A 57,671-nucleotide genomic window follows, 5' to 3' on the forward strand; every position below is an offset into this window, starting at 1 on the left:
ATAAAACTTCTAATTAATTACTCATGTCCTTTCAAGCAAATCAGAAAGAACCTATTGCCATTGTGGGTATAGGTTGTCGTTTTCCTGGCGATGTAAATTCCCCAAGTGATTTTTGGAAAGCATTAAAAGCAGGCTTTAATGGTATTACAGATGTTCCAGAAGATCGTTGGAGTATCGATGAATACTATGATCCAAATCCAGATAAAGCTGGAAAAATCAAACAAAAGAAAGGAGGATTCATTAAAGACATCGATAAATTTGATGCAGAATTCTTTAAGATTTTCCCTAAGACAGCAGAAAGAATTGATCCTCAACAAAGACTACTTTTAGAAACTACATACAATGCATTAGAAGATGCGGGTATGAAATTGGAGGACTTTAAAGGATCAAAAACTGCCGTTTATATGGGAGTTTTCATGAATGACTATTGGGATATTCAAGCTTCTCAAGCTCAAAGAAATCACGTTAGTCCACACGTTCCAATGGGTGTGTCTTTAACTTCAATTGCGAATAGATTATCATGGCAATATGACTTAAAAGGACCATCTGTTACTTTAGATACTGCTTGTTCGTCTTCTTTGGTAGGTGTACACTTAGCATGTAATTCAATTTGGAATGAAGAATCTGAATTTGCTTTAGCTGGCGGTGTAAATTTAATGATTCGTCCTGAGTCATCATTAATGATGTCCAAAGGTAACTTCTTATGTCCTGATGGATATTGTAAATCTTTTGACGCTAGAGGTAATGGTTACGTAAGAAGCGAAGGAGTAGGTGTTATCTTATTAAAGCCTTTATCAAAGGCAATTAAAGATGGAGACGATATCTATGCTACGATCAAAGGAACAGCGGTAAATTCTGATGGTTATACTGAAGATGGATTTACAGTTCCAAATCCAACAGCTCAGACAGATATGTTACGTCAAGCGTATAAGAATGCAGGTGTAGCTCCTTCGGAAGTTGCTTTTGTTGAAGCTCACGGTACAGGTACAAAAGTGGGAGATCCTATTGAAACAAGCGCATTTGGAAAAGTATTTTCAGAAGGTAGAGATCAAGAAAAGCCACTAGTGATTGGTTCTGTGAAATCAAATATGGGACACTTGGAGGCCGCAGCAGGTATTGCAGGTATTATCAAGTTGGCCTTGTCAATTAAGAATAAACAAATTCCTCAAAACCTCCACTTTGAGACACCTAACCCAGGTATCAAATTTGATGAGTGGAAACTTAAGGTACCCACTCAGTTAATGGACTGGCCTTCTGATCAAATTATTGGTGGTATTAACTCTTTCGGTGCTGGTGGTACGAACGCTCACGCAGTATTGGAAGGATATAAAGAGGAAAAAAATCAAATAGTAAATAAAGAAGAGACTTTATTAGAAGATGATATTTCATTGTATTGTATTTCTGCTCAATCAGAAAATGCATTGAAAAAAATGGTAGAAAACCATATCACTTTCTTGAATGAATCTTCTGAAAGTTTACAAGATATTTGCTATAATTTAGGTCAATATAGATCGAATTTAAAATATCGTTTAACAATTGCAGTAGCAAGCAAAGAAGAGTTAGTAGATGCTTTAGAAGCATACCTAAATGATGAAAACAGAGTAGGTATGGTTTCTACAGAAGATACAGGCTTCAATCCCAAAGTAGGTTTTATCTTCTCAGGACAAGGACCACAATGGTTTGGAATGGGTAGACAGTTATTGACTACAGAACCTGTATTTAAATCTGTAATCGAAAAAATAGATATCATTCTTCAGAAAATTGCGGGTTGGTCATTATTAGAGGAACTAGTTAAATCTGAGGAAGAATCACGTATTTCTGAGACAAGAATTGCTCAGCCAGCAATTATGGCTGTGCAAATTGGTCTAATGGAAATGTGGAAAACAGCAGGTGTGCAACCTGAAGGTGTTGTTGGTCACTCTATTGGTGAGGTAGCTGCAGCATATACTTCTGGAGCATTAACCTTAGAACAAGCTGTAGATGTTATTTATAATCGTTCGAGAGGTCAGGATAAAGCAACAGGTAAAGGAAAAATGCTTGCAGCTGCTTTAACTGTTGAAGAAGCACAGAAAGAGATTGTTGGTGTGGAAGATGTAGTTTCAATTGCAGCTATCAATGGTCCTAAGATGCTTACTTTCTCTGGTGATGAAACTCCTCTAGAAAAAATTGCTGAGCGATTAGATAAAAGAGATATATTCCATCGATTCTTAAGAGTAAATGTTCCATTCCATTCACATCATATGGAACCTCTTAAAGATGAATTGATTTCGGATTTAAGACACATCCAACCACAAGAAGCAACTATTGCTCTTTATTCTACAGTTTCAGGAAAACAAGAATCGGGTGCACATCTTGTATCAGAATACTGGTATTCAAATGTAAGGGAATCAGTTTACTTTACAGATGCCGTTAGAGAAATGATCAAGGATGGTTTTAATACTTTTGTTGAAATCGCTCCTCATCCGGTATTGGCTACTGGAGCTGTAGATCTTTTAAAAGAAGCAGGGGTAGAAGGTCACCTAATTACATCAATTCGACGTAAAGAAGCTGAAAAGCAAATCTTTATGCAAAACTTAGGGTTAGTGTATTCATTGAATTATGCTTTACCTTGGGAGAAAGTATGTTCTGGAGCAACAAAGAAAGTAGCTGTACCAAAATATCAATGGCAAAAGGAATCTTTCTGGTTTGAAACTGAAGAGCATAAAGCGAAAAGAACGGGTACTAAAGTACACCCAATGTTGAATAGTAATGTGGCTTCTAATGTAAATAAAGGAAACTTTATTTGGGATATCCAATTGGATAAAAATGAAGAGCCATATATTCTTGATCACCAAGTGGATGATGTAATTATTTTCCCTGGTACAGGACACTTAGAAATTGCGACAGCTGTTGGTCAGGCCTCTTTTGGCGAAAAATTTGGTTTCCTAGAAAATGTTACGTTCGAGAACGCCTTATTCTTACCTGATGATGGTGAAATGCCACATGTTAGATTAGAAATTAGTTCAACTGAAGGCGATTATACTATTTCTACTAAACCTAGAAATCAAGAAGATGCTGAATGGACAAAACACTCTTTTGGTAAGATCAATGCTTTAGGAGATCAATTTATATCTACTCCTTCTGATATCAACGAAATTAAAGAAAGAATCAATAGAAGAATGCCGATTGTACCAATGTACAATGAGTTAAAAAGTGCAGGTCTTCTTTATGGTGATACTTTCAGAGCAATTACTGGATTATGGACTGCCAAAGATGAAGTTTTATCAGAGGTTACACTTCACGATTCTATAGAATATGGTGTTGAAAGATACAATGTACATCCTGCTGTACTGGACGCTTGTCTGCATACCATTTTTGCAGCAAAGAAAAATGAAGCTGAAGCAAAAAGAGGAATTTACCTTCCTGTAGGGATTGATCGTTTTAAAGTTTTTGCTCAACCAAATAAGAAAGTATATACTCATGTTACAGTTACTGAATGTACTGATGCTTACTTGAATGGTGACTTCCAAGTATATAATGAGGATGGTACGTTAGTAGCAGAAATTCAAGGTTTTAAAGGAAAGTATATTGAAGGTTCAAGAGGGGAAAGTAAGAATGAAATCTATAAACCTTGTTATGAATATCAGTGGGTACTTCCTGAAGAAGAAATTCTGAATGATGAAAACGCTAAAGGTAAATATTTAGTATTTGCTGATAATAAGGGTATTCATCAATCGATCTCTAAAAAGTTAGAAGATAATGGTGGTAACGTTATTACGGTAACAAGAGGGTTGAATTATTCTAATGCTAATAATTCGAAGTTCACTATCAACCCTAGAGAATTGGCACATTATGAAGATATGATTGATGCTGTTGGTCAAGATCTTCAGCATATAGTCTACTTATGGCCATTTGATGTTCAGACCTCAGAGACAGATACGTTGGAGGTCTTTACTCAATTGCAAGAGGACTTTAGTATGTCTACTCTAAACTTGGTGAGAACTATAGGTGGTAAAGATTTAACAGTACCTACTTGGTTAATCACTTCAGGTTCTGAAAAAGTACTTCAAGAAGAGAACGAAATTCAATTGGCTCAATCTCCTGTTTATGGCATTGGTCGTGTAGCTAAAAATGAATTCCCATTATTACCTGTAAGAATTATTGATCTTAGTCAAGATACTAGAGATGAGGATTTCGATAAGTTGGTAAATATCATTTCGACTAAACAAGAAGGAAAAGAAGAGGAATCAGAATTTGCTATAAGAAATAATGAAGTATATACTAGAAGATTAGTTGCTGTTGATGGTGATATAGCAGATGAAAGAGCACCAAAACAAATGAATGCTTTTGGTTCTGCTTACCGTGCGGAAGTGAGAGAAAATGGTATCTTAAATAGTTTAGCTTTAAGAGAATTCTATCCTGAAACTATCCAAAAAGAAGAAGTTCGCATTGCTGTAAAAGCAACGGGGCTAAACTTTAAGGATGTTGTAAATGGCATGGGAATTCTTTCTCAAGAAGCTGTTGCTGGAGGTGTTGCAGAAGATACTCTTGGTTTGGAATGTTCAGGCATTGTTACAGAAGTTGGAGAAGGAGTTTCTCATGTAAAAGTTGGGGACGAAGTTATTGCATGGGCAGCTTATAGTTTAGCAGGTGTTACAACTGCTCCATCGCATTGTGTTGTAGCAAAACCATCGAATTTAAATTGGGAAAAAGCGGCTTCATTATCTGTTGTTTATTTAACTGCTCATTATGGTTTAAATCATTTGGCTCATATAGAGGAAGGCGATAAAGTCTTAATTCATGCAGCAACAGGTGGTTTAGGTTTAGCAGCCATTCAACTGGCACAACATGTTGGAGCAGAGATTTATGCAACTGCAGGTTCTGAAGAAAAACGTGAATATCTACGTTCAATTGGAATCAAAAATATATATAACTCAAGATCATTAGATTTTGCAGATCAAATTAAGGCAGACACGAATGGTTATGGCGTTGATGTTGTTTTAAACAGTTTAACTGGTAAAGCAATCACACAATCGTTTAAGTGTTTGGCACCATTTGGTACTTTCGTTGAAGTTGGTAAAGCAGACATTTACAATAACTCTAAACTTCCATTAAAACGTTTCGGAGAAAATATCTCTTTCCATGTGGTTGATTTAGATCGTTTGATGGCTCAAAAACCAAAACTAGCAGCCAAATTATATCAAGAAGTTACAGATCTATTCAAAGAAGAAAAAGTTGAAGGTCATCCATTAAAGGTGTTCCCAGTTTCTGAAGCTGGTGACGCTTTAAAATATTTATCTCAAGTAGGACATATCGGTAAAGTGATTGTTTCTATGCCGGATGAAGCGGTAGATGTTTTACCTGCAAATGATCTGAAATTTGATAAAAACGCTACCTACGTTGTTTCAGGTGGTGCTTCAGGATTTGGTCTTGAGGTGGCAAAATGGATTGCTGAAAATGGAGCAGGTGAATTGATTCTATTATCTAGATCAGGTGCTAAATCTGACTATGATAAAGAAGTGATTGCTTACATGGAGTCATTGGGTGTGAAAATCCAATTACCTAAAGTGGATATTACCAACGAGGAAACGCTTAAGACAATTTTTGAAGAAGTAGCCTTACCAATTAAAGGTATCGTGCATTCAGCAGCAGTATTAGATGATTGTACTATGCCGAATCTTGATTCAGATCGCTTCATGAGAGTTTACTCACCAAAAGCGATGGGTGCATGGGCTTTACATAAAGCGTCATTGGGCCACGACTTAGATTTCTTCTTGTCGTTCTCTTCAATTTCTGCTGTATTTGGTCTTCCTGGTCAGGCAAACTATTCATCAGCAAATAACTTCTTGGATAGATTAGCAACCTATCGTCAGTCATTAGGCTTAGCAGGTAACTCTGTTAATCTAGGTGTATTGGGCGATTATGCAGGTATGTCAAAAGACGGAGGTCAAGTAATTGATGTCTTAGAAGCACAAGGTTGGACTATGTTAACTCTGAAACAGATTAGAGAGACATTCTCAAAAATTATCTTGCAGAGAAGTACACAAAGAATGGTAGCCAACTTGGACTTTAAACGTTTCAAGGATTTCTTCCCTCAATTAGCCACAGATATGCGTTTCGCAGAATTAATGAATTCTGATAGTGCAGATGGTTCTGGAGCAGGAGGGTCTTTAAAAGATCAGGTAATTGCTAAAGATGGTGAAGAAAAACACACTTTCTTACAAGAGCAATTGCAACATGCATTAGCAAAGATTCTAGGTACATCACCTGAAAAAGTGGATATTCCAACACCAATTTCAAAAATGGGTCTTGACTCATTAATGCAGAACCAAATTAGAAACTGGATCTCTCAGAAATTGGAAGTAAATTATCCATTGATGAAAATTGCAAAAGGACCTTCTTTGGTTGAATTAGCAGAGGATCTTATCAAAGGATTTGAGACTGAAACGACAGAAGAAAAAGTACCTGAAATTACAACAGATATTTCTGGTATTGAAGATGCAGAAGATTTGGAAACTCTTGGCGATAAGTGGTTTGTTCACCGTAAGAGAGAAGATGATGCTCGTGTTCGTTTATTCTGTTTCCATCCGGTGGGAGCTGGTGCATCAATGTTTAATCATTTCCTTTATGAGGCACATAATGATATTGATGTATATGCAGTTCAATTGCCAGGTAGAGAAAATAGAAAAGATGAAACATACTTCACTGAATTCTTTGATGTTATTGATGAGTTAGAAAAACAAATTCTACCTCTACTAGATAAACCTTTTGCTTTCTATGGTCATAGTTTTGGAGGTATCCTAGCTTATGAATTACAACATAGATTGAGAGAAAAACATCAGCTTAGCCCAGAACATTCATTTGTATCTGGTACGATCTCAGCTCATCTTACTCCGACTTGGAGAAATGAAAGAGATACCATTCATAAGACTGCCGATGAAACAAATTCAGAAGCTAAATTAATGGGACTAATGTCATACATCGACGATGAAGCTTTCGTTCGTCAGATTCTTCCTGTTATGAGAAAAGATATGGAGTTAATCATGGGATACGACTATCAGGATAAAGACAACTTTACTTGGCCAATTACTGCTTTCGCAGCAGAGGAGGATGAAGTTGTATTACCTGAGGAGATGAAACCATGGGAACAACATACAAACAGTGCTTTTGAGCTTCATGTATTGCATGGAGACCACTGGTTCTTATCAAGAAATAAGGAATTTATCTTGAATAAGGTAGCAGAAAATTTATTATCAAAAGAATTGATAGATTAATTTGAGTGAGAGGGGGCTGATCTTTCAGTCCCCTTTTTTAATATGATAAACTTAACTTTTACGAACTCAACCAATTCGGATACTTTTTGTTGTCCATTTACTTTTCACAAACTATTTGATATTGATAAAGAAGAAGCTAATCGTTGGTTACATCCAAAGGAAGTATCTTTTTTTAATGCTCTTGTAGAAAGAAGGAAACAGACGTTTTTATCAGGTAGAAAGGCCATAAAGCAGCTTTTATTTAGTATTGTTCCAATCAAAGCTCATCAAATTGAAATTGGGAAAGGGATTTTTGAACAACCATTTATAAAGCATCAATCATTTCAAGGATGGGAATGTTCAATAGCTCATTCTCAAAGTCATGTAGCTTCAATTCTTTTTCCGAGTGATTTAATTATTGGGATTGATGTGGAATCGAATCAAGAGGAAATGTCTGCAAAAACTAAGGGGCAGATTACTTATCAGGAAAAAATGCTTTGCTTAGCTCAAGGAGTCATTGATGTTGAATTAAAACTTTGGTCTGCAAAAGAAGCATTATCGAAATGCTTAAAAACTGGTCTGACGATACCATTTACAATTCTTGAGATCAATTCAATAGTAGAAATGGAGAATCAAGTTGAAATTACTTTTAAAAATTTTCCACAATATAAAGTATCTCAATGTATTATAGAAGGTGAATGTTTGAGTGTTTGCTATCCTATTCAATTGTCATTAGACAAAAAAATAGCACCATGTCTCCATGATGCTATTCTAATATAATTAATCCAGTTACGGTAAAACTGGAGCTTTTGTAATATCTTCAGGAATCTTAGATTCTAACGATTTCAAGAAAGCAGCAATGTTGCTCACTTGCTCCTCATTAAGATCTTTATTTGATTGAAGCTTAGCCATAATTTTAATAGCATCTTCTAATTTAGCTACCGATCCATCGTGGAAATAAGGAGCTGTTTTAGTGATATTTCTTAAACTAGGCACTTTGAAGAAATACTTATCTGATTCATTACCTGTAGCGTCTTTTCTTCCTTCATCATAGTGACCTGAAGCTAATAGTTTAGATCCAGTCATCGTCCAGTAATCGCCATACAAACCGAATTTTTGATACATCTGAGCACCTAATTGGTTGCCCGCATGACAAGTAGTACATCCTGCTTCTTGGAAATCTCTAAGACCTTGAGCTTCTTTTGCTGTTAAAAGGAAAGAAGAAGTTTCTTTTTCCATAAAACGATCAAAACGTGAAGGGAATACTAGTGTTCTTTCGAATGCACCAATAGCTTTACCTACATTATTAAAAGTAAGAGGCTTCTTCTCGTTAGGGAATGCTTCTTTGAAAAGCTTTACATACTCAGCTACTTCAGAAAGTCTAGAAACTACCTGTTTCTCGTCTTTCATTGCATGTTCTACAGGGTTTAAGATTGGACCTAAAGCTTGCTCTTCTACATCTGCTGCACGACCGTCCCAGAATTGTACGAAATCAAATGCTGCATTGTATACTGTTGGAGAGTTTCTTTCACCGTTTACCTGAGTATCACCCGGCGATGTTGGTAAGTTATCCACACCGAAAGTGGCTAAATTATGACAAGAATTACAGCTAATGTTACCATCATTAGAAAGACGAGTATCATGGTACAACATCTGACCTAATTTGACCTTAGCATCATTTAAAGGGTTGTCGTCTTTAACTGGAGCAGTAGCAGGCTGTTGGTCAAACATTCTTTTGGCCATTTGCCATTCTTCTTTCGTTACTTTAGCGTATTCTTTTTTATCAGATTTCTCTGAACCGCCACCTGAAGAACAGCTAAACGAAATAGCTGCTAATACAAAAAGAGTAGAAATTAATCTCATTTTCATTAGATTCGAATTAAGTTTGATAATAAATTTAGGTTTTAAGTTTTTAATCCAAGTTATAAATTTGTACTCAGACAAATATTGACTAATTTTTGATGTGGAACAGTTAAATGAAATATAGTTAATTCTTAATTAGTTTTTTAGCTGCAAACACCCAAATTGAATCAATATTAATTATTGTCTTGGAGTTAACTTTAGAGTTCATGTTGTGATCAAAATCACTTACATTCATATCTAATACCAAAATTACATATTTTACTTTAAAGTAGTTGATTATTTACTAGGTTGGACAATTATTTTTATCAAAAGATTGTAAACCTAACGATACCATATAAATGAAAGTATTAATCCCTGTTGCAGGTCGGGGGTCGAATTTAAGGCCACTTACCAATACGCAACCTAAAGCATTACTTCCAGTAGCTGGAAAACCTGTTATCGCTCATATTATCGATAAATTTATAGAAACAGGTTTTGATGAGTTTATTATTATCATTGGGTATATGGGAGCTAGAATAGAATCCTTTATTCAAGAAAATTATAAAAACACTAAAATCAAATTCGAATTTGTGGTACAAATACCTAGAGAAGGGTCTGCACATGCTGTGTTGGTTGCAGAGAAACACATTCTCGAAGAAAAAGAAGTAATGATATGTTTGGGAGATTCTATTGTAAATATAGACATCGAACAAATGCTAAAGGTACCCAATTCTGTAGTAGGTGTTCAGAAGGTAGAAACGCCGGGTGATTATGGTGTGACTGAATTAAAAAATGGAACTAAAGTTAGAAAGTTTATAGAGAGGCCAACTATTCCAAAATCAAATATTGGTTTGGTCGGAATTTATAAAATCACAGATGTTCCTAAACTGTTGGATGCCATGCGCTATGTATTGGCTAGTAATAAAACAGTAAATAATGAGTTTGTGATCACCGACGGTTTACAAAAAATGTTGCTAGAAGGTGTGGAGTTTGATATTCAATTTGTAGAAAATTGGTACGATTGCGGTGCAAAATATTCATTACTTGAGGCTAATGCTACATTATTAAATCGACCGGATTTTAATGCCACTAAAATAGAGGATGTGAATAGTAAAAATACCGTGATTATTCCTCCTGTAAAAATTGGTAAGAATACTGTCATTAAGAATTCTATTATTGGACCAAATGTAGTGATTGGAGAAGAAGCTAAAATCGAAAATTGTAATATCAGTAATTCTATCATTGGGGCTTATACAGATCTAAAAGATTTATTACTGAAAAACTCTTTGGTCGGCCACGATTCGACTTTAAAAGGGGTGGCACAAAGTTTAAACTTAGGAGACCATACTGAAATAAACTTTGGAAACTGATAAAATAAAAGAGTGGGATCAGTTCTATCTTAATAAAAATGCTTTTGGTGATAGCTATAAAGAACTAAAAGCATTTTTGGAAGATATAAAGGAGAAAAAGAACCTTTTGGACCTTGGAAGTGGGCAGGGGCGAAATGCACTAATGGCTGATGCCTTAGGTTTCGAAGTAACAGCTGTGGACCTTTCTAAGGTCGGGATTGATCAAACTGTAGCAACATCAAATAATAGGGTGAAAGGAATTGTTGCCGATATCTTTGATTACAATATTGATCAAATGTATCAGGTTATACTACTTGATGCTGTCATTCATTGTCAGTTCGAAGATTTAGATAATGAAAGTTTATTATTTGATCGAATCGAAAAATCCCTCGTAAATTATGGGTATGTGTTGTTAATTACACATCAGTGGAATATGAGAGAACAACATCTCAAATCTTTATTTAAGAAAGATTATCCTAATTTAGAATATCAATTCAATCATCATATCGCTCATCGATATTTGCCTCCGCATGAGACAGAAGAACATGTAATGGAGATGTCGATGATGTGTTTTCAAAAAAAGAAATCATGAAAAAGACGGCACTAATCACTGGCGCAACTTCGGGAATAGGTAAAGCAACTGCAGAATTATTTGCTGATAATGGCATTCGTTTAATTATTTGTGGAAGAAGGGCGGATCGCTTAGAAACTTTAAAAGTACAATTAAGTGAGAAAACAGATGTACATACTTTGTCATTTGATGTAAGAGATAAAAAAGATGTATTTGCTAAGATAGAAAGCCTTCCAGCAGATTTTGCTCAGGTAGATATTTTGGTAAATAATGCAGGAAATGCTCATGGTTTATCTCCAATCCAAGACGGAGATGTAGATGATTGGGATGCGATGATCGACATTAATGTGAAAGGTTTGTTATATGTTTCTAAGGCTATTATTGCTCAGATGACAGAAAGAAAATCAGGACACATTATTAATATTGGTTCTATTGCCGGTAAGGATGTATATCCTAATGGTAATGTTTATAATGCTTCGAAGTTTGCAGTAAATGCATTAAATGAAGCAATGAGATACGATCTAAATGAATTTGGTATACGCGTTGGAGCAGTACATCCGGGATTGGTACATACTGAGTTTTCGGAAGTAAGATTCAAAGGGGATACTGAAAGAGCAGAAGGAGTTTACCAAGGGTATACACCTTTGTACGCAGAAGATATTGCTGATGTGATTTTCTTTATGGTATCAAGAAGAAGTTCCGTAAATATAGCTGACTTGGTGATTTACCCAACCGCACAAGCATCAGCAACAATATTGAATAAGAATTTATAGGACATAATTAAGCCCTAGACTTACGTTTAGGGCGGTTTTCAATAAGCATGTTTCAATTTTTTGAAGCATGCTATTTTTTTAATAGAAAAGGTCGTCATTACCTAGTTCTTTCTTAAGGTCTTGTCGGAAATAAGCAGTATATCCTGCAGTAACTAAATCCAATGCCTCTTTCTCCGATTGTGGAACAATTAACTCTCCATCCTTCGATGCACAGATTACTTTTGAATCTTTGAAAGTCTTGAAGCAATCAACTAATTGTTCCATTAAGCTTTGTACTTCCATGATTATAATGGTTTAATAAAGTAGTCCTGTATTACATAAAACTCTTTATTTGATTGATAAGTTTCTTATTAGTTCAATTATTAAGAAAATATAAGATAATTCTACAAATTATGCATAAAAAAAGCCTTTCCAAAAAATGGAAAGGCTTGATTTATTTTTAATAAAAGATTACTTCATAATTGTCTCCTCACGGTCTGGCCCCATAGAAACCATAGTGATTGGAACACCGATATAATCTTCAATATATTTTACGTAATCTAGAAGTGCTTGAGGTAACTCTTCGAAAGGAAGTTTTACATCTACTTCTTGATTCCATCCTTTAAGCGTAGTATACACTGGCTCTTTGATGTCTTCTAAGTCGTATGGAACCTCTGTAGTTTTTGTACCGTCTTTTAACAAGTACTCAGTACATACTTTGATTTCCTCGAAAGTATTCATTACGTCAGCTTTCATCATGAACAACTCAGTAGCACCGTTTAGCATTACTGCGTATTTCAAGATTGGAAGGTCTAACCAACCACATCTTCTACGACGACCAGTAGTTGCACCGAATTCATGACCAAGGTTTTGAAGATCCTCACCAGTTTTATCAAATAATTCTGTTGGGAATGGACCAGAACCTACACGAGTACAGTAAGCCTTAAAGATACCGTAGATATTCTTCTGAGCGTTAGGAGCAACACCTAAACCAGTAGAAGCACCTGCAGCGAATGTGTTAGAAGAAGTAACGAAAGGGTAAGAACCGAAGTCAACATCCAATAAAGAACCTTGAGCACCTTCAGCCAATACTTTCTTACCATCTTTAAGAGCATCGTTTACGAAGTACTCAGAATTGACAAAGTTTAAAGTCTTTGTGTACTCCACAGCTTGGAAGAATTCTTCCTCCATTTCTGGAAGCATCTCAGAGAAATCGAACTTATAGAAGTTTAAGATTTCAACGTGCTTAGCTTTTAATGCTTCGTATTTTTCTTGGAAGTTTTCCGAGAATAAATCACCAGTTCTTAAACCAACACGAGCTGATTTATCTTGGTAAGTTGGTCCGATACCTTTTAAAGTAGAACCAATTTTTTGATCACCTTTACTTTTCTCGTAGGCCGCATCAAGTAGACGGTGTGTAGGGATAATTAAGTGAGTTTTCTTCGACAATAAGATTTTGTCTTTCACTTTATAACCTGCTGTTTCTAATTTTTCGATCTCCTCACGGAAGATACGAATATCAAGAACAACACCGTTTCCGATAATATTTGATGTACCTTCTTGGAAAACACCTGAAGGGATTTGATGCAGAACGAACTTTTTACCATCAAATTCCAATGTGTGTCCAGCGTTTGGTCCACCTTGGAAACGTGCAACAACGTCATATTTTGGAGCGAGGACATCGACAACTTTGCCTTTTCCTTCATCTCCCCACTGCATGCCTAAAAGAATATCCATCTTGTGAATGAATTATATTTTTGATATGTATTAATTTAATAGAAATGAGATTACGACAATCTCAGTGTCTGTAGGGCTTTACTTCTAGAACTAGAAGTTTGAAATACCTTATCCAGCTTTGTTATTTTCAAAAGCTTGGTTAATTGAGTAGGAGAGGAGATCAGTAACATACGTCCATTTCTTTGTGATATATCCGTATATAATCTCACTAACATGCTCAAGCCTCCACTGTTCATATGATTAATATGAGTGGCATCAATAATAAAGTCAGTTATTCCAGACCTTGTGAAAAGTTTAGAGTCTCTAATGAAACTTTTCTCTTCAGGATGGCCGAGGAAATCACCTTTTAACTTCACTGTGATCACTCCATCATAAATTAAGAAGCTGTATTCCATAAATTTCTAGTTTTACCTAAGTTCAAGGAAATATTTCATCGAAATCAGGTTTTTTGTGAAAAACCTCACAAATATAACTTGAACAATTTTAGAAATACTCATCAAAACCAAATTTATTTTAACTTCATGTCTTAAAGTGTGTTTCTTTGGAATTAATAACGATTGAACGGTTATAAATAATTCACAGTTTTATAAGAAATCAACTTTTAATTGTGAAATATTTACAATTAAACAGTTATTTGATTGTAAATTTGACAAAATTGATGTGAACATAACCTACTGAGGATATTATTTTTAAGTCAGTTCAGTTTATAATAAAAAAAGATCATATTTTTGTGTCAGAACTAACAAATTAGGTAATGAATACGTTTGGAAAAGCATTTCGAATCACAACTTTTGGAGAATCTCACGGTCGTGCGATTGGTGTAACCATTGATGGATGCCCAGCAGGCGTACCGTTTGACCTAGAATATATCCAAAAAGAATTAGATAGAAGAAAACCTGGTCAGTCTAAGATTACGACTCAGAGAAAAGAGGCAGATAGTGTTGAAGTACTATCTGGCGTTTTCGAAGAAGTAACTACAGGGACACCTATCGCTTTATTGATTTGGAATCAAGACCAAAGAAGTAAAGATTACTCTCACATTAAAGATGTTTTCAGACCATCCCACGCTGATTACACTTACCATACTAAATATGGAGTGAGAGATTATAGAGGAGGAGGAAGATCTTCTGCAAGAGAAACTGCAGCTCGAGTAGCAGCAGGAGCAGTCGCTAAATTATTTTTAAAGAGTTTAGGAATCGATTTCCACGCTTACGTATCTGAAGTAGGAGACGTAAGGGTATCAGATGATTATTCAACATTTGATTTTGATGAAATCGAGAAAAATATTGTTCGTTGTCCTGATCCTGTAAAGGCAGAGCAAATGATCGAACTAATTGATGGAGTACGCAAGGATAGAGATACTATCGGTGGTATTGTTTCATGTGTAATTTCTGGTGTTCCAGCAGGTCTTGGTGAGCCCGTTTTCGATCGTTTAAACGCTGAATTAGGTAAAGCAATGCTAAGTATCAATGCTTGTAAAGGTTTTGAATACGGAAGCGGCTTTGAGGGAACGAAACTAAGAGGATCTACTCACAACGATGCCTTTTATACAGATGAGAGTGGTAAAGTAAGAACTAAAACCAACTTATCTGGCGGTATCCAAGGAGGTATTTCCAATGGAGAAGATATTTATTTTAGAACAGCATTTAAGCCTGTGGCAACGATTATGGTTGATCAGGATTCTATCGATAAAGAAGGAAATGCTGCTACTGTTTCTGGAAAAGGACGTCACGATCCATGTGTAGTTCCAAGAGCAGTGCCAATCGTAGAAGCGATGTCTGCTTTAACTATTGCAGATATGGTCGTAAGATCGAATGGTAATCGATTGGATCAGTTTAAAAAATAGTAAAATAATAAGGCTGTATCAATAACCCCGGATTTAAATCTGGGGTTTTTGATACAGCCTTATTTGTTATTTCAGAGCTACTCTAAGCTTTTTAATTTTATTTCTAATCTTGTTACTTAAGGAAATGTCTTGAGCAGGAAGATCTTCTTGATACTCTTTACCTCTTTGAATCACTTCATTAGTAAAAATACGTGAACTAATTCCCCATTTCATTAAAAATGTATCTGTTCCTTTATTGCTTTTTACTCTTCCTGTAGATTTACAACCAAAGTGATAAACAAAACTATTTCCTAATCCTTTAAATTCTCGAACACCCATTTGGTAGAACTTCATAGATAAATCGGGGTCCGAACTAAAACCTGGAGTATATTCAATACTCATACCTCCAGCTAAATCCCAAACATCAATATGCATAACATTTGGTGGCCATGTACTTCCCCACCAATCAGATCTTGAGAAAGAAGAAGTATCTTTTTCTATTTCTTCTTTTTTGAATGTTTCAATATCTCGACCATAATCTTTTACCAAAACACATGGATTACCTGTGTCAAAAGGCTCAATCATAGTACTAGAAAACATGAAATCTTTTTTACCATATCGAACAATCTCTTCCTTGAGTTGACCATCCCAATTTTGAAGAGGGTACATATCATCATTCATATACAAAACATATTCCGATAAGATCAGAGACCTGCATGCATTCAAAGCATAACAAATACCAATGTTTTCTGGAGAATATACGTAATCTAAACCTTGTTCTTTTACCCATTCTAAGGTGCCGTCTTTCCCTTCATTAATAATAATGATAATTTGAAGATTCGTAGAACTGTTCTTTTTCAGACCTTCAATACAAAGTTTCAGATAGTCGATATTATTCCAAGTAGGAATAAGTACCGAAAAGTCATATTGATTATCAGAAGATGATTTTAATTTTTTCTCTATAGAATTAATCATGTATATATCGATTTCATAATTTCTAGTTCAAAAATAAATATAATCCACCGATATCAATTAATAATTTGATAAGCATTAGAAATTAAATACGCATTATTACTGTCCGAATAGTTTTTGGTTTATAAAAATCTGTAATAAATTGAGTGTAAATTAAAACATCATCAAGCACTAAATTTTTTTCACTATGACAAACAATAATTTTTCAGCACCACATCGAATTCTACATTGGCTGATTGCATTTACTATGTTATTCATCACTCTGACAATTTTTTTAAGAATGAATTGGATGAATAAATATTTGATGAGTGATATTATTACTGAACAATTATCAAATCTTGATATTTCCATCACTAAAAAAGATTCCGTAAAAATTGCCAAAGTAATTCGAGGGCAAATGTGGACATGGCACATTTATGCAGGCTATTTGATGATCGGGCTGTTATCTTTAAGAGTCTTATTGAATATAAAAGAGAGAGGAATTAAGCTGGCAACAATTTCTTCTTCTGAGGCCACAGGAAAGGAAAAATTCCAATGGGTGTTGTATGCATTATTTTATGTACTTGTCGGTGCATCATTATTAACCGGAATGTTTATTATTAATGATATTGGTGACCATGAATTAATGGAAGATCTGCACAAACTTTCGTTGTACTACTTGGTTGGTTTCTTAGTGATTCACTTAGTAGGAGTGGTAGCAGCAGAATTAACCGATCAGAAGAATATTATTTCTGAAATGATAAGTGGTAAGAATAAAAGTTAGTATCACTTTATAAATAATAATAGAGACTGGATAGGTGCTTTTTAGCTATTTTATACTAAAAAGCTTTTATCTAGTCTTTTTTTGTGAATAGATTTTTGATTGAAAATGAGTGTTTTAAGATTGTCTTTACTGATACACACCCAAACATAACCAATAAACACCTCCTAGAAGCTGTAATGTATTTTTTTGCGATTGATAAATAAGTTTTATTAATGACATTAACAGTATGAATCTATTAAAATGGAGTGTAGCATTAATCATGTGTAATTACTTATTCGCATGTTCCTCACCAAAAAGCAAACAAACAGAAACAAAGAAAAAGAAGCCGAATATCATTTTACTTTTGGCTGATGATATGGGATATGGTGAGATGGGTATTTATGGACAGAAAGTGATAAAAACACCCCACCTAGATCAATTAGCGAAAAAAAGTATGAGATTCAGTAATTTCTATACTGGAACTTCTGTTTGTTCACCTTCAAGGTCATCACTTATGGTTGGTTTACATACAGGTCACACAAACATTAGAGGAAATAGTGGACAAGTAGGAGAGAAATGGGATAGGGTAGCATTAAAAAAATCTTCTGAGACAGTGGCTGAAATGCTTAAGAAAGGAGGATATCAAACAGGTTTTGTGGGTAAATGGCATCTGGGATTACCAGAGGATGAATCTACTTGGGCATACAATAGAGGATTTGATTTTGCCATGCAGGAACAGTGGGGTATTTCCAATAAAGGAGAAGAATTTGATGAAAGAATGCATTGGATTAATGGTCGTCAGGATTCTTCGTTTTACGATTATACCAAGTACAGCTGTCTGGACGAGTTTAGAACTGATGTAGGATTAAACTTTTTAGAAGAGACAAATAAAGAAGAACCTTTCTTTTTATTTATGTCTTATAGAACTCCTCATGCCCATGAATTTTTCGTAAGAGAGAACGACTTGTATAAGGACAATGATTGGCCGGAAATCGAGCAAACACACGCTGCTAGAATCACTATGTTCGATCAGCAGGTACAACGATTATTGGATAAACTAGAGGAAATGGGAGAGTTAGACAATACGTTTATTTTATTCACTTCAGATAATGGACCTCATAATGAACAAGGACACGATAAAGACTTCTTTAATAGTTCTGGAGACCTTAAAGGATACAAGCGTGACTTATATGAAGGCGGATTAAGAGTACCAACTTTTGCTTATTGGAAAGATCATATTGAGGAAGGAGTGATTACAAAACAAGCGGCTACTTTTTATGATGTAAAAGCAACCTTTGCAGAAGTGGCAGGTTTACCACACCCTACAAAAACAGATGGGATTTCATTCTTACCTACATTAGTTGGAGAACCTCAACAACAACATGATTTTTTCTATTGGGAAATTCAAGAAGGACCATCTCCTAAAGGATTTAAGCAGGCTGCTAGAAAAGGACATTTTAAGGCGGTAAGAATAGCGAACTCTATGCATACTGAATTATACGATTTATCTAAAGATGATAAAGAAGAACATGATATCTCGAAAGAGTTTCCAGAGTTAGTATCTGAATTAAATGAAGTAATGAGAAGAGAATCTGAAAAGAATCCTCATTGGCCTTATTCAGGTGGGATTTTCTAAAAAATGATATTGAAACAAGGTTATTATATAGCAATAAAGATCTCCTCAAAAAAGGAGATCTTTTTTATTTATATTCCTTCTCTTGTCGGTGTGACTGTTATTATTTTTCCGTTTTTATCAAAAAATAATTTGTCGACACAAATCGATCTTTTAAAGTTTTTTCCTGATATATCCATAGTATGATAGAATACATACCAATCACCCTTAAACTCAACAACAGACCCATGCGAAGTGCTAGAACTTACAGGTTGCATCACTTTCCCTTGGTAAGTAAAAGGACCAGTCGGACTATCTGATGTGGCATAGACCATTGTTGCATCTTTTGACCATCCGTTGGCATAAGTGAAATAATAGATTCCATTACGTTTAAATAACCATGGAGCTTCACCATAGACACCATCACCGCCATAATTAGCTTGGATATTTTCTTCACCTTCTTTTTTCTCTATATACTCTAGAATTTGACCGTCTTGATCAAGAATTTTTATATCAATTAGTTCACCAGACCTTTCAATCATATTCTCTTTAAGTCTTGTCACTTTTGGGTATCGACATCCAAAATACATATAGGCTTGTCCATCATCATCAATGAATATATTAGGATCTATAGGTTCTGGACCAACGTTTGGTTCGTTAATAAAATCAATAATGGGTTTACCTAAAACGTCTTTAAAAGGTCCTTCAGGACGATCTCCAACAGCTACCCCAATTTTTATTCTTTCGACTGGATAGTAAAAATAATACTGACCATTTCTATGGACACAATCTGGCGCCCAAGCCATAGTATCTGCCCAAGCAATATCTTTGAGAGAAAAAGGAATAGGGTGTTCTTTCCAATTTTTTACATCTTTTGATGAAAAAACAGCCCAATCTCTCATGTCAAAATAAGTAGCATCATCCTCATCATGTGATGTATACACATAGAGTCGATCGTTGAAAACTCTAGCGGATGGATCTGCTGTAAATTTATGAGTGATGAAAGGGTTTTGAGCCTTTAACATCATAGTATTACCTAAAATGAGGAGGCATACAATAATTAATTTTTGTGCTTTCATAAGCTATTTGATATATAAAAAAGAGAGTCGAATTGGAAAATTACCGCTCTGACTCTCTTTCAATTTGATAATGAATTAAACTAAAGTTTAATTGTGAAAATTATTTTGTTTCTGAAGGGATGGATATTGCCGCCTTTTTAAGGCTTTTTCCCTTTACCTCAAGCTGTATATCACCTGCTTGATTAGCAGATTGAACCGTTACAACAAGTTTACCATTAAAGGTTTTCATATGTGGTAAATGGAACATTTCCAAAGAGGTAGCATCACCATTACACACGGCTCTAAATGTACCTTCTCCTTTTACATTAAAGGATAATGGAAGATTTGCTGTTGGACAAACATTACCTTGTTTATCAAGTACAGTTACAGTGACGTAAGCAAGATCTTCCCCGTTAGCAACTACAGAGGACCTATCACTTTCTAATAATAATTGATAAGGTTTCCCAGCAGTTTTAATCGTTTTTTCTGCCTTCATATTTCCTTGATCATCATAGGCAACAACACGAATATCACCCTTTTGATATTTCACGTCCATCCATCTTAAACGGTAACGATCTAATCTTGAGTTTTTGTCTTTTTCTTTTATTCCCTGACTCACACCATTTACAAAAAGTTCTGCTTTATTGTAATTGGTGTAAACAAATACGGGTGTGATTTCACCTTCTCTTCCTTCCCAGTTCCAGTGAGGTAAAATGTCCAAAGTTTCCTCATCTGTTTTCCATCTACTTTTGTATAAATAATAGCGATCTTTTGGTATTCCAGCTAAATCGCAAATTCCAAAGTAAGAACTTCTCGAAGGCCATTCTTCGTTGTATGGGGAAGGCTCGCCTAAATAGTCAAAACCTGTCCATACAAACTCTCCTAACACCCATGGTTTATCATCTTGAAGAATAAAATCGTCTTCTGGAATATTCGACCAATTACACGCTTCATAATCATAAGATGAAGATTGGTAATCGTCGTATTTTTTTGTTTTAAATTCTTCCACAGGAAATTTATAAACACCTCTTGAACTTACAGTAGAAGCTGTTTCTGATCCCAATACAAACCCTTGAGGGAATACTTCAAAAGCTTCATCGTATAGATGAGTTCTGTAGTTGAGGCCAGGAACGTCTAGTACGCCACCAAAACCATTTTCCATGACCGCTTTTACTTGATCCATTCCTACAGTTACAGGTCGAGTAGGATCTTCTTTATGGAATATATCTTGAAGCCATTTCGCCCTTTTTACACCATCTGCACCCCATTGATCTGGTACCTCATTTCCCGAACTCCACATCACGATTGAAGGGTGATTTTTAGTCGCTCTAACTAAGTGTTCAACATCAATTTTTGCCCATTCATCAAAGAATCGATGGTAACCATTGTCCACCTTAGGCTTTTTCCATTCATCAAAACTTTCTGCTATTACCATAAGTCCTAGTTCATCACAAAGTTCCAATTGTTCTATTGAAGGCATATTATGAGCCGTTCTAATAGCATCTGCACCCATTTCTTTCATCATTACCAATTGTCTTCTTAATGCAGATCTATTGATAGCAATTCCGATAGGGCCTAAATCATGATGTAAACAAACACCCTTAAACTTTCTTTGCTCTCCATTTAGCTCAAAAAATCTTTCTGAAGTGAAAGAGATGCTTCTGATACCAAATTTCTCTATCACCTCATCAGTTTTTCTATCGCCTACAAAAGTGGAGGTTTTCATAACATAGAGAGAAGGTGATTCTGGACTCCATAAATGAGGCTGATCTACTTTTATTAATGATTGGAAAGTGTTTTTGATATTATCAGTCACAATAGATTTACCAATTATTTTTCCTTCTAGACTGACTATTTCATGGACAACTTTTGATACATTCCCCGTAGTTTTTGTCACTACGCTTACTTTTGCAACATCTTTATTTACTATTGGAGTTGTAATCGTATTTCCCCATCTTTCTATTGCATTTTTATCTTTGATAATCAGCTTCACATCTCTGTAAATACCAGCACCAGGGTACCATCGAGATGATTTTGGCTCGTTATGTAGTTTTACTGCAAGTACATTTTCCTTATTGTTTTGAATATGTTCCGAAATGTCGAAGTAAAAATACCCATAACCGTAAGGGTGTTCGCCTATAAATTCACCGTTTAGATAAACCTTTGCTTCACTCATAGCACCATCAAAAGTTAATAGTACTTGTTTATCTTTTAGGTCATCTGTGATTGTAAATTCATTTCTATACCAAGCAGTCCCTACATATGGTAATGCTCCCGTTCTACCTGATTTTCTAGTTTTTTTCTTTTCGCCATCTTGAACAATAGCGACTTCTTGTAAGTCCCATTTTTCATCAAAAGGACCCTTTATTGCCCAATCATGAGGAATGTTTACATTTTCCCATTGTTGGTCATCGAAGTTTTTTTGTTCCGCATTGGTATGTTCTCCTTTCTGAAACTTCCAGTTATTTCTTAAAAGTTTTTCAATCCTTTGTCCATAAGAAAAATTGAAGCTTAATAGAGTAAGGCACAATAAAAAAATCTTTCTCATTATTTGATAGTCTTCTAGTATATATGTTAAAAGCTCGAATCATGATTTGACTGAGCTCTTTATAATTTTTATTTAATGAAGTATCCTATTTATATCAATAATTTATTCCTTGATTAAGCGTATTGATTTCGAATAATCAGGTGTAGATAATTGAATAATGTATACTCCTTTTGAAAAAGTACTTAATCCTAAATCATATTTATTTCTTGATGTTAATTTCTTATTTATTAATGTACTGCCCAAAGGATTAAATAACTTTAATTCTACAGTATCGTAGTTTTTCCCAAAGTCAATAGTAACTAACTCTTTGGCAGGGTTGGGGAATACTTTTGGAGTGATAGCACAATCATTGTCTATGGAAGTAATAGTCATATCAAAACAATCGGACAAAGTCTCACAAACATCATTTGAAATTCTTACCGCATAAGTTCCGTTTGCAACCGGAGAAAAAGAGGAAGAGGTCTGACCAATAATTTCTTGTTGGGTAGAACAATTGATCCATTGATAAGTGGCTCCTTCCTGAACTGCTGTTAAAGTATTTCCATCTACTAGAACTTCATTACTCAAACCTTCACATTCAATACTAATCTCTATTTCAGTTTCTGTTTCTACCCCTTTATCCGAAGTAGCTACTAAGGTTAAAACATGGTTTTTTGCTGGTAAATTTTGAAAAGACTCCTCCTCCCAAACATAGGGAGGAGTTGTTCTTTCACCGTAGAAGTTTCCATCAATAAATAATCTCAAATATTCAATTGTTCCTTCTGAAATCGAAGCGGTTCCTTCTACTTTAAAGATGGTATTTACTAAGATACTTTCACCATCATCTGGAGTAATAAAACCTACAGATGGGCTAATCGTTTTTTCGTCTCTGAGTTCTAAAAAATAGACTTGGTAGGGTGATAACACTAATTGATTGTTTAGAGCCTTACCCGTCATTAAATCAAAACAGAAAGTTCCTTTCGTTGCATTTTTTAGATTTACTGTTACCTCAGCATCAGTATTTCCTAAGTTGACAAGTGCCAAGATTTGTTTTCCATCATCGCTTTTAATCGTTCTCCAAAAACAACCTTTTCCAATACTTGTATTGGTCTCAACAACCTCAACATTAGGCACCTCTTTTACATTACTAATTGCAAGATTCGTCATGTTACCTAATGAACTACTTTGCTGAGCTCCATTTAAAGTTTTTGTGTGACTTTTACCGTATTCATTTTTCTTTAATGAATTGGCATCTACAATTACTTTTCCTCCTGCATCTATAAAACTTTGAAGGGCATCTATTTCAGACTCTTTTACTGATTCTGTATTGTATACTAAAATCACATCCCATTCATCTTTTTCTTCTTTGATGATATCCTCAGTAGCAAAACCAATTGGAATACCTTCAAAATATAGTTTTTGATATACATTATGAATATCATCTTCCATATAGCCATCTCTATTTATGGCAGTTGTTTCAGAATAAAAGATACGAATAGGCTTTTGTGCTGACTGAATTTTGAATACCTCATCACCAAAAGAGTTTAAATCCATCATGGTCGATTGAACCTGTGCCAATACTTTAGGTTGATGAGTGACATCCACAATGTATCCAGAATCTTCGGGTCTTTTGCTATCTATTTTACCATCAGAAAGTCTAGACCATACCCAATTTGATGTTGCTGATAAGCCATGTAAATGACCAAGCCAGTAAATTGAGTTTACATATTCAGGATCAATTTCTTTCAGCATAAAACTAACAGATGTGAGGTAATGATTTTCAGAATCATAAATGAATTGATTGGGTTGTACTGACTTAAAGAAATCAAACATGATGGTTGTCGGTAACCACTCCATTGCATAACGGTCTTCCCAATTATTATCACCCCACATCTGAGCATTTCTAGCATCTGCATCAACACCAATAATGTCAGTTAATCGAATTAAAGCTTCGAAATCCATACCATGATCTCTCGCATTATCTACCCATAACCAAGGCATCAATTTAATGTGGACTTTCGCATCTGGATCGTATTTTCTAATTTCTTGTCTCACCCATGCAAACCAATCCGTAATTCTATTTTGATTAAACCTCATCCAATCAAACCAAATAGGAGAACCCTGTTTATCGCCACTCATTGGAATTTGTACATCAACGTCATCAAAAGAAGCAAAACTACTTCCCCATTCTGCATTTAAGTCTGCAATAGAATTATGTTGATTACTTAACCAAGTTCTAAATTTAATTTTGGTATACTCAGATACTTCACCCGAATTCCAAACACCCTCTTTAGTAAAAAAGCTTGGTTCGTTAAACAGCATGTAACCCAATTTGGTAAATTTCTTTCCTTGAATTAATGGAACGAAATGTTCGAACATCTTACCATACAATTCTTTAGCACCCGGGTGGTCAACATCGTATTTACCATAATGTCTGCTACCCACATCAAAGTTGTCGTATTTTTGATAAGCCCAACTTGGAATATTGTTGTTGTCGATAAATACAGAACCGATATTCTGTCCATCATTACTACCAATACTATTGTAGGCCCACTCTTTATAAGTCAAATCTTCATTCAAATAACTAGGAGTAAGATATTCTCCATCATAAGCACCAAAATACTTTTTGGTGTCTTCTTCTACATCATCAGGTTTCCAAACATAGTCCATTAAGAAAACCGTCTTGCCATTTTGTGTAAGATGATTTTCATTTCTAACGATGTTGGAATAATCTACCAAAGGTGTTACAGGTCGCACAATATCTTTGGAGATCACCTGATGAAGATGTGAAATAGTTGTTTCTAGAAGTTCAATTGTTTTCTCTCTTTCAAAATCAGGCAGTTCCTCTGCGAGTTTTTGAGCATCATCTTTATACGTTGGATGCCAACCGTAATATTTAGTGTTTTCAGAAACAGACTGTTCATCTACCTTCGCAAATTCAATAAACAATTTTGCTGTGTAGGCAATCATTTCTTCTTTTTGAGTATCAATGCCATTTTCATTGGCAGTTAGAATAAGTGATTCTAAAGAATCTATTTTAGTTTCAACTTGTTCTTCTAACGTTTGTCCGTAAACAGTAAAGTTTAAACCAATAAGGAGTAATACTGTTGATATTAAAAAATTACATTTCATTTGTTGTCAATAATTAAAAATTATCGGTTCATTTATATTTCTGAAGTTAAATTGACTATGTTTTTAAGTCTCTTTTTTCATTCAGATGAGTAGTTTGTACTATATTTTTTTCCTTTTCCATAATCCCTTTCATTTTCTGAATTACTTCAGGATGTTTAGAGGCTTCATTAATTAATGCTGTACCACTTTTATCTACTTTGTATAATTCAATCAGGGCATTTTTATTCTGTTTTATACCTTTCCATTCACCGAGTAAAATAACCTCCCAATCTTTGGTCTCATTTCCATGCCAGTAGACATAGTTATTATTTCGAATTAAATCGGTATTGCTAAACTCATTCAAAAATGGAATTTTCAAGAATTCAGTAAGTGTATTTATCAAGTGGTCTGTGGAAACGATGTCTTGTTTAATTTTTTTAGATTCAATCATATTTTCCCAACAAACAACAGCCCACATTTTATAATTATCAGTTTGATTCAATACCGAATGCTCGATAGATTTCTGTCCTTCTAACCACACCACTATGGTGTTCTCATCACTTAGCTTTAAAATCGATTTTTCTATTTCGTTTTTACTATTACCGTTAGCATTAATAAGAATACTGAAGGGGTGATTTTTAGCATGTATTTCTGAAATTTCATTTTCAATATTTTCTTTAAGACATGCAGTATAATATCCCTTTTTATTCAATTCTTTATTGATGAAAGTCATATCGTATATGATTCCATCCAATCCATTTTTATCGAAAGGTGCGGACAAACAATTTTTACTGTATAAATTCTGAAATACCAATCCTTTTTCCACTAATGCAGTAGAGTGATTATTTTCTTCTGATAAGACTACAATTAGATTAGGTTTCTTTTCTTTTCGTTCATCATTCTGATGACAACCAATGCTCATTAGAATAAATACTATAAAATACTTTTTGATAAACTTTACCATACTCACACCGCCATTTATTTCTTCAAACAAAGCATCAAGGTATTGATCACCTTATATTATTTAAGTGTATTATTATTTGTCTTAATGCTTAATATCAAATGTATTCTTCTTGTGTGATCAAAAAGTGTTCATTGGTAAAAAATAAGTGTTTATCGATAAACCAATATATAAAATGCTGATAATGTATTGATTGGGGTTTAATTAGCTCATTGTCTCTTTTTTAGAATATTTTGCTCTTTTTTTGATGATAAAATTAAGATTTATGATGCTTGTTCTTATTTATTCATTTTTACTCTTAAACACGGTAATTTATCATTAAGCACAAATGCACTTGATTTAGTTGTTTGGTTTACAGTTGTTTGAGTGATCTTGGTTTGTTGAGGTAATTTATTAATTGAACAATCTAATTCATTAAATTTACAATCCAATTACTCGTATACACGACGGAATTACTGCAAAACACTTAACCTATTTTTTCATCTATCAAATTTACATTATAGCCATTGGAGAAATGGGACAATTAAATTTTTTAGTATGAAAGGATTCATGAAAATAGGAGCAACTCTTTTATTATTTACTTTTTTGTTTGGGTGTAGTGCCTTGGCAAAAAAGCAGAGTAAGACTTCGTCAATAGAATTAAAAATCAATGATAAGACAGATGCAACGCCTGAAGTTTTATCCATTATCAAGAACTTAGGAAAAACTAAAACCAAAGAAATTATTTTTGAAAAAGGAGTTTATCACTTTTACCCAGATAAAGCTCTAGAGAAGTTTTGTTACATGTCGAATCACGACGATTTGATGGTAAAAACAGCTTTTCCATTATTGAATTTAGATAACGTAACGATTAATGGAAATGGGTCGACTTTTATTTTTCATGGGGTGATGATTCCTTTCTTGATTGAAGAAAGTTCGAACATTCAAATTAATAATGTAACTATCGATTGGGCGATGCCTTTCCATAGTGAAGGGGAAATTATTGCTAATAATAAGAAAGAACATTCATTTGATTTAAAAATATCGAATGAATACCCTTATGAAATTAGAAATGAACAGCTTTATTTTATAAAGGAGTACTACGAACACAACCTCGGAGAATCCATTTTATATGATAAAGAAAGATATGCTGTAGCATATAACACTGAGGCCTATACACCAATAACGTTGTGGGATTATTCAGCAGTTACTAGAAATAGAGATCAGGTAAAGTACAAGTATGAGGTCGATTCAAGAGCACCAGAGCAAAGCAGAATTGGACGTCAGTTTAGAATTAGGGCAGAAGAAATTAAGCCTGGTATTGTTAGAATTTATAACCATGGTAAGAAATTACCAGAAGTAGGAAAGATTTTAATTGCCAAGGGATTGCATGGTGAAAATAGAATTGCTCCAGCTTTTAGATTATTAGATGTAGAAAATTTTAAAGCAAAAAATGTTACAGTTCACCACGCTGGTGGAATGGGGCTAATTGCTCAAAATTGTAAGGATATCGAATTAAATAGATTCGAAGTTTCACCATCAAATGGTCGTATGGTTTCGACCACTGCAGATGCGACACATTTTGTAGGATGTGCTGGTAAAGTAGAATTGATTGACTGTGTGTTTCAAAATCAATTAGACGATGCTACGAATGTTCATGGTACTTATCAAAAAGTAGTTGATGTACTAGACGACCACCGATTGGGTGTTAGAATGGGTCATTTTCAACAATTGAATTTTGATTTAGCAAAACCTGGAGATCAAGTTGGTGTAGTTCGATTAGCCGATTCTTTTCATGCATACCATGAGTTGACAGTTGTATCTACAGAAAAATTAAATGATAGATACCACATTATCACATTTAAAGAAAAAGTACCTTCAAAAATTAAGGCAGGTGATCTATTAGAAAACCTTACGGCGTATCCTTCTCTTACTGTTCGAGGATGCAACATTAGTAATAATAGAGCAAGAGGATTACTTCTATCAACTCCTAAGAAAGTGGTTATTGAGAACAATTATTTCCATACAGAAATGTCAGCAATATTGATTCCTGTTGAAAGTGGTCATTGGTATGAGTCTGGAAGTGTTTCTGATTTAGTTATTAGAAATAATGTTTTTCAGGACTGTAACTTTGGTGGTTTAGATCATTCCGTTATTCGATTTGTAACAGATGATGATAATCAAAATATCGCTTTTAAAAATATTGTTATTGAGGACAATACAATCAATACATTTGATCACTTGGTTTTTGAAATCTCTAATACTCAGAACCTAGTAGTCAAAGGAAATAAGATTAATAAAAGCAATACATTTTCTCCATTATTTAAGGGCAATCCAATCATTCAAGTAAAATCTTCTGAGAACATAGTTTTTGATGGAAACGAAATTAAAAACATAGAAGGAAGGGTATTTGAAATTGATGATTTAACGAAGAAAAACTCTCCCAATTTATTTAAAAATACAGACTTAATTGAATAAGATCATGAATACTCTTTTAATTGATTCGAGTTGACATAATCATTAGTATTTCACTTAAAATGGTTTATTTTTGTGCTAATTTAATGACAAGCTAAACTAAATAAGAGAAATCATTTCGCAAGCTGATGACCAAATCAAAAGCTTAAAACTATTATAAATTATTAAAGTATGAATAATGAACAGATTACATTTTTTAATGGATAAGGTTTTTTATTTTCTTATCCTATTTCTATTCATTTCGATCAATATTAATGCACAAGATATTACAGTTTCGGGGCAAATAAACGAACAAGAAAACTCCTCGTCTGTAATCATCAAAGGTAAAGCAATGTTGGCCGATAATGAATATATTCCCGGAATGAACATCTTGATTAAGGGAACAACTATTGGTACAATAACTAAGTTTGATTCTGATTTTCAATTAGAAGCAAAAAGGGGAGATGTACTTATATTTAGTAACATCGGCTACACTTCTAAAGAATGGAAAATTCCAATGACAGGAAATAATTTCAAATTTTATGTAAATGAAAATTTAGAAACTTTAGATGAGGTGGTGGTAATTGGTTACGGTACTCAAAAGAAAAAGGAAGTTTCTGGAGCCGTGGCTCAAGTAAAATCAGATGAATTAACTCAAATGGTGGCTAGTGATGTGGGTAACGCCATCCAAGGTCGAGTGGCAGGTGTAAACGTGTCAGCATCATCAGGACAGCCAGGTGCTGCTGCCAATATTCAAATACGTGGTATTTCTTCTGTAAGTGGTAATAACACTCCTTTATATGTAGTAGATGGTATTCCTCAGGATGGTGACCCTAGATTGAATCCTTATGAAATTGAAACAATGGATATCTTAAAAGATGCTGCATCTTGTGCTATTTATGGTACTCGTGGTTCTAATGGTGTAATTCTAATTACCACAAAGAGAGGTAAAGAAGGAAAATTGAAGGTAAGTTATGACGGATCAGCAGGTGTTTCTTTTATTACTTCTGATATTCCTTTGATGAACACCCAAGAACAATTGTATTTTAATACAGTTTGGCAACGTAATGTGAATGGTACTCATGATGAGGAAAACAACCACACGATAGAACAAACACCTGCATTTTTAAGAAACGATACTAACTTAATGAAGGTGGTTCAGAATGATCAAGCTTTTACTCAGAATCATAGTGTTACAGTAGCAGGCGGAAATTCGAACTTCTCTTATTCTGTAGTTGGTGGTTATGTGGAAGAAGAAGGGGTAATTATCAATTCTAACTATCAAAGATTTAATGGTAGAGCAAATACCTCATATAAAAATAAGAAATGGCAAATTGATACAGGTATTGGTTTCTCCAACGAAAAAACAAGATATGCACCATGGAATATCCTTACTCAAGCAATGAAGTACTATCCTTATCAACCACCTTTATCTCCAGATACAGAAGAGGTAGGAGGTAACGGTACCAATGCAGGATATACTCCTGAAACATTAGCCATGAACTGGGTATTACAAAGTTTAAAAATGGATGATCAATTGGACAATGATCGTTTTAATGGTAATGTGTATGTTGCTTATGAGTTAGCAAAAGGATTAAAAATTTCTACTCGATTAGGTGGTACTGTACAAAATGGATTAAGAAAAACAGTTTCACCTCTTCAAAAGATTTATAACAATCAGGGAGAATTAATTAACGACCCAAGAGAAAGTTTTGTAAGAATGATGAGCCAAAGAGGAACAAGTTTAGCTTGGGAATCTGGTTTAAATTATCAAAGATCGTTTGGTAATCATAAACTAACTGCTACAGCTGTTTTCACAATGGAACAGTATACTTATGGTCAGTTTACAGGAGAGAAAAGAGCAATTACTGATAACAGTATCACAGTAATTAATGGAGCAACTCTAGATCCTAACGTGTATTCTGGTATGAATCCTTGGAACAGAGATCGATCGTCGAATCTAATAGGTTCATTGGCTAGAGTAATGTACGATTACAAAGGGAAATACCTTTTAAGTGCTTCTGTTCGTAGAGACGGTTCTTCGAAATTTGCAGAAGAAAATAGATGGGGCTTATTCCCTTCAGTTTCTGCCGCTTGGAATGTAGCTGATGAAAATTTCTGGTCAGACTTTAAAGAAACTGCCGGAACATTTAAAATTAGAGGTTCATTTGGTACAACAGGTAATCAGAATTTTGCAGACTATGCTTACTCACCAACTATTACACAAGGTATTGATTATATCTACGGTGTTACAGGAGCTGATTACTTAGCACTAGGTGCGATTCAAACTGGATTTAGTAATGAACTAGTAAAATGGGAAACTTCAGTACAATCTAACTTAGGTATCGATTTAGGTATGTTTAATGATAAGCTAACTTTCTCTGCTGATATCTATAAAACAGATAAAAGAGATATGCTATTCCCATTAAGAACTCCTCCTTCTGCAGGAGCAGGGTCTGGTCAAGGTGCTGATGTTACTTTGAATGTAGGTAACATGACAAACCAAGGTATCGAATTAGCTTTAGGATACAGAACAATAGATAGAGCTGTGAACTGCGGAATTACAGGGACTTACACTAAAAACCAAAACGTAATTACTCAAATGAGTGGTACGAACGATTTGATTTTGATGAGTGGTGGTCAGCTAATCGCAGATGATTTGAACTCTCAAGTTACTGGTATGAAAGAAGGGTATGAAGCAGGTGCTTATTTCTTGATTCAAACAGATGGTGTTGTTAACTCAGCTGAAAAGCTTGAAGAGTACAAAAAGATCAAACCTGATGCTCAAATGGGAGATATGATCTTTGTGGATGCCAATGGTGATGGTGTGATTAACGACGATGATAGAGTATACAGCGGTAGTGCACTACCTGATTTCGAATTGGGTGCCATCTTCGATGTGAGCTACAAAAACTGGGATTTCTCTATGCAATGGTATGGAGCATTCGGAGGTAAACTGATGAATGGTTCAAGAGCTGTTGCTTTTAGTAATGGTCGTCATGCTGATTTAGTAAATGTTTGGTCAGAAGCCAATTCAGACGGTACTATTCCAGCTTGGAGAGGAGATAGTAAAAAGCATGTAAACTATGCAGGTTATACCGATTTTTGGTTAGAAGATGGAACCTATCTAAGACTAAAAAATATCATGATCGGTTATACACTTGGGACGAAAGGGAAGAACAAATTAGGAATCAACAAAATGAGAATTTACATCTCTGGTCAGAACCTAATTACCTTGACTAAGTACACTGGTTTTGACCCAGAAATTGGTGGTGATGGTTTGAGTACAAGAGGATTGGATAGAGGTAATTATCCAGTAGCAGCAACTGTGAGAGGAGGTATTCAACTAGATTTTTAATAAGAAAAAAGCATTATTATGAGCAAGATTAGATATATAAAATTATTTCTTGTGATATCAGTACTATTAGGATCATGTACTAATTTCTTAGAAGAAATCAATCCTAATGAAATATCAAAAGATAATTTTTGGAAGGATTTAGACCAATCTCAATTGGGTTTGAATTCAGTTTATGCAGCCTTATTTCATCATGATTTATTGGCTATTCAAGAAGAAGCAGTACGTTCTGATTTAGGTTACCCAGGGTATGGTCGACCTTCACCTCAAAGTAATTTTATTGATATCGCATGGTATAATCAAACGTTTAACGCAGGAACGGAAAGCCTAAATAAAAAATGGGAAGCATTGTACACTGGTATTTTTAGAGCAAATCAGGTGATAGAAGGATTAAACAATCTTAAGCCTAATTTAGCTGAAAAAGACTACGATAGATGGGATGAACAAATGGGACAGGCTTTGTTCTTTAGAGGTTTATATCATTTTTATTTGCATTCATCATACAATAATGGTCGTGTAATTATCAGAGATTATGTTCCTGTTACAAAAGAAGATTATCAAAAATCGGTTTCTTCATCGGAAGAAGTGATTGCCTTTTTTAGAAATGACTTAAAGACAGCATTAGAGATGTTACCCTCAAGTTATAGTGGAGCATCAAATGTGGGTAAAGTAACAAAAGGGACAGCATCAACAATTTTGGGTACATCCTACTTGTACCAAGAACAATATGATTCAGCTATTTATTATTTCGATGATGTGATGAATAATCCTGATTATGGATATGAATTGGTATATGATACTGATTTACTGTTCACTCACGCAGGCGAACATAACAAAGAATCTATTTTTGAAATTTCGTTCTCTATTGACCAAAGAAAAGATCAAGGTGTTTGGGATGAGAAAGGATCTCATAACCGTTTAGCAAGAGCATTTTCACCAGCAGAAATGGATGGAGGTAGAAATGTTATTCCATCAGCTTGGATTGCTTATGCTTATAAAACAGAACCCATGGATCAAAACGATCCTAGAAACTTTGTTATAGATGCAGATGGTGTTTCTAAACTAAGAAATACAACATTAAGAGCATCTTCCATGGTAGCATTGGTACAAGATGTAAACACTCCATATTACCAACAAGCGTCAGTTCCACAAGGTACTCCTTTCAGTAATTATGAATACGCATATTATAAGAAGTACACCAACTTCGACATCTATGAGTCTGAAATGGATTCACCTCTAGGTGTATTTGCCTCTGGTAAAAACATTACAGTAAATCGTCTTGCCGATGTTTACTTGATGTATGCCGAAGCACAATTAAAAGGAAATGGAAATGTTGAAGAAGCATTAAAGTACATCAATAGAATTCGTCACCGTTGGGCATTAAGATTATTAGGGACAGCATCAGAATTTCCTAGCTCGGAACATGATAATACAGCTTATTCAGTAACCTCATTGATGAATCATATCATGTATGTTGAAAAGCCGTTAGAAATGTCTGTAGAAGGATATTCAACTAGAACAATCGATCTTAGAAGATGGGATATTTCTAAACAACGTTATTCTGAATTAGCACAAGAAGTGTATCATCTAGGCGATTATGAGAAATGTTGGGTGGACGAGGAAGGAAATCTAAAAGATAGATTATTATCCACTTTAGAGCCAGGAGCAAAACCTGCGGATAACAATGGTATTGATATTAAAGATTTCCAACAAGCTGCAGCAAATTATAATAAGAATCTACATGCGTATTTACCAATTCCATTAAGCGAGATTCAAAATAATCCAACAGTAGGACAGTAGGGAACGGTTAAATAAAGAAATTATGACAAACATAAAATATATAATGGCTATCCTTTTCGCATCCCTTTTTATGGGATGCGAAAAAGCAGATTTGTCACCAAAAAAAGCAACTGATGTATCTTGGTATACTAGTCAGTTTAGAAAAGGAGTATGGAATGTAGGATTAAACGAACATACTACATTTATGAATCTATCTCAGAATTATGTTGATAATAAGTGGGAGATAGAGCCAACCTTATATTTTTTGGATGGAAGTTTTCCAGAGGGAGCTGAGGACTTAACTCCATACATCAGAGAAGATCTGGATAGAGAAACTGCAGATTTATCTGCACATGTATTATTTACAGAACCAGGGTTGAAAAAAGTGAGAATGTACACCACATTTCCCGATTCTGTAACCTTTAAAGGGAATGATACACTTCCTTCGTTTTTTGATCCAAATATTAATCTTTGGGTAATTGATACCACTTTTGTTATCGATGTATATGATACTTTAAAACCTGAGTTGGAAGTTTATATTAACGATATCTTACAAAAGCCAAATTCAAATCCTGAAGTAATTGATACTTTAACTTTTGAAGCAGGTACATTAGTAAAGTTTGTTGATGTGACCACTCAAGGTAGACCCAATAGTAGAACTTGGAATTTAGAAGGAGCTCGTCCTTCTGGGTCGACAGAACAAGAAGTAGAAGCTATGTATGTTACAGAAGGTGTATTTACTGCTTCTTTAGCTTCAGCAAGAACAGGAACGCAAATTCCAAATGCGAATGCATGGATGAAAGTGCCATTTATATTTAATGTAACTGAGTCAACTCAATCGTTTACAGCTTTAGGAACTGCATCAGAATTGGCAAACGAAACGATTACAATTCCACTAAACATGGAATCTTCTCCATTCACAGGTCAGGAAGATAGCTTTGTGGTTCGTGTAGAAAACGAAGGATTCAATGAAGTGATTCCAGTAGCATTAGCTTCTTTAGACAATAGTGATAAAACTCTAATTACATTGAAATTAACTCAGCCAATTTACAATACTGATAAAATCACAGTTTCCTATACAGGCGGTAATATCTCGAACAGTAACGGTAAATTATTAAGCACATTCGAAGACATTGAAGTTGAAATGCATGTGGAAAATTTATTGGATGCAGAAATCTTTGGCTTCGAAAAGGATCACGGTAATTGGACTTTCATGGATTGGGCTTGGGGACCTGCACATACGTTTGTAGATACAAAAGCATATAGTGGTTTCTATTCTATGAAATTAGAAGCATTAGGTGGTAATAACTTTACGTATAATAAAGTCACAATTCCTGAAACTAAAGCAGGAAAGAAATACATGTTTACCTATAAAGCATGGGTAGATGCCTCGACAAATACGAAGTCTTTCAAGGTGATTAGAAATGAAGATTGGAAGCAAGTTAGTATAAATGATTTTGATCAAGTTCCAAGAGAGCAATGGGTAGATTTAAAACATAATTTTGATGGATTGGACGGTCCAAATACGTTTATGTTCGCACCAATTGATAAAAATGATGGAGCATGGGGTGGAGATCTATTGATTTACATTGACGATGTTCAATTAATTGAATTAGAAATAAGACCTTAATAAACAGGGTAGTATATACTAAGTAGTAGTCGGTTTCGGCTACTACTTTTTTTATTTATTGAGACAGAAGAAAAATATACTGATAAACACCTCTCATTAGCTTAGATTTTGGTACTTCAATCTACTGTAATCACATTATTTAATGATTCTATTAATTAAAGTGAAATCAAAAATAACCAAAGTGAAATGTTTTATTTTTGAATCAATTTTTAATCGTTGATTCAATTTTTTGTCCAAGATATGAGAATAAATAATTATGGTTTGAACTATACTTTGTCCTTTTTTCTCTTCCTACTTCCTTCCTATTTACTAGCTAATGACTTTGTGAAACATTTCTCTATGCACGAAGGTCTTTCACATTACGATGTTACTTCAATAATTGAGGATCAAGAGGGGTTTATATGGATAGGAACTTATGACGGTTTAAACAAGTATGATGGATATGAATTCAAAAGTTACAGAAATGATTTAGAAACAACTCTATTAAGTAGTAATCGTGTTCGTAGCTTGTATGAGGATAAAAGTGGAGTGATATGGATAGGAACTGATGAAGGAATTACGCTATATCATAAAGCCACCTCTTCTTTTGAGATATTTTATTCTTTTAATAAAATGATCAAAGGAGGTAATGGACCAATTGTAATTCAATTTATAGAAACCGATAATTTTATTATTGCTCTAAGTGAAGACGAGGGAATATTATTATTCAACAAGGAATATCAATTTATAGAAAGATTACAACCCAATCTTTTTGATAAAAACCCAGACAAGACCTATAGTATTTTACAACTCGATCAGTCAAATTTCCTAGTGGCCGCCTCGAATGGTATTTTGTCTCTTGATATCGACAAAAAAGAATTTCAACTGATTTTCGAAAATCGAATCAAAGAGAGTAGAGGATTGTATAAACACAATGGCGAAATATGGGTAGCATCAAATAGTGGTTTATTTATACTGCAGAATAGAAAAGGGGATTTAGCCATTAAAAATCAAATATTCGAGGAGATTGATGATTGTAGGAGTTTAATAAAATTTGATGATCATTTCCTTTTAGGAACGAATAAACTAGGCGGTGTAAAGATCTCATCAGATAAGCTTCAAATGCAACCCTATTTATTTGATGAAAAAGAGGAATTAAAACCAAGTTTTTTTTATCAATCAGAAAAAAGCGGCTTATGGATCGGTACTTTTAATAAAGGTATCTTTTGGGTCGATCAATCCAATAAAAAAGGTTTCAATAATGTAAAAATTAGTAATGAAACCGAAGTGAAAAGTAAACATATTATTGCTCTAAATAAGTGGCAAGATGATCAATTAATCATTACAAGTAATTCCGGAGGAATTGGAGTATTCGATGTGAATACACATAGTTTTCAACCTCTTAATTTAGATCTTCCCAATGTGTTGGAAAAGAATATTGCTTACACTTTCAAAGACAGTTATGGTGGAATTTGGATGGGTACAGGAGGTGTTTTTGGTAATTTTTATAAAAGAAAAGGGGATCAGAAATACATTAAAATAGAAAGCGATGTAGATAAATATATTAATTCATCTGTAATAAGAACTATTCAAGAAGATCAATATGGTAACATATGGTTGGGATGTGTTCAAGGGGTATACAAGATAACATTTGATGACCAAAGGAGAATTAAAGAAATCAATTCCATCAATAATCATCCATTATTTTCATTAGATAAAATATCGAAAACATGGTCATTGTTAATTGATAATAAAGAGAACATTCTTTGGATTGGTACAGAAACACAAGGATTATATAGAGTAAAATTAAATAACGACTCATTTAAAGAATCAGTTATTGATAATTTTACAGTCGATAAATCAATTGGTTTGAGTAGTGATTTTATTTCTTGTGTGGTTCATGATAATCAAAAGAATCTTTGGATAGGAACGGAACAAGGTGGTTTTTGTAAAGTGTTACAGCCTTATAGTGATCAGCCAAAATTTAAGGCCTTTTCGGAAAGAAATGGACTAGACAATAATGGTGTAAAAAGTATAGAGGTAGATAATGATGATAATTTATGGATCTCAACTAATAAAGGGATTAATAAGTTTAATATTAAAAATCAAACGTTTCAGAAATTTGGTCCAGAAGAAGGAATTGATGTAAGTGCATTTGAAAAAACATCACTTAAATTAAATAATGGGATGTTGTTTTTCGGTGGAATAGATGGTTTAACGTATTTCTTCCCAAGCTTAATTGATACAAAAGAAACACCTTCCAACTTTAGATTTGGAGATTTTAAGGTGTTTAATCAAGTTGTAAAGCCTACTGAAGAGTTCAATGGCAGGGTGATATTAAATACAAACATCTTAGATGGTAGTGAAATTGTCTTAGATCATAATGAAAACTCCATCACAATTGAATTAATTTCACTGCATTTCGGCAATAACGAAAACCACAACATTAAGTATAGATTACTTCCTCAAGACAATGAGTGGATGAAGATAAAATCATCTACCAAATACGCTACATTTAATGGCCTACCTACAGGGAAATATGTATTTGAAGCATCAGCATCAGATGCTTTGGGCAATTGGTCTGAACCTGTAAGATTAAATATTAAAATTAAACCACCTTTATGGGCAACATGGTGGGCTTATCTAACTTATACCTTGGTTGGATTAATTATTCTTTTTGTCATCATCAAATTGTTGCTTCGTACCAAAAGTTTGAAGCATACATTGGAGATTGAACAATTGGAATTAAATAAAGCCAATGAGGTGAATGATGCTAGAATGCACCTTTTCGCAAATATTTCTCATGAATTTAGAACGCCTCTCACTTTGGTTTCAGGTCCTATTGAGATCTTGAGTAAACGTCTATCTCATCATGAAGAATATACAAAACACCTTAGTTTGATCCGTCGACAATCGAAGAAGATGTTTCAATTGATTGAACAAATTCATGATTACCAAAAAGCGGAAAAAAACATTCTAAAACTGGAGTTGAGTAGTTTTGATTTTAATGAATTTATTAGGGAAATAATCTCTGATTTTAATGATACTGCCGAGCGTACAAACAAGACCCTTCAGTTAATCGGAAATGATGCTCCATTATTTATTATGGCAGATAAAAATAAGCTAGAAAAGGTATTTAATAATTTATTGAATAATGCTTTCAAGTTTACGGGTAATAATGATGAGATCATATTAAAATATAGAAATACCGAAAATGTTTTAGAAGTATCTGTTTCAGATACAGGTAAAGGGATAGATAAAAAGGACCTTCCACATGTTTTTGAACGTTTTTATCAATCTTGGAAAAGGAATACTATGCACGTTGGATCCGGAATTGGTTTAGAGTTCTCTAAACGTTTGGTAGAAATGCATTATGGATCGATTGAAGTGGAAAGTACCTTAAATGTAGGTTCGAAATTTACGGTATCTCTCCCTGTAAAAATGAGTCCTGATAAACAATTCGAAAGTGAGAATGTGAAAGACATGATCAGAATTCAAGATAATGAGGAAAAAGAAGAAATTTCAATTAACGATTTTAAGGGTACCAATAATGCACAAGTTGACCCTGTTTTAAAATCAGAAAAAGTTTATATCGTAGAAGATAATGATGATTTGAGGTTGTTTATTTCTAATGTCTTATCGGATCATTTTACTATTCAAACTTTTACAGATGGTTTGGAATGTATGAAAGCAATGGAAACAGAATGGCCTGATTTGATTATAAGTGATATAATTATGCCTAATATGAATGGACTTGAATTATGCACTAATGTGAAATCGAATATTCAGACAAGTCATATTCCTGTTATTTTACTAACTTCTAAATCTGCTTTATCGGACAGGATCAAAGGGTTAGAAATGGGAGCAGATTCTTACATAAACAAGCCTTTTGATTTAGATCATCTAATAGTAAGGACGCAAACTTTATTGAATAACCGTAAGCAATTAAGGGAAAGGTTTCAATCTGATTTCCCAATTTCATTAGAGAAAAAATCGAATGAAAGTTCTAACGATTTATTGTTTATGGAAAAGCTGTATCAATACTTGGATCAGAATTTAGATAATGAAGAATTTAAATTGGACGATTTAGCCAAGGACCTACATCTCAATAGAACTCATTTTTATCAGAAAGTAAAAGCGATTACAAACAGCACACCTTATGATTTGTTGAAAAGTTATCGATTAAAGAAAGCTGCTCAGTTTTTAGTGCAAGATGATTTATCAGTATATGAAGCTTACTTAAAAACAGGCTTTAAGAGTAGGTCTCACTTCAGTAAAATGTTTAAAGAGAAATATGGAGTATCGCCGAGTAAGTATAAACAAAGTGATTTAGAAGAAATGGAGAATTAATATCTTCAATTTATCGATATGACATTTATTTTGATGGAAAAACACTTGTTTCAAGTATAGAATTCCCTCATTTGCTTTATCTCAAAAGGAGATTTTATCTAATTTTTTAACTAAAGTAAATGAAGAAAATGAAGCTATTCCTTAAAATGGGTGTAATTGCTCTCTTTTTTTTACACTGTTATACAGTATCAGGTCGCAATATATATGTGTCCAAAAAAGGGAATGATAGAAACAAAGGAACCAAAGAAAAACCTTATAAAACTGTCGCAAAAGCCACATCAAATGCTGTAGCGGGCGATATTGTTTATATTCAGGCAGGAGTATATACTAAAGGTCTAACTGTTCAAAATTCGGGAGAAGAAAATAAATACATCGAGTTTAGAACATATGAAGGGGATGAACATCAAGTGGTCTTTGAAGGTAAAGGTATTTCGATAATTAGTAAGAACTATATTAAGATAAATGGTTTTAGGATACAGAATGCTGACAATGGAGTAAAAGTTGAAGGTCCGGCACATCATATTATCATTGAAAATAATTACACTTACAATACATTTTCTTCTGGAATAATAGCCTGGGGAGTGCCTTGGCAAAAAGACCCTATGGAATACAATAACATCCAACATCTGTATATACATAATAATAAGGTAGAGAAAGCATGTAATGGAGGATGGAATGAATGTATCACTTTAGCCAATGGTATTCGGAACTTTGAAGTGACGAATAATGAAGTGTTTAATGGGGGAGATCCTATAAATGGAGGAGAAGGTATTGATATTAAAGAAGGGTGTCAAGATGGAATAGTGGCCTATAACTATACACATCATCTTACACGTCGAGGAATATATATTGATGCGGGCGGAGTTTTAGGGTTTGCACCTCCTTTAATGAAGAACATAAAAGTTTTTGGGAATATCTCTAGGTTTAATACACATCAGAAGCATCAGTGTCATGGAATGGCGGTAATGACGGAAGGAGATGGAGATGTTCAGGATATTGAGATTTACAATAATGTATTCAGCGATAATAATATGGATGGCTTGATGATATATAAACATCCTGTTGGATCAGGAAAGTTGAAAAACATAACGATACATCAAAATCTGATATTTAATAATAAAAGGCATGGGATCTTGATTAACGATCGTACATCAGAAAATATTAAAGTAGCTCATAATATTATTAACCAAAACGAATTAAAAGAAATAGCATTGGTTTCTGGAGAAGCAGAAGTTAATGATAACCTGTTAACTTCAGTATCGGAAAAAAATCAGTAATAAAAAATCCCCTTCTCATTACAAGAAGGGGATTCTTATATCTAAAACCCTCTAGACTTAGTCTTCGAAGATGTTTACGTCATTCAAGTCAGCGAATGCTTGCTCTAAACGAGTAATCATTGACTCTTCAGAAACTCTTAACCACTTACGTGGGTCGTAGTATTTCTTGTTTGGCTCGTCAGCACCCTCTGGGTTACCGATTTGACCTTGAAGGTAATCGTGGTATTTCGCTTCGTAACCGCGGATACCATCCCAAGTAGCCCACTGAGTATCAGTATCGATGTTCATTTTGATTACACCGTAAGAGATACCTTCACGAATTTCTTCTAAAGAAGAACCAGAACCACCGTGGAATACGAATTTAACTGGCTTCTTAGTGTCAGTACCGTGCTTCTCAGAGATGAACTTTTGAGAATCGTCCAAGATAGTTGGAGTCAACTTCACGTTACCTGGCTTGTATACACCGTGAACGTTACCGAAAGATGCAGCTACTAAGAATTTGTGGTCGATTTTACCTAATTGCTCGTAAGCGTAGTCAACTTCTGAAGGTTGAGTGTAAAGACGTGAAGGATCAACATCAGAGTTGTCAACACCATCTTCTTCACCACCTGTGATACCTAATTCGATCTCAAGAGTTTGACCCATTTTAGCCATACGCTCGAAGTATTTACCAGAAATCTCCATGTTTTCTTCTAATGACTCCTCAGAAAGGTCGATCATATGAGAAGAGAATAATGGCTTACCAGTCTCAGCATAGAATTTTTCAGATGCGTCTAAAAGACCGTCGATCCAAGGAAGTAATTTTTTAGCACAGTGGTCAGTGTTCAAGATAACACGAGCACCATATTGCTCAGCCAATTCGTGAACGTGCTTAGCACCGGCGATTGCACCAGCGATTGCAGCTGCTTGACCTTCACCTTTAATGCCTTTACCAGCGTAGAAAGAAGCACCACCGTTTGAGAACTGAATAATAACTGGAGCTTTCAATTTCGCAGCAGTTTCCATAACAGCGTTTACTGAGTTAGTACCTACACAGTTTACTGCAGGAAGAGCAAAACCTTTTTCTAGTGCGTATTGATATACTTTTTCTACGTCCTCACCAGTGATTACACCTGGCTTGATATCATTAATGTTGAAAGACATAATTATAATTTGAATAATTTATGATAGCGTCACACACACGTGTGAACAATAGCAGCCACAAATATACAACTCTTAAACCTATATTGGTAGTAGAATTTTGGTGACTTTAGTAATGTTAATACGAACACATTAATCAATAGTTTTACTAAATATTAAACATAGAAGAAATATTGTCAATTATTAAAGAATATTTGGAAATCAACTATTTTGAATTTATTTACCGCTCAGAAGAACAGTTTTTATAAAAAAAACTATTAAATCTTTACAATTTTGTTATGCAAACATACAATAAGTTTTTTATGTGAAGACTTAATGAATATCTTTACGGTTCGAATGTAATTTCGATTACAATAAACTAAAATTCTTACACAAGTTTATATATATTCTTATGGCTTGGTTCAAAAGAAAAGAACAGGGGATACAAACTCCAACATCTGAAAAGAAAGATTCACCAGACGGCCTTTGGTACAAAACTAACCAAGGCAAGATCATACATATGCAGGAACTTCGTGAAAATGCTTACGTTTGTCCTGATGATGAATTCCACGTACGTATAGGATCTAAAGAATATTTTGAGATCATTTTTGATGACAATGAGTTCACAGAGTTAGACGAAAACATGACTTCTGGAAACCCATTGAATTTCAAAGACAGCAAAACTTACGAAGATAGAATTGCTGCTTCTCAAAAGAAATCAGAACTTAAAGACGCATGTAGAACTGTTTACGGTAAAATAAACGGTTTAGACTTAGTAGTAAGCTGTATGGACTTTAGCTTCATCGGTGGTTCTATGGGTTCTGTAGTAGGTGAAAAAATTGCAAGAGGTATTGACCACGCAATTGCGAACAAAATGCCTTTCATGATGATCTCTAAATCTGGAGGTGCTCGTATGATGGAAGCAGGTTTTTCATTAATGCAAATGGCAAAAACTTCAGCAAAATTAGCTTTACTAGAAGAAGCTGGTTTACCATACATCAGTTTATTAACTGATCCAACAACAGGAGGTGTTACTGCATCTTACGCAATGTTGGGTGATATTAATATTGCTGAGCCAGGTGCCTTAATTGGTTTCGCAGGTCCTCGTGTAATTAGAGAGACTATCGGTAAAGATCTTCCAAAAGGATTCCAATCTGCTGAGTTCTTACAAGAACAAGGTTTTGTGGATCTAATCGTTAACCGTAGAGAGTTAAAGAGAAAATTGACGACAATTTTGAAAATGCTTCAAAATTAATCGGAAATCTAATTATATTAAGTCCTCAGAATTGCTTTATAAGTTCTGAGGACTTTTTTTTGTATTTATATTTTTTGATTTTCATCGAAACGATCTCTTGATATCGTTTCTTACTTTATAGATCCCCTAAGAAAATGCGTGAAAGCACCGGTAAAACAAATGTCGATTGGTTAACGGTATTTATTTACATCACTATGGTGATAGTTGGTTGGCTCAACATCTATGCTGCCGTTTATCAGCCAGATGCCCCTACAAGTATTTTTTCTATTTCACTCAATTCAGGTAAACAATTGATGTGGATTGGAGGTGCACTGCTCATCGCCTTTGTTATCATGGTGGTCGACTTTAAGTTGTTTAGTACCATCGCCTATCCCGCATTTATCATCACCTTGCTTATGCTGACCTTCGTTTTGGTCTTTGGTCACTCTGCAGGTGGTAACACATCTTGGATCAAGATTGGATTTATACGTATACAACCCTCCGAATTTGCCAAATTCACCTTAGCCTTAGCATTGGCCCGGTATATAGATAATCCTACCGTGAAGATTGAAAAATGGGATGGATTTTTAAGCTCAGTAGCAATAATATTAATTCCGTTTGGAATGGTAATGCTTCAAAAAGATACAGGATCGGCATTGGTATTTGCCGCTTTCTTTTTGATGTTGTACAGAGAGGGCATGCCGTGGTGGATTATGGCTGTTGGACTTTGGTTAGTATTCTTATTTGTTACAGCACTCGTCACAGACACTTTAAGTGCCGTAGCATTATTGGGTGGTATGACAATCATTGCCATCATTTACCTTATTTACACAAAGAAAAGTAAATTCTTCCTGTTTTTAGTCGTCGGGTTTGGTACATTATCTTTCCTATTTACAGAAGGTATCGACTTCATTATGTATGACGTGATGCGTCCTCACCAAAGAAAAAGGATTGAAGTATTGGTGAACCCTAAAATCGATCCACTAGGAGTAGGTTACCAAGTAAACCAATCAAAAATTGCCATTGGTTCTGGTGGACTTGCAGGAAAAGGATTCTTAGAAGGGACACAAACAAAGTTTAACTTCGTACCTGAACAATCTACCGACTTTATCTTCTGTACTATTGGAGAAGAACACGGATGGATTGGAAGTTTAATTACAATAGGCCTATTTGCCGCCTTAATTATACGATTAATTATATTAGCAGAACGACAGAAATCTACATTCGCACGAGTCTACGGCTACTGCGTCTCCTGCGTATTCTTCATTCACTTTATGATTAACATGGGAATGACCATCGGTATTTTTCCTGTAATCGGTATCCCATTACCGTTCTTCAGTTATGGAGGATCCTCCCTTTGGGCATTTACAATGATGTTGTTTACGTTTATCAAACTAGATAGTCATCGTTCGCAAATGCTTGCAAGAAACTAGAGTTAAGTGAAGGGTTGTTTATGTTAGTGAATTTCAGAGATTTCTTTGTTATATCAATCTAACAGCAACTGTTTTTAAGTTAAAAGTTAAAAATGAAAAGTGAAAAACGTGAGATGTTGAGTCAACGCTCGTTTAATGTAAGTGGACTTTGAAGTTTTTCGTGTTATTCAATTTAGATACTTTTGGTAGTTAAAAGTTAAAAATGAAAAGTGAAAAACGTGAGATGTTGAGTCAACGCTCGTTTAATGTAAGTGGACTTTGAAGTTTTTCGTGTTATTCAATTTAGATACTTTTGGTAGTTAAAAGTTAAAAATGAAAAGTGAAAAACGTGAGATGTTGAGTCAACGCTCGTTTATTGTAAGTGGACTTTGAAGTTTTTCGTGTTATTCAATTTAGATACTTTTGGTAGTTAAAAGTTAAAAATGAAAAGTAAAAAACATGAGATGTTGAGTCAACGCTCGTTTTAGGCAGAGAGGTACACGAACCACCCACGAATAGTTTAACTAACTACGTTTTTCATTTTTAACTTTTCATTTTTAATTTAAACCAATTTCCCTCCGCTCTTCACTTTTCACTCATCGCTCTTCACTAGTTTTTACTCTTCCAACATCCTCTTATTATGAAGAATAATACCTATGTTGAATAAGAACATCAACTCGTAGTCTTTTTCGTTATAGTGACTTACTGAAAAGCTTAATGGGCCTATGGGTGAGTGATAAATGATAGATCCTGAAGCGGCATAATCTGTGCTTTCACTAGAGAAAAAAGAGTGTTTTGTCACTTCCGGAACAACAGAGAATTTGTCAGATGAATACCTTGTGTCTGTAGTGAATATATGTCCCTCCATTAATAATTGAAGGTTAGGGGTGAATACAGATTTCATTAATTTTATACCACCTGCAACAAATCGAGGACCTCTAAATGTAAAATTAAATATGGTTTTAGAATCCACTAAAGGATAATAGGCAGGTGCATTGGCTACAGAAGAAGGTGTACTGAAAGAAGGCTGATAATCTGACCAAGTAGCATGACCTCTTACACCAAGAGTTAAAAAATTAAGATTGAAATACTGTTCATATTGTGCCTGAAGTGTAAACCAATCTCTATTTATTGATCCACTAATTTTTTCTGAAAGTTCTACCTGAAAATCATTATCAGAAAGAATGTATTTTCCTGAAACTTTGACGTGTCGACCTCTATCAGGGAATTGTTTGCGGTTTAGGGAGTTTGCTTCCCAAGCTCCACCAAATAGGAAACCTTTGTGTTTGTCTAATCCTATTAAATTGGTAGAAACTTGATTTCCGGAACCATCACCTGCATCCACTAGGAAAATCTGATCATAATTGTCTTCATTCCAGAAGTAACCTCCAAAACCATATATTTTATATTGTCTTCCTAGGGCTGTGCTAATTTTACCGCCAAAGTAATTGTCTTTTCGAAGGGTGTTTAAACTATTTCGTTTTTCGAAAAGGAGTTCAGAAGCATTGGCATAATTCCATCGGTTATGAATAAATTCTGCTCCTAATGAGAATGGAAGTCTTTTAGCATATAAGGACTCTACTTCAGCACGGAAAGAGTTGTAGAAGGATCCACCCATAGCATTCACTCTTACCGTATTTAATGATCTGGTAAAGACATTGAATTGAGCATTTACATAAAACTGACCTATGTTTCTCGTTGCAATGTTACCACCCACACCGAGACGAACCTTTTTATTTGGAACTACATCAATATGCAATTTAGCGTCATCATCTAAGCTGTCGTAATAAAAATAGGCATCAAGGTTATTGAAGTAATTGTTAGAAAGTAGCATGCTGTACCCTTGATAGAGGTCTTCCATGGATGCCTTTTTTCTACGATTAGGCTTTACAATGTTTCTCACAAATAATCTTTGACCAAAACTGAGATTATCACCTAAGTTTACATGGCTCACTACTTCCTCTTGTGGATCATATAACGAATTGAAACGACTTGGTCGAGGTTTAACTTTTGGTTGATCATCACCATAGACTTTAACGACAGAGTCGATCATTGTTCTAGCATACCGATCGCCTATAGCCAGCAAAGAGTCTACCGGAGTAAAATCAGCTGCAGAATATTCATCAACAGGAACACCTAAATAAATATCTTCTTTATCGTCAAGTTCTTTGGGGTAGGTGTTATTCATGACAATGAACTTTAAAACATTGCCTTTGATAAGTTCTTCATCTCTATCATATGGATATTCTTCAAACATATCATGTGCACCAAGGTTTACCGCAATGACCATGTCGGGATTAAATTCTTCCTTCATGACATCTACAGGGATGTTGTTGTAGATACCACCATCATATACATATTTATCTTGGATTTTTACTGGAGAAAAGACCAATGGTACAGCCATAGATCCACGGATAGCACTCATTAAATCTCCTTCACCTACGGCAATGGCTTTTCTTTCGAAGATATCTGATACTACGGCTCTAAAGGGAACATCTAGATTATCGAAATCGTAATCAATTTCTTTGGAGCGTTTAAAAAGGCGGGCAGAAAGGTTATAATTCAGTAGGCCAGTAGGGATAATTGTGGGATCCCATGATAAACCATAAATGGAATCATATTCAATATTAAAGTTCACCCATTCAGCTCCTCTTTCTTGTCGACCAAAATAAAATTGATCGTCGGTATTGACTTTACCTGATACCCAATCTTGGAATTGAGGGTCTCTGATAAACATTTCCAATTCATCTGTGGTGTAACCTGCAGCATAAAATCCACCAACAATTGCTCCCATAGAAGTACCCGTAATATAGTCAATTGGAATACCATATTCTTCAAGAACTTTAATGACAGTAATATGGGCAATACCTTTTGCTCCCCCTCCACTTAGTACAAGGCCAACAGTTTTTCTATTTTTTGTTTTTTGATGAATAGATAAACTATCACTTGATTGAGCAGAAGTGATTAGGTTAGATAATAGGAATAGAAGTATAAGAGTGAAACGCATATATCGTAAAATAAAAAAATCCTTGTTGGTGAAATTACCAACAAGGATTTAGAAATAATATTATTTATAGAAAAATATTACAATCCGAAAGCAGATTTAATCTTATCGACATAATCTAGTTTCTCCCATGTAAAGAATTCTACTTCTTTTTTCTCGATTGTAGTAGTCGTTACTTTCTTACCGTCTTTTTCTTCGATATTTCTGATCTCCAATTCAACTTCTTTTGTATATGGTTCTTGTCCCATATGACCATAAGCAGCTGTTGGAGAGAAAATAGGGTTAGTAAGACCTAAACGATCAACAATTGCCTTAGGACGCATATCGAAAAGCTCGTTTACGATATTTGAAATTTCAGCATCTGTTTTGTCTATTTTTGAAGTACCGTAAGTTTGTACGTTCAATGATACTGGTGTAGAAACACCAATAGCATAAGCCACTTGTACTAAAGCTTCGTCGGCTACACCTGCAGCTACTAAGTTTTTAGCGATGTGTCTTGCAGCATAAGCAGCAGAACGGTCTACTTTAGATGGATCTTTTCCTGAGAATGCACCACCACCGTGAGCACCTTTACCACCGTAAGTATCTACAATAATTTTACGTCCAGTCAAGCCAGCATCACCGTGAGGTCCACCAATAACAAATTTACCTGTTGGGTTGATGTGGAAGATAGTATCTGCATCGATTAAAGCATTTGGAATAACTGCAGGAATAACGTGTTTTTTCACATCTTCTGCGATTTGAGCCAATGCATCATCGTCTGATTTATTTGGGAACTCATCGTGCTGAGTAGAAACAACGATAGTGTGTACTCTTTTAGGAGTATTGTCCTCGTTATATTCAATGGTTACCTGAGCCTTAGCATCTGGTCTTAAATAACCGATTAATTCAGGCTGAGTTTTACGGATTTCAGCTAATCTTTTTACTAGACCATGAGAGAAAGCAAGTGCCATTGGCATATAGCTTGGCGTCTCTTTAGTAGCGTAACCAAACATCATACCTTGGTCACCAGCCCCTTGATCTTTATCTACACCTTCACCCACGTTTACACCTTGAGCAATATCTGGAGATTGGCTGTGTAATGCTACTTGAACACCACAAGAGTGAGCTGCAAAGTAATAATCTTCTTTATTGTATCCGATTTTGTCGATAGTCTCACGAACAACATCTGGAATTTCAACATATGCTTTTGTCGTAATTTCTCCAGCAATTACAGCTAAACCTGTAGTAACCATAGTTTCACAAGCCACACGTGAAGTAGGGTCTTGTGCCAACATAGCATCTAAAATTGAATCCGATATTTGATCGGCAATTTTATCTGGATGCCCTTCAGATACAGATTCGGATGTGAATAAATAGGTCATATTTCTATTATTTATGATAATCTCATTTAAATTTTACATTCCATTGAGTGATATACTCTGCTTTTTCAATGCTTGGAATTTTCCCTTCAAATACCAATTCTGATGTTCCCATTCGTTCGATCTCATAGGATTTTACAGTTTTGATATTTCTGTTCAGATTCCAATGGAAATTGTAAGAAGCAGAATCCACTTGTTGCAACATCAATTTCTTCGATTCATCAGAATTTGGTAGTTGCGATGTGATGATATTCATCCAATTTACATTCTGAACCCATTCAGCTTTTTTTCTCTTCATTTTGATGAAAACCTCCTCCTTCTTAGAGAGGTTAATTTTCGAGAGAGCGGAATTGAATGCATGAATATCAACAAATGCAAAACGAATACCTAACCTCCAATGGGTAGAGTCTAATAAAGTCTTACAATTGTACACACCGGGAAGAGTATTTAATTCTCGGCTTAGCAATTGTAGTGGTTTTTCGTATTTTTTTGGTTCAAAAATGCGTTGATCGTTTTTGTCTTTATAAGCAGAAATAATATTGAAGATATCTTTACTCTGAGAAAAATCAAAAGTAAAGGAATAATCACCTTTTCCGCTTTCTGTCACTTCTAACTTTTCTTGTAGCTCAAAGCATCCTGTTAAAAATAACAGTAGACAAAAAGAAATAATATGCTGTTTTAAACTTCTAAAAAACACTCAGCCCAAATTTTGGTTCATCCGTGAACTTATCAGTATAGACAGTATTGCAATGCAATGAATATGAAATTTTATGGAGTTAAACTCATCTTTTCACGAACACCTTCGTGGTGGGAGTTGGCACCTTGCTTTGAGGAGCGCAGGTTGCCAAGACTTCATAGGGCCCAATCCCTCTGCCTTTCTTGATAAGATTGCAAATGCAAATATAGAAATGTAATAAAGTAGTACAAAAGTCTTTGAAGTTTTTTTATCAAATAAGTTTATAACAAATAGAATTTATAAAAAGAGGAACTACAGAATTCAATCAGAATTGTAAAAATGAAATCTGATTTTTCTATAAACAAATACAAGTGTTTGTGGTTTTTATCAAAAAAGTAGATGTTGAAACGTTAAGAAAATCAATGATTTAAGAATAAAAGATCATCAACTCTATATCTCTTCAGATTTCAAACAGATTTGCCTACTACTTTTGAAGCAGATTTAATATTTACTGTAAACTCATGTTTAAAAGAACTTCTCAATTATTCACATTTTTGACTTTCATTTTCCTTTCAACGGTTTTCGCTAACAACAACCCCATTAAGAAAGGAGTCATTATCGGTTCTGTTTCCGAGGACGGAACAAACGTACCGGTAGAATATGCTACTGTAAGTGTATTTACTAAAGATACGCACACCCTTGTAGGTGGTACCGTAACTACTGAAGGAGGTAAGTTCGTCGTAAAGAACTTGTCCGAAGGTACGTATATGGTAGAAGTAACTTTTATCGGATTCCAAAAAAGCATTCTAGAAAATGTAGTGATCGATAAATCTAATTACTCTAAAGATATTGGTAATGTAGTACTGACTACAGATGCTGAAGTACTTGAAGCTGTAGAAGTTGTTGGAACCCAAAATACGGTGACCTATGACATCGACAAAAAGGTAGTCAATGTAGGCTCACAATTCTCGGCTTTATCAGGTACTGCGGTAGATGTACTACAAAATGTACCTTCTATAAATGTAGATGGAGATGGTAACGTGAGTTTGAGAGGTAGTTCTGGATTTACCGTACTTATTGATGGTCGCCCTTCTGTATTGGATGCATCAGAAGCTTTACAACAAATTCCAGCCTCAACTATCGAAAATATTGAATTAATAACTAACCCATCTGCCAAATACGACCCTGATGGAACGGCAGGCATTATCAATATCATTACTAAGAAAAATAAATTAGAAGGTGTAAGTGGCGTAGCCAACGTAAATGTAGGTCGTTATGGCCGATTAGGAGGAGATTTCCTGTTAAACTTTAGAAAGAAGAAATGGAGCTACTATGTAGGTGCCAATTACAATAAAAGACCGGGTCCGGGTACCTTAAAATCTGAACGTATTACTCAAGCGGGAGACACAACATCTTACATTATTTCTGATGGAGAAAGAGAGCGTACTTTCGAGGTGATGGGACTTCAAGGTGGTGTTGAATACTCGATTTCTGATAATGATTTTATCAAGTTATCTGGTAAAGTAGGTGATTTTAAAATGTATGGTGGAATGGATGCCGATTTCTATGAATATAAAAACATAGGTGGTTCCAATAATCCAATTGATGAAAATCGATATATCTCAAGTGAACAATGGGAAAGAGGAGGCTTGTATTACAGCGTAAACTTAGCCTATCAACATAAATTTAATAAGAAAGGTCATGTACTTGATGCCATGGTAGATTATGGTGGAAGAGACATGACAGAGTCTTCGAAAAACGAATTATTACCTAAAAACCCTGATGGTTCTGTTGTAGAAATACCATCATCGGGACAACGTTCTTCTGAAGTAGGACCTGGAGGTAGATTAAGAGCTAAATTAGATTATACTTTACCTATCGGTGCAACTGATAAAATCGAAGCCGGATGGCAAACACGTTGGAATGCAGCAGAAGATATTAACGAAGTGTATCAATTAGACCCTACAACAGGCGACTATATTTTCCAACAAGATTTTAGTTACACCACAAACTACACACAGACGATACACTCCTTATATGGTATCTATTCCGGTAAGCTGGGGAAATTGGGTTACCAAGGTGGTGTTCGAGCTGAATACACAGGGAGAAATGTTTCAGTGGTAGGTCAGGAGCAAGACTATCCGGTCGATCAATGGAACATTTTCCCTACAGTTCACTTATCGTATAGTTTGCCGAAAGACAACCAATTGATGTTGAGCTATTCAAGAAGAATTGAAAGACCTAGAGGTTGGTATTTGGAACCTTTCGTGACATGGCAAGATGCGTTCAACGTAAGACAAGGTAACCCGAACTTATTACCTGAAAATATCGATTCCTTCGATTTTGGATATTTGTGGAATCTTGGTGAGAAAGCAACAGTTAATTTTGATGCCTATTACAGAATGACGCACGATAAAGTGGAAAGAGTTCAGAAAGTATGGTCAGAAGGAGTGATCTTACATACTTATGAAAACGTAGGATCTGATTATGCTTTAGGATTAGAAACATCTGTAAACCTTTCTCCATTTAAATGGTGGACCATGGATATTATGGGTAGCTTGTTTGATTATAAAGTAGAAGGACAGTTAGAAGGTCAAGATTTTAGTAGACAGAGTATTAACTGGAGTAGCCGTTTTAATAATACATTTAGATTATCGAAATCTACTCAGCTTCAAATTAATAATAGATATACAGGTCCAACAGTAACTGCACAAGGTAGAAACGAAGGTTTCTTTGTGATGCAAGCGGCTGTGAAGCACTCTATGTTGAAGAAGAAGTTAACGCTTACAGCTTCTATGAATGATGTTTTTGGAACAGCCATCAGACAATCATATTCTGAAGGTATTGGTTTTAGAAACATGCAAGAAGACTTTAGGTATGCTCAATATCTAACTGTAACTTTAACCTACCGTCTGAACAACTTCAAACCTTCTCGAAGAGGACAAGGTGGAGGAGGCGGAATGGAAGACTTCTAAAACTTGATATTGAATGAAATTATTGTTGATAGAGGATAACCCTCATTTAACAGAAGATATACTAAAAGGACTGAGCGATCAGGCAATGACGGTAGAAACTGTCGGCTTGGTGGCTGATGCAAAAGACAAAATATCGGTATATGAATACGATATTATTGTCGTCGATCTCGGTTTGCCCGATGGTAACGGTTTAGAGATCGTGAAATATATTAAAGAAATTAATCCAAACACTGGTGTACTTATCGTTACCGCTAGAAATAGCATCGACGATAAGGTCACTGGGTTGGATTTAGGGGCGGATGATTACATCACTAAGCCCTTTCATATGGCAGAGTTAATTGCAAGAGTACGTTCACTTTTCAGAAGAAAAAAACTAAAAGGAAGTACGGTTTTAGAACATGGTGTGATTAAAATTGATATTACCTCATCCACTGTAAAAATTAACGATCTTGTATTAGAACTGACGAAAAAGGAATACGATTTACTGCTCTATTTCTTCTACAACAAAAATAAAATGTTGACGAAAGAAAGTATTGCAGAACACTTGTGGGGAGATCATATTGATCAAGCTGATAATTTTGATTTTATTTATACTCATATCAAAAACCTTAGAAAGAAACTTCAGAAAGAAGGAGCTGGAGAGTACATTAAATCGGTGTACGGTATGGGGTATAAATTTGTGGAGGCTTAATTTATGAACAAGAAACAGACTTTTAATTTATTATCTAGAGTTACCTTATTCTATCTGATCTTCACTTTTGTGGTCTTTTATTTCAATGCGAAATTTTTGACTAGAGAAGCGGATGAGTTTATCGACTCAGATCTAAATAGAAGATTTGGATGGTTGGAAAGCAGGGTGCAATATCACTTAGATAAAGGAACTCCTGCCGATTCTCTTGTTGGTAATAGTATCAAAAAAGTAGAGAAGGTTTCTAAGCGTTGTAAAAAAACAGAATATCCGATAGTAGAAGATGTGACTATCTATCATTCAGATATTGAGAGAAATTTAATTCACAGACGTAAAATCATCCTTATAGAGTCAAAAGGACAACTCTACAGGGTGGAAATGGACAAGGAAGTACAAAATTACTATTACTTCCGAGACGATATTTTCGATTACCTTATTCCTTCATTTGTTGTCTTAATTATCATTACTGTAGCTTTTAATGTGCTATTGCAGGGCTACTTTCTACGACCTTTCAGACGCATTTTAGAGCAGATGCAACTATTTAAAGTGGGGAAGTCAGAAGATATCCAAGAGGTGGAGACCATGACGAAAGAATTTGTTGAAATGCAGAATCTTTTCCTTAAGATGGTCAAACGTATCGATGCGGATTACAATCACCTTAAAGAATATACAGAAGATGTAGCCCACGAATTGCAAACTCCATTATCGATTATCAGAAACAAAGCAGAAGGATTGTTATTTTCTGAGAAGTTAGAAGAACAAGACGCAAAAGTGGTGAAAACAATCTATGATGAAGCCAATCATTTATCGAGATTAGGAACCACGCTAAATCTGATTACAAAGATTGATAATAGAGAATTTACGGATATCAAAGAGTTAAAGACGGCTCCAGAAATTGATAAACAAACGGAGGCAGTTGAAGAATTAGCACAATTGAAATCCTTAACTATTGAAAAGGAATTACATCAAGAGCATTCATTAAATATCGACCCTTATTTATTTGATATCGTATTGAAGAACCTTTTGAAAAATGCCATTCGCTATGGGACATCAGAAGGACCGATTAAAATAAAGACGACCGAAAATACCCTGGAAATGAGTAATTATGGAAAGCCATTATCTTTTGGTAAAGATCAGTTATTCAAACGCTTTGTTAAAGGAGCAGATAACGATCAGTCTTTAGGATTGGGATTGGCTTTAGTGGCTAAGATTTGTGCTGTCAGTAAATTGGAAATTGACTACAAATACGAGAGACACCAACACATTTTTATATTAAAAGGGTGAAATTTACAATTATTTTATTAGGTTTACGCATCAAAAAATAATTTTGATACTAAACCAACAAAAAAGGTATTTATTACCAATTCAGATTATCCAACTTTCATTGAGAACGCCACTATTCTTTAGTGGCGTTTTTCTTTTGTCAGAAAGTGTACACCTTCTACCAAAATGTGTTCGTTACCCCCTCTGTTTTTTATAGATATTTGTAATTAGGGAGATAGCTATACATTGAAGTATTGCTGAATCCCTTGAAAATCTTATATTTAAGGAAATCAAAAACTACACAATATGGATATTATTAAGACATCAACAGATTGGGCAAAAGCAGAGGTATTTTCATCTTCTTTCTTTATGCTTTCGGGAGGATTGTTTCTTTTAGCAAGTGTTGCTTTCTGGTATCTTGGAAAAACAGAAATGGCCAAGGCTTATGTCACACCAAGTATTGTTGTTGGAGTATTGTTGTTTATTATCGGGGCAGGGATATTTTACGCCAATAAAACTAGAACCACTTCTTTTGTAGAAGACTATAATAAAGACGCAGCAGCCTTTGTTCAATCAGAGATTGTACGTGTTGATAAATCGATGGGAGAATATAAAACCGCTGTATTTAGAGTCATTCCTGTAATTATAGCTGTGGCTAGTATGTTGATTATCTTTATGGATAAACCTGTTTGGCGTGCAAGTAGTATAACAGTGATAGGGATGATGTTTGTAATTATGATGATTGACAGCAATGCCAATCAAAGATTAGTGACTTATAAAGAGAAGTTGATAAAAGCGGCAGATCAAGGTTTCCAACCATGGAAGGTGAAATACAATGAAAGAGATTAATTTTAAATCAATCACAGAGTTTACCGAAGCTCAGAATTTACCAGAGCCGGAGAATCCTCTATTTACTATTGGTCAGAAAACATTAAATGATCAAGAGATTGAAGACTGCGTTTCTTCTAATAAAGAGTTTAGTTATACCAATCAGTTTTACTTGATTAGCCTGAAAAGGATTGTATCGGGCGAGATCCTTTATGGACGAACGAAGTACGATTGTAGTAAGGGCACCTTATTATTTTCAGCACCTAATCAAATGTATAAGGTCAAGGATATTGTAGTAAGTTCAGAATCTTGGTTTTTAGCCTTTCATGAAGATTTTATTCGAGGAGAGGATATTCAAAAGCTCATCAAAAAATATAATTACTTCAATTATAACGTCAATGAAGCTTTGCACCTTTCACCAAAGGAAGAAGCGACTATAAAATCGATTTTCAAAAACATAGAAACGGAATATCAGAATAACCAAGATGAGTTTAGTAAAGATATTATCCTTACTCATTTGGAGGCTTTATTGAAATATGCTGACCGTTTTTACAAGCGTCAGTTTTTAAATCGTAAGGATATTAATAAGGCCTTATTTACAAGATTTAAAGAGGTGCTGAATGAGTATTTTGAAAACGATCGATTTGAACAAGAAGGGATGCCGTCTATGGAGTGGCTTGCTGCTCAGTTGGGGGTAAGTCATCGTTACATGCGGGATACCATTAAAGCAGAAACAGGTAGAACGGCCATCGATCAAATTAATTTGTTTGTGATAGAAGAGGCCAAAAATTTATTATTGGCACCAAAGGCATCCATTTCCGGAACTGCTTATAAATTAGGGTTTGAATATCCACAGTACTTTTCTAGAATGTTTAAGAAGAAAACAGGGATCACTCCTAAGGAATATATAGAATCGGTTTCTATGAACTAGAAAAATCCTCCATAAGAATGGGGGATTTTTTTTCTGTAAATCAAAAAATATACTTAACTTCCAACACAATCTATTAATATCGAATATAGCAAACGGAACATCTTTCTTTACTAAGTAAACTACATTCGACTTTTAGAGCAATTATTGAACTTTTTTAATCTATAACCATAAACTGATTACAGATGGATAATCTCAATGTGTATCAACCCTCAGGCAAATTTTCGCCGATTTCTCTCATTTTTTTCTTTTTAGTTTCCTTTACAGTACTACCAATTTTAGGATTAATTTACGCTTATAGTATTTGGTATATTCCAATTATTTATCTCAATTTTTTATTAGCTATTTTATTTGGTGCAGCGACTGGGTATGTAATCAATTTTGTAGTTGTAGGAAAAGGAAAAATACGAAATATTTATATCGCTAAATTTTTCGGTGTTCTGGGTGCATTGGTAGCAATGTATTTTCATTGGATAATATGGGCGGACTTAGTGATTAACGCAGGAGAATATTATGGTTCGGATTCTTTAGGAGTTACTTTGAGTAACATTGATATTAATCAAGTTTATTCATTATTGATCAACCCTTTGGTATTGTTTGATCTAATATCAGAAATTAATGTCACTGGAACTTGGTCTTTAGGAACGGTGCCTGCAAATGGATTATTTTTAATTATCATCTGGTTAATTGAGGCAGGTTTAATAATTGTACCATCATTCATGCTTTCATCAAGAAAAGCAAGTATGCCATTTTGTGAAATGGGTAATGATTGGTTTAAAGAAACAAAGCTTCCTGAATATGAATACTTCGAAGATCCATATATAATTTTAGAAAAGATACTGAATAAACAAACTGATTTTATATCAGAATTAGTATTTGTAGACAATAAGAAACAACATCATTCAGTAATCAAATTATATACATCAGATTACGATGAGAATTACTTAACATTAGAGAATAAAACAGCCTACTTAGACAGAGATAATAATATAAAATTAGATACCATTATTATCGTACAACATTTAAAAGTTGAAAAAAGTATTGTAAATAAATTGATTAATCATAGACCTAAAGTTGGAGAATTAGGCG

The 57,671-nt window shown here is 34.6% G+C and carries 35 protein-coding genes and 1 riboswitch (1 of these 36 only partly in view); of the genes, 22 read left to right on the plus strand and 13 right to left on the minus strand.

Annotated elements, in window-relative coordinates; genetic code table 11:
- Positions 1-23: 23 nt before the first annotated feature.
- Both MY04_RS00215 and MY04_RS00220 read left to right on the plus strand, forming a co-directional pair.
- Positions 24-7,253 carry a type I polyketide synthase gene (locus tag MY04_RS00215; protein ID WP_066204599.1) on the plus strand — a complete coding sequence of 2,410 codons (7,230 nt, stop codon included), beginning with the start codon at positions 24-26 and terminating at the stop codon, positions 7,251-7,253.
- Positions 7,254-7,295: 42 nt separating this feature from the next.
- Positions 7,296-8,012, plus strand: a complete 717-nt coding sequence (locus tag MY04_RS00220; protein ID WP_066204602.1) for a 4'-phosphopantetheinyl transferase family protein — start codon at positions 7,296-7,298, stop codon at positions 8,010-8,012.
- A 9-nt stretch (positions 8,013-8,021) separates the two neighbouring features.
- Here MY04_RS00220 and MY04_RS00225 read toward each other — a convergent pair whose 3' ends face one another.
- Positions 8,022-9,101, minus strand: a complete 1,080-nt coding sequence (locus tag MY04_RS00225; RefSeq protein WP_066204605.1) for a cytochrome-c peroxidase — start codon at positions 9,099-9,101, stop codon at positions 8,022-8,024.
- Between the two features lie 332 nt (positions 9,102-9,433).
- On the opposite strand from MY04_RS00225, the gene MY04_RS00230 reads away from it, so the two are divergent.
- Genes MY04_RS00230 through MY04_RS00240 form a run of 3 tightly spaced genes read left to right on the plus strand, consistent with a single transcriptional unit; the run spans position 9,434 to position 11,767 of the window.
- Complete coding sequence (locus tag MY04_RS00230) at positions 9,434-10,444, plus strand: sugar phosphate nucleotidyltransferase (RefSeq protein WP_066204607.1); 1,011 nt, start codon at positions 9,434-9,436, stop codon at positions 10,442-10,444.
- Complete coding sequence (locus MY04_RS00235; RefSeq protein WP_066204611.1) at positions 10,434-11,015, plus strand: class I SAM-dependent methyltransferase; 582 nt, start codon at positions 10,434-10,436, stop codon at positions 11,013-11,015. Before MY04_RS00230 ends, MY04_RS00235 begins: the two co-directional genes overlap by 11 nt.
- Positions 11,012-11,767 (plus strand): SDR family NAD(P)-dependent oxidoreductase, encoded by a 756-nt coding sequence (locus MY04_RS00240; protein ID WP_066204613.1) that lies wholly within the window; start codon positions 11,012-11,014, stop codon positions 11,765-11,767. The genes MY04_RS00235 and MY04_RS00240 overlap by 4 nt, the downstream gene beginning before the upstream one ends.
- Positions 11,768-11,845: 78 nt before the next feature.
- Here the strand turns inward: MY04_RS00240 and MY04_RS00245 are convergent, their stop codons facing one another.
- The 3 genes from MY04_RS00245 to MY04_RS00255 all read right to left on the minus strand — a co-directional run bounded on the left by MY04_RS00245 (position 11,846) and on the right by MY04_RS00255 (position 13,878).
- On the minus strand, positions 11,846-12,049 hold the full coding sequence (locus MY04_RS00245) for a hypothetical protein (RefSeq protein WP_066204615.1): 204 nt from the start codon (positions 12,047-12,049) through the stop codon (positions 11,846-11,848).
- 168 nt (positions 12,050-12,217) lie between these two features.
- Entirely contained in the window at positions 12,218-13,483 is a 1,266-nt protein-coding gene (locus tag MY04_RS00250; protein ID WP_066204618.1) for an adenylosuccinate synthase, read from the minus strand.
- A 50-nt stretch (positions 13,484-13,533) separates the two neighbouring features.
- Positions 13,534-13,878, minus strand: a complete 345-nt coding sequence (locus MY04_RS00255) for an STAS domain-containing protein (RefSeq protein WP_066204620.1) — start codon at positions 13,876-13,878, stop codon at positions 13,534-13,536.
- A gap of 359 nt (positions 13,879-14,237) precedes the next feature.
- Between MY04_RS00255 and aroC the strand changes: the two genes are divergently transcribed.
- Positions 14,238-15,329 carry a chorismate synthase gene (gene aroC / locus MY04_RS00260; protein WP_066204622.1) on the plus strand — a complete coding sequence of 364 codons (1,092 nt, stop codon included), beginning with the start codon at positions 14,238-14,240 and terminating at the stop codon, positions 15,327-15,329.
- 66 nt (positions 15,330-15,395) lie between these two features.
- Here aroC and MY04_RS00265 read toward each other — a convergent pair whose 3' ends face one another.
- The gene (locus tag MY04_RS00265; RefSeq protein ID WP_066204625.1) at positions 15,396-16,283 is read right to left on the minus strand and encodes a glycosyltransferase family 2 protein; all 888 of its coding nucleotides are present in this window, start codon (positions 16,281-16,283) and stop codon (positions 15,396-15,398) included.
- A 184-nt stretch (positions 16,284-16,467) separates the two neighbouring features.
- Here MY04_RS00265 and MY04_RS00270 point away from each other — a divergent pair, with 184 nt between their 5' ends.
- Positions 16,468-17,043: a cytochrome b/b6 domain-containing protein gene (locus MY04_RS00270; RefSeq protein WP_066204628.1), complete on the plus strand. Its 576-nt coding sequence runs from the start codon at positions 16,468-16,470 to the stop codon at positions 17,041-17,043.
- Positions 17,044-17,269: 226 nt separating this feature from the next.
- Complete coding sequence (locus MY04_RS00275) at positions 17,270-18,658, plus strand: sulfatase-like hydrolase/transferase (RefSeq protein ID WP_084005708.1); 1,389 nt, start codon at positions 17,270-17,272, stop codon at positions 18,656-18,658.
- 68 nt (positions 18,659-18,726) lie between these two features.
- On the opposite strand, the gene MY04_RS00280 is transcribed toward MY04_RS00275, so the two are convergent.
- The 4 genes from MY04_RS00280 to MY04_RS00295 all read right to left on the minus strand — a co-directional run bounded on the left by MY04_RS00280 (position 18,727) and on the right by MY04_RS00295 (position 26,324).
- Positions 18,727-19,713 (minus strand): family 43 glycosylhydrolase, encoded by a 987-nt coding sequence (locus MY04_RS00280; RefSeq protein WP_066204631.1) that lies wholly within the window; start codon positions 19,711-19,713, stop codon positions 18,727-18,729.
- 100 nt (positions 19,714-19,813) lie between these two features.
- On the minus strand, positions 19,814-22,240 hold the full coding sequence (locus tag MY04_RS00285) for a glycoside hydrolase family 2 TIM barrel-domain containing protein (protein ID WP_066204633.1): 2,427 nt from the start codon (positions 22,238-22,240) through the stop codon (positions 19,814-19,816).
- A gap of 102 nt (positions 22,241-22,342) precedes the next feature.
- Positions 22,343-25,351 carry a T9SS type A sorting domain-containing protein gene (locus MY04_RS00290; RefSeq protein WP_066204637.1) on the minus strand — a complete coding sequence of 1,003 codons (3,009 nt, stop codon included), beginning with the start codon at positions 25,349-25,351 and terminating at the stop codon, positions 22,343-22,345.
- Positions 25,352-25,406: 55 nt separating this feature from the next.
- Positions 25,407-26,324 carry a hypothetical protein gene (locus MY04_RS00295; protein ID WP_158297493.1) on the minus strand — a complete coding sequence of 306 codons (918 nt, stop codon included), beginning with the start codon at positions 26,322-26,324 and terminating at the stop codon, positions 25,407-25,409.
- A gap of 504 nt (positions 26,325-26,828) precedes the next feature.
- Between MY04_RS00295 and MY04_RS00300 the strand changes: the two genes are divergently transcribed.
- The 6 genes from MY04_RS00300 to MY04_RS00325 all read left to right on the plus strand — a co-directional run bounded on the left by MY04_RS00300 (position 26,829) and on the right by MY04_RS00325 (position 41,094).
- Entirely contained in the window at positions 26,829-28,748 is a 1,920-nt protein-coding gene (locus tag MY04_RS00300) for a right-handed parallel beta-helix repeat-containing protein (RefSeq protein WP_101958121.1), read from the plus strand.
- Positions 28,749-28,923: 175 nt separating this feature from the next.
- Entirely contained in the window at positions 28,924-32,082 is a 3,159-nt protein-coding gene (locus MY04_RS00305; protein WP_084005709.1) for a SusC/RagA family TonB-linked outer membrane protein, read from the plus strand.
- 18 nt (positions 32,083-32,100) lie between these two features.
- Positions 32,101-33,879 carry a RagB/SusD family nutrient uptake outer membrane protein gene (locus tag MY04_RS00310; RefSeq protein WP_066204647.1) on the plus strand — a complete coding sequence of 593 codons (1,779 nt, stop codon included), beginning with the start codon at positions 32,101-32,103 and terminating at the stop codon, positions 33,877-33,879.
- 43 nt (positions 33,880-33,922) lie between these two features.
- Positions 33,923-35,488 carry a hypothetical protein gene (locus MY04_RS00315; protein WP_066204652.1) on the plus strand — a complete coding sequence of 522 codons (1,566 nt, stop codon included), beginning with the start codon at positions 33,923-33,925 and terminating at the stop codon, positions 35,486-35,488.
- A gap of 240 nt (positions 35,489-35,728) precedes the next feature.
- Positions 35,729-39,817, plus strand: a complete 4,089-nt coding sequence (locus tag MY04_RS00320; protein WP_084005710.1) for a hybrid sensor histidine kinase/response regulator transcription factor — start codon at positions 35,729-35,731, stop codon at positions 39,815-39,817.
- A gap of 128 nt (positions 39,818-39,945) precedes the next feature.
- Positions 39,946-41,094 carry a right-handed parallel beta-helix repeat-containing protein gene (locus MY04_RS00325; RefSeq protein WP_158297494.1) on the plus strand — a complete coding sequence of 383 codons (1,149 nt, stop codon included), beginning with the start codon at positions 39,946-39,948 and terminating at the stop codon, positions 41,092-41,094.
- 57 nt (positions 41,095-41,151) lie between these two features.
- Here MY04_RS00325 and fbaA read toward each other — a convergent pair whose 3' ends face one another.
- Positions 41,152-42,237 carry a class II fructose-bisphosphate aldolase gene (gene fbaA, locus MY04_RS00330; RefSeq protein ID WP_066204661.1) on the minus strand — a complete coding sequence of 362 codons (1,086 nt, stop codon included), beginning with the start codon at positions 42,235-42,237 and terminating at the stop codon, positions 41,152-41,154.
- Positions 42,238-42,625: 388 nt separating this feature from the next.
- On the opposite strand from fbaA, the gene accD reads away from it, so the two are divergent.
- Entirely contained in the window at positions 42,626-43,468 is an 843-nt protein-coding gene (gene accD, locus MY04_RS00335) for an acetyl-CoA carboxylase, carboxyltransferase subunit beta (RefSeq protein ID WP_066204664.1), read from the plus strand.
- 134 nt (positions 43,469-43,602) lie between these two features.
- Positions 43,603-44,880 (plus strand): rod shape-determining protein RodA, encoded by a 1,278-nt coding sequence (gene rodA, locus MY04_RS00340; protein ID WP_066204667.1) that lies wholly within the window; start codon positions 43,603-43,605, stop codon positions 44,878-44,880.
- 595 nt (positions 44,881-45,475) lie between these two features.
- Here the strand turns inward: rodA and MY04_RS00345 are convergent.
- The 3 genes from MY04_RS00345 to MY04_RS00355 all read right to left on the minus strand — a co-directional run bounded on the left by MY04_RS00345 (position 45,476) and on the right by MY04_RS00355 (position 49,831).
- Positions 45,476-47,866, minus strand: coding sequence for a patatin-like phospholipase family protein (locus tag MY04_RS00345; RefSeq protein ID WP_066204670.1), 2,391 nt, complete (start codon positions 47,864-47,866; stop codon positions 45,476-45,478).
- Between the two features lie 77 nt (positions 47,867-47,943).
- Positions 47,944-49,227, minus strand: a complete 1,284-nt coding sequence (gene metK, locus MY04_RS00350) for a methionine adenosyltransferase (RefSeq protein WP_066204673.1) — start codon at positions 49,225-49,227, stop codon at positions 47,944-47,946.
- A gap of 22 nt (positions 49,228-49,249) precedes the next feature.
- On the minus strand, positions 49,250-49,831 hold the full coding sequence (locus tag MY04_RS00355; RefSeq protein WP_158297495.1) for a hypothetical protein: 582 nt from the start codon (positions 49,829-49,831) through the stop codon (positions 49,250-49,252).
- Between the two features lie 172 nt (positions 49,832-50,003).
- A riboswitch (SAM riboswitch) is annotated at positions 50,004-50,113 on the minus strand.
- Positions 50,114-50,421: 308 nt separating this feature from the next.
- On the opposite strand from MY04_RS00355, the gene MY04_RS00360 reads away from it, so the two are divergent.
- From MY04_RS00360 to MY04_RS00385, 6 genes are all read left to right on the plus strand, one after another.
- The gene (locus MY04_RS00360) at positions 50,422-52,875 is read left to right on the plus strand and encodes an outer membrane beta-barrel protein (protein ID WP_066204679.1); all 2,454 of its coding nucleotides are present in this window, start codon (positions 50,422-50,424) and stop codon (positions 52,873-52,875) included.
- Between the two features lie 13 nt (positions 52,876-52,888).
- On the plus strand, positions 52,889-53,566 hold the full coding sequence (locus MY04_RS00365) for a response regulator transcription factor (RefSeq protein ID WP_066204682.1): 678 nt from the start codon (positions 52,889-52,891) through the stop codon (positions 53,564-53,566).
- A gap of 3 nt (positions 53,567-53,569) precedes the next feature.
- Positions 53,570-54,847 carry a sensor histidine kinase gene (locus tag MY04_RS00370; RefSeq protein ID WP_066204685.1) on the plus strand — a complete coding sequence of 426 codons (1,278 nt, stop codon included), beginning with the start codon at positions 53,570-53,572 and terminating at the stop codon, positions 54,845-54,847.
- Between the two features lie 285 nt (positions 54,848-55,132).
- A complete protein-coding gene (locus MY04_RS00375) occupies positions 55,133-55,675 on the plus strand; it encodes a hypothetical protein (RefSeq protein ID WP_066204688.1) in 543 nt (180 codons plus the stop codon).
- Entirely contained in the window at positions 55,662-56,585 is a 924-nt protein-coding gene (locus tag MY04_RS00380) for a helix-turn-helix domain-containing protein (protein WP_066204691.1), read from the plus strand. Before MY04_RS00375 ends, MY04_RS00380 begins: the two co-directional genes overlap by 14 nt.
- Positions 56,586-56,767: 182 nt before the next feature.
- Positions 56,768-57,671, plus strand: the 5' portion of a protein-coding gene (locus MY04_RS00385; RefSeq protein ID WP_066204694.1) for a hypothetical protein. Its footprint extends 14 nt past the window's final position; 904 of the gene's 918 nt are visible here — the first part of the coding sequence; its start codon is at positions 56,768-56,770; the stop codon falls past the right edge of the window.

It is taken from the genome of Flammeovirga sp. MY04 (assembly GCF_001682195.2).
In the GTDB taxonomy this organism is placed as follows: Bacteria; Bacteroidota; Bacteroidia; order Cytophagales; family Flammeovirgaceae; genus Flammeovirga; species Flammeovirga yaeyamensis.

What these genes read in the sequence shown, in the direction of transcription:
- MY04_RS00285 (WP_066204633.1), bottom strand. Translation starts at nt 22,240, where the DNA reads ATGAGAAAGATTTTTTTATTGTGCCTTACTCTATTAAGCTTCAATTTT.
- MY04_RS00265 (WP_066204625.1), bottom strand. Translation starts at nt 16,283, where the DNA reads ATGATTAATTCTATAGAGAAAAAATTAAAATCATCTTCTGATAATCAA.
- MY04_RS00305 (WP_084005709.1), top strand. Translation starts at nt 28,924, where the DNA reads ATGAACAGATTACATTTTTTAATGGATAAGGTTTTTTATTTTCTTATC.
- MY04_RS00315 (WP_066204652.1), top strand. Translation starts at nt 33,923, where the DNA reads ATGGCTATCCTTTTCGCATCCCTTTTTATGGGATGCGAAAAAGCAGAT.
- MY04_RS00325 (WP_158297494.1), top strand. Translation starts at nt 39,946, where the DNA reads ATGAAGCTATTCCTTAAAATGGGTGTAATTGCTCTCTTTTTTTTACAC.
- MY04_RS00250 (WP_066204618.1), bottom strand. Translation starts at nt 13,483, where the DNA reads ATGGATATTCTTTTAGGCATGCAGTGGGGAGATGAAGGAAAAGGCAAA.
- MY04_RS00370 (WP_066204685.1), top strand. Translation starts at nt 53,570, where the DNA reads ATGAACAAGAAACAGACTTTTAATTTATTATCTAGAGTTACCTTATTC.
- fbaA (WP_066204661.1), bottom strand. Translation starts at nt 42,237, where the DNA reads ATGTCTTTCAACATTAATGATATCAAGCCAGGTGTAATCACTGGTGAG.
- MY04_RS00215 (WP_066204599.1), top strand. Translation starts at nt 24, where the DNA reads ATGTCCTTTCAAGCAAATCAGAAAGAACCTATTGCCATTGTGGGTATA.
- MY04_RS00320 (WP_084005710.1), top strand. Translation starts at nt 35,729, where the DNA reads ATGAGAATAAATAATTATGGTTTGAACTATACTTTGTCCTTTTTTCTC.
- rodA (WP_066204667.1), top strand. Translation starts at nt 43,603, where the DNA reads ATGCGTGAAAGCACCGGTAAAACAAATGTCGATTGGTTAACGGTATTT.
- MY04_RS00310 (WP_066204647.1), top strand. Translation starts at nt 32,101, where the DNA reads ATGAGCAAGATTAGATATATAAAATTATTTCTTGTGATATCAGTACTA.
- MY04_RS00300 (WP_101958121.1), top strand. Translation starts at nt 26,829, where the DNA reads ATGAAAGGATTCATGAAAATAGGAGCAACTCTTTTATTATTTACTTTT.
- MY04_RS00240 (WP_066204613.1), top strand. Translation starts at nt 11,012, where the DNA reads ATGAAAAAGACGGCACTAATCACTGGCGCAACTTCGGGAATAGGTAAA.
- MY04_RS00380 (WP_066204691.1), top strand. Translation starts at nt 55,662, where the DNA reads ATGAAAGAGATTAATTTTAAATCAATCACAGAGTTTACCGAAGCTCAG.
- MY04_RS00255 (WP_066204620.1), bottom strand. Translation starts at nt 13,878, where the DNA reads ATGGAATACAGCTTCTTAATTTATGATGGAGTGATCACAGTGAAGTTA.
- MY04_RS00375 (WP_066204688.1), top strand. Translation starts at nt 55,133, where the DNA reads ATGGATATTATTAAGACATCAACAGATTGGGCAAAAGCAGAGGTATTT.
- MY04_RS00360 (WP_066204679.1), top strand. Translation starts at nt 50,422, where the DNA reads ATGTTTAAAAGAACTTCTCAATTATTCACATTTTTGACTTTCATTTTC.
- aroC (WP_066204622.1), top strand. Translation starts at nt 14,238, where the DNA reads ATGAATACGTTTGGAAAAGCATTTCGAATCACAACTTTTGGAGAATCT.
- MY04_RS00275 (WP_084005708.1), top strand. Translation starts at nt 17,270, where the DNA reads ATGAATCTATTAAAATGGAGTGTAGCATTAATCATGTGTAATTACTTA.
- MY04_RS00220 (WP_066204602.1), top strand. Translation starts at nt 7,296, where the DNA reads ATGATAAACTTAACTTTTACGAACTCAACCAATTCGGATACTTTTTGT.
- MY04_RS00280 (WP_066204631.1), bottom strand. Translation starts at nt 19,713, where the DNA reads ATGAAAGCACAAAAATTAATTATTGTATGCCTCCTCATTTTAGGTAAT.
- MY04_RS00345 (WP_066204670.1), bottom strand. Translation starts at nt 47,866, where the DNA reads ATGCGTTTCACTCTTATACTTCTATTCCTATTATCTAACCTAATCACT.
- accD (WP_066204664.1), top strand. Translation starts at nt 42,626, where the DNA reads ATGGCTTGGTTCAAAAGAAAAGAACAGGGGATACAAACTCCAACATCT.
- MY04_RS00290 (WP_066204637.1), bottom strand. Translation starts at nt 25,351, where the DNA reads ATGAAATGTAATTTTTTAATATCAACAGTATTACTCCTTATTGGTTTA.
- metK (WP_066204673.1), bottom strand. Translation starts at nt 49,227, where the DNA reads ATGACCTATTTATTCACATCCGAATCTGTATCTGAAGGGCATCCAGAT.
- MY04_RS00270 (WP_066204628.1), top strand. Translation starts at nt 16,468, where the DNA reads ATGACAAACAATAATTTTTCAGCACCACATCGAATTCTACATTGGCTG.
- MY04_RS00230 (WP_066204607.1), top strand. Translation starts at nt 9,434, where the DNA reads ATGAAAGTATTAATCCCTGTTGCAGGTCGGGGGTCGAATTTAAGGCCA.
- MY04_RS00225 (WP_066204605.1), bottom strand. Translation starts at nt 9,101, where the DNA reads ATGAAAATGAGATTAATTTCTACTCTTTTTGTATTAGCAGCTATTTCG.
- MY04_RS00245 (WP_066204615.1), bottom strand. Translation starts at nt 12,049, where the DNA reads ATGGAAGTACAAAGCTTAATGGAACAATTAGTTGATTGCTTCAAGACT.
- MY04_RS00365 (WP_066204682.1), top strand. Translation starts at nt 52,889, where the DNA reads ATGAAATTATTGTTGATAGAGGATAACCCTCATTTAACAGAAGATATA.